Source organism: Catenibacterium sp. RTP21428st1_D7_RTP21428_210409 (assembly GCF_040227455.1).
Taxonomy (GTDB): Bacteria; Bacillota_I; Bacilli_A; order Erysipelotrichales; family Coprobacillaceae; genus Catenibacterium; species Catenibacterium mitsuoka_A.
Genome location: NZ_JBEHVX010000008.1, coordinates 1 through 46,456, shown reverse-complemented (window position 1 = coordinate 46,456; position 46,456 = coordinate 1). Strand labels below are relative to the sequence as shown.

Below are 46,456 nucleotides of genomic sequence, written 5' to 3'. Positions count from 1 at the left end.
ACTATCTAAGTTAGTTTGAAATTATCATATAAATGTAGCGCCGTATACGAGACCCGTACGTACGGTGCAACGGGAGGCACAGAAATAATAATTAATCTCAGTATTGATATTATTTCCTGTCTACCCTATTTATGGTATAAACTGATACCTGGAGGTATTTTTATGGATTATATCAAATTACTTGTTGAAGACATTCATTCTGTCACAATGGCGACTATTAATAATGAAGGAAAACCAATCACAAGAATCATAGATCTTATGTTGTATGATGAAGAAGGTATTTACTTCTTAACTGCAAGAGGTAAGAGTTTCTATAAGGAACTGATGGACCAGGAGTATATTTCCTTAACAGGACTTAAAGGAAAAGTATCTTTTAGTTTAAGTGGTAAGGTTAAGAATATTGGGTCTCATAAACTTGATGAGATTTTCCTAAAGAATACTTATATGCAGTCTATCTATCCAGAAGATACAAGAAAGGCATTGGATGTCTTCTGTTTATATGAAGCATCTGGTGAATATTTTGATATCAGTGACCCAGCACATATTAAAAGAGCACCTATTACTATTAATAGTAAGGAACATGGTACTTATTATACCATTACTGACCGCTGTATTCATTGTGGCAAATGTGAGACTATATGTCCTCAACGTTGTATTCATAATGAAGTAATAGATGTTTCACAATGTCTTCATTGTGGGGCCTGTTTAGAGATATGCCCAGTACAGGCAATCGAGTTTAAAGGTGTAAAGAAACGTCGTAAGGAAGATGTCTGTTTAATGAATATGTGTATGATTGAAGATGATAAAGGACATGTCTTAGTTCAGAATAAAGTCAATGATTCTTATACTGGTATTACTTTTCCTGGTGGTCATGTAGAAAAAGAAGAAATATTCAAAGATGCCATGATTAGAGAAGTGAATGAAGAAACAGGTCTTACAATTAAGAATCCATATTTATGTGGTTTATATCATTGGTATAAGCATTCTATTCATAATATTATTCTAGTCTATAAGGCAAGTGAGTATGAAGGATTTCTTCAGTCAAGCGATGAAGGAGATGTATATTGGATTGATAAAGAAGATTTTCTAAATCAGCCACTCGCAACAGGTATGGAGTATGTATGGGATATTGTTCATAAGCAACATCAAGAATGTATTATGTCCAATATGGGAGAACATAAAAGAGGGGATTTATTCTAAATAATAACTTTTGATAATTTTCATATGGTGTAAATCGTTTTCATTTGATGAAAATTCAAATATACAAAAATGGCTTATTTATGCGGTTTTTTACTCCTCGAGAGTGCTTAAAAGTGGTCAACTAGTAACAAACTAGTAACAAAAAACTAGTAACAAAAAAGCACCTTTTCAGGTGCTCCGCAGCCTTGCTCACTTAGAGTACTAAAGGCGCTAACGTTTATAAGAAAAATAATAAAGATTTTGGTTTGTTGTAATAACTGCAGAAAGGAGACGCATATTTACAACAGCCTAATTATATAATCCTGAGTTCTATTTATCAAGTGTCATGTGGCACTCTATTGGAACGCTCTCATAGTTTTATCTTATTTACTTCGGTCCACAATCTATTTTTTGAAGCAGTTGTATAAATATCAAAAGTGATGTCTTTTAGCTTGTGCCCCAGTATCTTCTTTCTTGCATATACATCAACTTTGTACAGTTGACACAATGATGCAAAAGTCACTCTAGTATCATGCATGGTGTGATTCGTATTTAACATATTATTGATCATTGGCATTATATTCTTGTTAAATCCCCATTCATAAGAGACATCTATCAATCTTTTTTCTTTTTCAATCAGTTCATCAATAACAAATTGTTTGATGTCGTTATGTATTGGTACTATTCTATTCTTTCCTGCTGCAGTTTTAGATCCTGTCACAATATAGCTTATAAGCCTTTCTGTGCCGTCATCATCACATTTTTCATCTATATGTATATTGTCCCTATTGATATGCAGTAACTCACCTACACGAAGCCCTGTATAAATGTAAATCAATAATAGGTGCGCTTCTGGAGTATCAGCACTCTGCAGTTTCTTGATTTCTTCAATGTCAAAAGCGAAGTGCTTAGTTGACTGCTTATAATCAGCAATCTTAATATAAGATGTATAATCATCATCTCTTGAGATGTGTTGATGTATTACGGCATACTCAAATATCTTGCAGCATAGCACTTTCATGTGTGCTTGAGTTCCGTTTTTAGAGCCGTCGTTATCAAACACAAACTGAAGATCAGCAAGAGTGATATTATTGATAGGCCTATCATATATGGTTTCAAAATGCTTAATCCAAGCCTTATATCCTTTTCTCGCCGAGTTAGAGAGCTTACTAAATTCCTCAGCATCCAATATCTCATATATTTCTTTAAAAGTAGGGATTTTTTTTTGTGTCTTTTCCTGTATTCTATCAAACAGATCAGGAGCGAGGTTCCTTGCTTCTTCATTTGTGATTGCATTGGATCTCTTAAGAGAGTAAATAGATAAGGCATTCAATGCCTCTTCTCTAGTCGCAAAGGTGCCTATACATATCTGTTTCTTCTTGCCTGTTATTATATCTCTTTCATCGCTCATAACTCTTGCACAGTAGGGGTTTCTTCTCTTACCCGATAATTTAACCACAGTACCTGTATTATTCGGTCTACGTCTAAATCTAGAGTTTCTAGGCATGATATGACACGTCCTTTCATTAATGCTGTTGGATTTGACAAATGTTGTTTAGCGTGATATTCTCACATTAGAAATAAGACCCAGGCTAGGTAGCTAAATGCTAAGCGTGCTATTTTGTACGTTGCCTCCTGGGCTTTCTTATTTTTAGTTAAATATGACACGTCCTTTCAGTTGTAATTTGCCTTAAACGTGCCAATAGTGTTATAATTGAGTACGTAAAAGGACTTTATGTGATAGTTTCTTTTATATGAGGTATTGGTAGTACCTCTTCCTTATTACTCTCCTGTTGGTAGCAGGGGAGTTTTTTATTGTTTACATCAAAAATCCATTAATTTCAATTTTACCAAAATCATAAAATGGGTTGTCTTTTAAAAACTTTTAGATATAATAATAATGTAATAAGTAATCCGTGATGGATAAAGCAGGGTTCCCGAATGGGAGTAGGATAGAATAATATCTTAGAATTCTCTAGCTCCGGGGATTACTTTTTTTTAGTTAAATATGACACGTCCTTTCAGTTGTAATTTGCCTTGAACGTGCCAATCGTGATATAATTGAGTACGTAAAAGGACTTTATGAGATGTTTCTTTTATATGAGTGATATTGGCGTATCACTATCAGCATCCTAGTTGGCGCTAGGATGCTTTTTTTGTAAAAAGAAAAGGAACCTCTAACGAGATTCCTTCAATGGCGCTAGGCCGTTGTGTAAATAACAATAGCGTATAGCTCTTGTTCAATTAGATGTTATCACACAAAGCGGCTATTGTCAAACCTCGTTATTATATCTTTGCTATTTATCATTGATGAATAATTCTTTTATTTTATTATCAACTAAATCAAGAATTAGGCTATCAGCAATCAAATTTTTGATTGGATCATAATGATTTACAGGTTTTTTAATTCTTATTTTACTTACTGTTGTAATATTTTGTACCAATGCAAATGATTTTTTATTCTTGTTAATGTATATGTTTGCGACTTTTTTAAATTCATTAACATTATTGAGGACTTTTTGAACGTCTTCAACGTTGTATTCATTTGCATCAGATGAATCCAAATTTGCTAATGCTGTATATAATTCTCTAGTAATATTTAATAATTGCGGATAAACCTGTTTCGAAACAAAATTTCCTATATCTAAATAGTAAGGTTTTTCTTTGGAACTTAGTGGTATGACAGTCAAGACACCATTATTAGGGGAGTCTTTCTTTGTTATTACAATTGCAAAATGTTTGCCACGTAATTCACTACCCATAGAAGGACTAAAGTCAATCAATACAATCTGTCCACGTTTGTATCTTTGATATTTCATTTTCTTTTCTTGCATATAATTTATAATCCTCCTATCAATTTATATTACATCACTTTGGAAAGCGACCGCTCTTCCAATAACCCTAACTTGATTCAACTGCTCACCAGTAAGGATTATATCCTGATACTTTGGATTCTCAGGCTTCAGAATAACTAGATTCTGTTCACGATAATAGAAGAATCTTTTTAGTGTGGCCTCATCATCTATGATTACTACAGCAATCTCTCCATTTTCTACTATGTCAGTTTTCTTCACAAAGACAATATCACCGTCATGGATCCTTGCATTTATCATACTGTCACCCTGACATTGGAGACAGAAATCAGCACCAATATCAGTGCCGACCATTATATAGCTTTCTCTGTCTTCATCTGCGAAGATAGGCTCACCACATGCTACCTTACCTAGCATAGGAAGTTTAATTCTGTCAACTCTATAAAGGTTGTTACAATCGATTGCTTCTTCTTTGGTTTCATTGTTTTCCATTTCTACGTCATACCCTAATAACCATGTTGGGTCAACGTTTAAAGCCTGACTCATTAGATATAGTCGTTCATCTTTTGGTTTTGCATATCCACTCATGTATTGAGAAATGGATGATTTAGGAATATTCGTCTTATTAGACAGTTCTTTGGGAGTCATATTTCTAATTCTTAAAGCAGAGGTTAATCTATCTTTAATATCAGCATTAGGTCTCATATACATCATCTCCTTTCTATTTATATTATATATAGGGTTTGTAAACTAATCAATAAAAAGGTTTAATTAAATTAAACAAAAATATTGACTAAATAGTTTAAAAATGTTAAACTAGTATCAGAAAGGAGGTAATGAAGTGAATGATTTGGAAAAGAAAATAAAAAAGCTGAGAAAATTGGTAGCACAATTAACTCAGCTCGTTTGGGACATAGGTTCGCTCCTAGCAGTCCTTAAGTTTATAATAGAAAGTCTTAGATGACTTTCTATTTATAAAACTATCATCATTCACTTTAAATAGCAATATGAAAAAAGAAATTTTTAAACTAATTATAAGCATCATTTGGCTTATTGTTGCTGTTTTTGGGGTATTTTTATTATTTATGGGTTAGGAGGTAGAATATGGCTTTTGATTACAGGAAACTGAAAGGTAGAATCATTGAAAAATATGGCAGTCAATTAAATTTTGCTGATGCATATGGTATTTCCGAAAATACATTATCATTAAAAATGCGTAATAAAGTAAGATTCACTAGCGATGACATAATTGCAATAAGCGATATGCTCGATATTCCCGAAAACGAAATAGGGTCTTATTTTTTTACAAAACAAGTTTAAAAAAATTAAACTTCAAGGAGGAACAAAAATGAACGAAGTACAATTATTTAATTTTGAAAATCATGAAGTAAGAAGTCTTTTGATTAACAGTGAGCCTTGGTTTGTCGGAAAAGATGTGGCTGATGTGCTTGGGTATAAGAATCAAAATGATGCATTAAGTAAGCACGTTGACGCTGAAGATAAAGATACAATCGCGATTCGCGATTCTATCGGTAGAAATCGAAACACTCCAATAATCAACGAAAGTGGTCTTTATAGCTTAGTTCTCTCAAGCAAATTACCAAGTGCCAAGAAGTTTAAGAGATGGGTTACATCTGAAGTACTCCCATCATTAAGAAAAACAGGGCAGTACCAAGTGAAGGAATTAAGTGGCTCTGAATTAATGGCTAGAGCGCTGATTGAAGCGCAGAACGTTCTAGCTGCTAAGGATAAAGTAATCGAGGAGATGAAGCCTAAGGTGGTATTTGCTGATGCAGTAGCCACTAGCCATACATCTATCCTTGTAGGTGAACTTGCCAAAATCTTAAAGCAGAATGGCATTGACATGGGTCAGAAGAGATTATTCGCATGGCTCAGAGAAAAAGGCTATCTGATCAAGCGCCAGGGCACTGATTACAACATGCCTACACAGAAGGCTATGGATTTGGGATTGTTTGAAATCAAGGAAGGTTCTTACGTGAATGGCTCAGGTGTCAACATCACCACCAAGACACCAAAGGTCACTGGTAAGGGTCAGCAGTATTTTATTAACAAGTTCTTAGCAAAGGAGTGAGAAAAAATGTGTAAACAGGCTACAACAAACTTGCAAATGTTTGATGTGATTAAGAAACAGTGGGCTGATAGAAATGACATCATGATTTTAGCAAGTTGCAGTGAAGCAAAGGCTTCTAGACTTAAGAAAGAGATGACCGAGAAAGTACTTAAGTCTGGTAAAAGACTTCATGACAGTAGACATTTGCCGATGAAACTGGTTATCGATTATCTTGGGATTGATGAAAAAAGGATCATCAAAAATGCGAATATTGAACATGAGATGATTCTAAAAGAAAAACAATTGAATAAATAGCTTTAGTTGCTCGTAGGCACCTAAGGCTAGGAGACAAATAATAATTCGTAGAATGAACTGCAATACATAATTTAACATTTCTCTTTTTGGGTAATTCCATTGACTATACATACCTACTGTATACGGTCTCCTGGCGCTAAGTGCTTATGAGCACAAAAAAAAGAACACACGACAGCCATCGTGTGCTCCCACTCAATCTTGGAAAAGATTGATAAAAATCAGACAGTGCTAATTATAGCACAGAAAGAGGAAATTATGAATAGTAAAAGAATCTTATTAATCACAATTAATTTGTTTGTTTTAGGCATGGTTATTTCAATGATTAGTACAGGCACAAATTGGGATAGTACAGCCGCACATGTCTTAAGTGCTTTCTCATTAGGATTAAACATCTTATTTTTGGAATACATCGGATTAAAGGGGGATAAATAATCATGATCAAACGCGTAGAAACACCATTCCTACACCTTGAGATTAAAAACGGGAACTGTGAAGTAACAGGAACAGGAAACACATGGCAGTACTTATTGCTGTTTGCTTACATCGTTAAAGCTGCCAAAGAAGGGGGCTTTGCTAATGGGTTTGATAGTGAGAGAGAAAAAAAGGAATTCAATAGAATTATAAATAAGGTGTATGAAAGTCCAGATGATGCAATTGAGGCATTTGGACCATTAGGGGATGTAAATACAATCTCTGATATCTTAGAAGCGCTAAATAGCTTGTTTGAAGGGGATTACGTAGATGGAGAATAAGAAAGATATTCTAGCGAGCCTGTTCGAGACTCTCACTAGAACTAGAAAGTGGAGCGATGAAATCGCTGAAATGCTATATCACAAGGATAAGAACGGCAATGAAGAGGTCACTGTAAGACTTTATGAAGGTAACCAAGAAGTGTTCATTGATGTTACTGGAGACAGTGGCATGGCTCTCATTAAAGATGTTATTAACGCTTTAGAATGTGTCTAAGGGGGGGTGAAAGATTATGAAAGGTGTAATTAAGCACAAGTTGCCAAAAACTCGTGAGGAGTGGCTATATGACCGTTTAAAGGGTATAGGTGGCTCAGATGTTGGTGCAGTTTTAGGACTTAATAAGTATAAAAGTGCCTACACTCTGTGGGCTGAAAAATGCGGACTTCTTCAAGATGAAGAGGAAGACAACGAAGCTATGAGAGTTGGTAGAGATTTAGAACAGTATGTCGCTGACAGATTTACAGAAGCGACAGGAAAGAAAATTAGAAAAAGTGGGTTTTCTTTTCAATCTGAGAAGCATCCGTTCATGCTCGCAAATGTTGACCGTTTAATTGTTGGTGAAAAGGCAGGGCTTGAATGTAAAACCGCTAGTGCACTAACTAGATGCGATTTTGAGAATGGTGATATTCCACCAAGCTATTATTGTCAATGTATGCATTACATGGCAGTAACAGGCTTCGAAAAATGGTATATAGCCGTTCTAGTGATGGGCAAGGGCTTCTTTTGGTACGAAATCAACAGAAATGAAGAAGAAATTGAAGCACTTATCAAGGCTGAAGGTGATTTCTGGGAAATGGTCAAACAAGGTAATGCGCCTGACGTCGACGGCTCAGAAAGTACAAAGAACACATTGAACACAAGATGGCAGTCTCAAGTAAAAAGTTGCATTTTAGGGCATGAAGCCGAGGACAGTGTTAAAGAACTGTTGTCCATTAAGAAGAGAATTAAAGCTTTGAAGGAACTTCAAGTTTCTTATGAGAACACTATCAAAGCAGAGATGGAAGATGCAGAAGCTGCAGAATTAGAAAATGCCACAATCAAGTGGAAGACTTCAAAAAGCATGACTTTTGATAGAGATAAGTTCAAAAAAGAAAACCCAGAGTTATTTAAGAAGTACTTAAAGGAAAATACTCAAAGAAAATTCTATGTAAAGGAGAAAAAATAAAATGGCAGAAGTAAATCAGAAAGGTATTATCGCAAATACCACTAAACAGGCAGTTGCTAATAAGCATAAGCCTCAAACAATCAAGGACTATATCAAGGTATATGAAGGAGAAATCGCTAAGGCATTGCCTAACGTAATCACTCCTGAAAGATTCAGTCGCATCGCTATGACGGCAGTCACTAATACTCCTAAGTTAGCAAAATGTACACCACAGTCATTCATTGGTGCATTGCTTATTGCTGCACAGTTAGGAGTTGAACCTAATACAGCACTAGGACAAGCATATTTAATCCCATACGGCAATCAATGTCAGTTCCAATTAGGTTACAAAGGGGCGCTTGATCTAGCATACAGAACAGGAGAAGTAAGAAGTATTACTGCCGAAGTTGTCAGAGAAGGTGACTTATTCGAGTACGAATTAGGTTTAAATCCTAAATTGAAACATGTACCAGCACAGAAAGGAAGAGGAAAACCGATTTTCTACTATGCAGTATTTAAATTAGTAAATGGTGGGGAAGGTTTCCAAGTCATGAGTTATGAAGATGTTACAGAACACGCCAAGAAGTATTCTAAAACATTTAATAATGGACCATGGCAAAGTGCCTTTGATGAAATGGCTAAAAAGACAGTGCTCAAGAAGCTATTGAAATATATGCCGTTAAAAACAGAATTCGTTAAAGCAGTAGCACAAGATGAAACAATTAAAAACTTTGATGTTGGAGAAGACAACAGAGACATTCTAGACAAACCTAATGAATGGGTTGATGCAGATGTCAATATTGTTGATGAAGACACAGGAGAAGTCAAAGAATAGGAGATGTGAAAGATGGAAAGAAGGAGATGGATAAAACTTTATATGATGGACTACGATGAAGTCTATCACGATTCCAAGATGTTCCATCTTTGGATTGACATCTTACTACACACTAATCCTGTTGATTATTATCATCACGGAGACTTGATCAAGAGAGGACAATGCATCCTCTCTCTGAATCAGGTTGCATCAAGGTGTCATATGTCTAAACCGACAGTTTCCAAATACCTTCACTTATTAGAAGAATGTGGAAAAATTAAGTTAGATATATCTAAAAAGGGCACTAAAGTGACGGTATTAAACTGGGATAAATACCAAAGTAACGGGTTTTCAAAAAGCGAAAACGAGGAGTCGGAAGATACTACCGGTTTAGCAAGTGGTTTAGCAAGTGGTTTAGCAAGTGGTTTAGCAAGTGGTTTAGAACTAAACCAAGAACTAAACCCTAATAAGACAATAAAAGAACAAAGAAAAGAGAAAAGAGAAAAAGACTGTACTGTAGAGTATTGTCCGTCTTATGAATCTATTTTTTCTATTTTCTTTAAGAAAGACAAGTTGGAGTACATCAGTGAATATTATGAATCTGTAAAAGATAGAACTGATATAAGAAATCTAGAAAAACATATAGATGGATTCTTGAGAAATAAAGAGGCTGAAAAAAATAAGCCTATACCAATATCAGAGAGAAGAAAGAAAGAAAAAGAAGAATCTTCAGAAAATAAAATACCAGACGCTATTGTATTAACTCCTGAACAGGAAGAAGCACGCAAAAGGCTTCAAGAGTTACTTGATAGTAAGAAGTATGAACATGATGAAGATTTAGATTAAGGAGGGGGTTTATAAAAAATGTTTAAAGAGATTGGGAAACTAAAAGGATTATTGAATTATCCACAACAATTAATACTCGGATTAGATAACATAGCACATGTAAATGGTGATGATCTAACTCTCACTATTGCATCGGAAGAATGTGCAGAGTTAATCCAATCAATTACAAAAGTAAAAAGATATGGCTTTCATGATGAATATGAGGACAATCTTCATGAAGAGGTTGCTGATGTACTCATCTGTATTACTGAACTGGTATGTCTTGGATACCTGGACATTGATAAAGTAAGAGATTACCAAAAATTAAAAATCAACAGAGAGGTGGAACGAGCAATCCAGAAAGAAGAGGAACTGAGAAAAGAGGCAGAAAAGCATGGAACTTGTGAGTGATGAAAAACTAGAAGCAGTCGCTGACTTCTTGGCAGATGATGAAGTGTTTGGAATTGCTCCATGTTCACATTTCAATAATTCTCTAAAAAGAAATAGAGTTAACGTTCCTTGTGACATTGGGGATTGTGACGGAGACTGTCCATTTTATTCAAAAAATAATTTTATCAAATGGATTAAAAAACCAGACAGTATATATGATACTGAAGGTTTGAAGAAACCTAAAAAAGAGGACTTTCTATGCTATGACAATAGAAGCGGCAGGATTTGCTTGGATGATGATTACGTGAAAGCATTAGAAAAATACTGTAATGATTTAGAAGATGTACTTGCAGATACTGAATATGATTTAGAGTCAGCTGAATGTGATAATAGAGAACTGACTAATAAGTTAGAAAAGATTAGAGGTGTTCTTGATGGGTCGCATTGAAGTAGATGAAGAGAAAATGAGACGTTTTGTTAATGCGTCTTTGTTTACTTGCATGGATTTAAATTATAACTTATTTCATAAAAAGATATGTCATGATGAGTGCTGTGACTGTCCTCTAGATAGTGTAGAAAGCATGATTGAATGGCTAAAGGAGAAAAAACATGGCAATGATTGAAGTGGATGAAAAGAAACTAGATGCAGTATTGAATAACTCGCTGATTAGTTGTTTAGGTATATCTAGTGATTATTTTGGCGATAGATCATGCGAAGAGTTCAATCTTGAAGTCAAATCATTTTCGTGCTCATTATGCTGCCTTAAGAATAAGCAGAGCATTAAAGAGTGGTTGAAAGAAGATTAATTATTTTGGAGGTAGATTAATATGCTAAATGCGGAAAAGAATAAGAAAGTAATACTAGATCTTACAGAAGGAGGCTATTATTTTGCGGTTAGAAAAGATGGACAAAATATTGCAAGAAGCTGTGATGGTCTTAACTGTGAAGACTGTATTTTTGATGAAGAAGAGGATTGCGGTTGCAGTTTTTCGCGTATGAAATGGATGCTCTCTGAATATAAAGAGCCAATCAAAGTGAACAAACTAGAATATGATATTTTGAAACATCTTTCAGACAATACAAAATATTTGTACATTACAAGAGACAGATGCAACAGGCTTTTTCTTTACGGCATGGAGCCAACTAAAGGTGATGGCTATTGGCAAGGCAAATACTATGCTGGCATGTCAGCGTTTAATAAATTATTCCAATTCATTAAGTGGGAAGATAGTACTCCTACACCGATCAAAGATGTTCTTGATAACTGCGAGGTGGTCAATGATGCTGAAGAATAAAGAAGAGAGAACCTCATTCTTAAGAAATGAGAAGAACTGGGAAGTTGAGTATTTAACAGCTGATATTAAAATGCTGACTTTAAAATTAACACCTAAACTATATGTCAGAAAAATTCAAGTGATGGGTTTTAATAAATTTTTTAAAAAAAGTGGATGGTATACGCAGTTTACTAAGTTCTTTTATCCTGATGATCTATATTATGGTCCTAATGCTTCAGATACAGAATTATTGCGATATTTAACTGCACATAAAGATGATGATTACATTGAAGACTTAGAAGTAAAAGGAGAACAGTAAAATAACATGAACACTATTTCAATGGAACTGCATGAAGAGCAGATAACAGAACTACAAAGTCAGATTGAAGAATTAGAAAGTGAAAAACATTGTTTAGAAGAAGAATTGGAAGATTTAAAGGCTGAATATGAAGATTTAGAAGATAAGTGTAAAAGTTATGAAAAAGCAAACCAATCTGTATTGAGTATTTACAATGAGAATTTAGAAACGACGAAGGCTCTTCAGGAGTTAAACAATAAACTCATTAAAAGCTGTAAAAAGGCTAACAGAGATTTCTTTATTCTTGCAGTAGCTTATGCTGCTACACTGATGTTGATGATTTACTTGTTTATCAGATAGGAGTGATATAGATGTTTTTATTGCAGGTATTAGAAAATGTATTTTCTGTGTTTGCTATCGTTATGCTGATTGTTGCTGTCCTTATTGTGATATCAGTAATTGCTATTGCGGTGTTTGTTATCGTGTCGGTCGTTGTGAATGGCATAGAAGAAGATAAGGAGAATAATAATCTGTGATTACTTCAAGTCAGATCAATGAAATATTAGGCATTACAGAGTCGTTTCAGTTGCATGGAGCACTTAAAGACATTCTTTTTGATAAAGATAAACGACTCAAGATATTTAAAAGATTTCTAGAGATAGAGAATAATCTAGATTACGATTGGTTCACCAATTACTTTCAGGAAGAACAGGCAAATAGAAATAATCTTAAACAGGACTATACTCCTCATTGCTTATGTGATCTAGTTAACAGACTAATCCCCCAACAGTCCGAAACTATTTACGATGAATGCTGTGGGATTGGTGGTTTGACTATCGCAACGCTGAAAGAGCACCGAGACAGTATATTTTATCTAGAGGAGTTATCAGACAACTCTGTAATGCTTCTCTTATTCAATCTATCAATAAGAGGAATAAACGCATATGTTAAACATGGTGATGTTTTAACTAATCAATTCAAGACAGTTTATAAGCTTACAAATAATGGTGAGTTTAGTGATATTGAAATAGTAGAGGATGCTGATAATGAGTTTAAATCTGATGTAGTTATCAGTAATCCTCCCTATTCGCTTAAGTTTGATAATGTTGATAACTATAAGTATGATGCCAGATTTTCCAATTATGGCATTCCTCCTAAAAGCAAGGCTGATTATGCATTTGTACTGCATGGCTTATCACATCTAAAAGAAAACGGCCAAGCGTTCTTTATTCTGCCTCATGGGGTATTGTTCAGAGGCTCGAAAGAGGGAGACATTAGAAAACTGCTGATTGATGATAATCTGCTTGATGCAGTCATTGGGCTTCCTAGTAATTTGTTTCTGAATACTCAGATACCTGTTTGCGTGTTGATTTTCAAGAAGACAAGAAATGACAAGGATATTTTATTTATAGACGCTTCAAATGACTTTATAAAAGAAGGCAAGCAGAATTATTTAAGCGATGATCAGATAGAAAAGATTAAATCAGCATACTCACTTAGAAAGGATATTGACAAGTTCAGCCATGTCGCTTCACTGGAAGAAATCAAAAAGAATGACTACAACCTCAATATTCCTCGATATGTTGATACATCAGAAGAAAAAGAGCCTGTTGATCTAGCGCAAGTAGTAAGTGAACTAGTACAGATTGAAACTGAAATAGAAGCCACCGAAAAAGAATTCGTGGCAATGCTGAAGGATTTGAGAGGCCCTCAAAGTTATGAGATAGAGAAAAACAGGCTTATCAGCCAATTAGAGAGCAGTAAGAAGCACTCCTATACAAATATGCTTAATGCTGCAAATGACTTCCTAGAGAAGTCTAAAGAAGAATTGAAGGATAATCACGTTGTTAATCTCTTAGATATAGCAACAATTGAAAGAAGCAAGAAAAACAAGACATACAAGAAAGGCTCTATTCTAATACAGTTAAGTGCTACAAAAGGACAGATGATCTATCTTGATGATGATACAAAGGTAGACTCTAAGTATGGAGTGTTTGAGGTTAATAAAGATAAAGTAGAACCTAGATATCTGTATTATGTGCTTAAAATGTCTATGCCTGACTTCTTGACTAGATATCAAACAGGTTTAAATATTAAACCAGAGATATTTGACAGCTTTAAAGTAAAGGTTCATAGAAGCCTAGAAGTGCAGAAGATAATTGTTAAGATTCTAGATTCTTTCAATGTGGAATTAGAAGAAAAAGAGATAGAAAAGTATAAGAAAATAAAAGAATATCATCTAGACAATATGTTTCCTGGATGAAGAAAGAAGGTTTAGAAAATGTTAAATCGTGCTTTATTAGTCGGAAGACTTACAAGAGACCCCGAACTAAGAAGAACAGGGAGTGGGAAAGCTGTTACAAGCTTTAACCTAGCAGTAGAAAGAAACTTCAAGAGCGATGATCAGGAGGCTGATTTTATCAATTGTGTATGTTGGGGGAAGATTGCAGAAAACACAGAGCGCTATTGCTCTAAAGGTTCCCTCGTTTCTGTTGATGGTCGCATTCAGACAAGAAACTATGAGAACAATCAAGGTCAGAAGGTATATGTTACTGAGGTGATTGCTGACTCTGTACAGTTCATTAACACTAGAAAAGAAAATCAAACTGCACCACAAGCACAAGTAAATAATCAAGCACCTGTTAATAACTATGCGAATAATGGACTGATTCAGCAGTTTGAGGATGAAGGCTTAATCATGGATGAAGAGGATATCCAATTCTAATGAGCAAGTACAACTCAAGAAAAACTACAGTTGACGGCTTCACATTCGATTCCAAGAAGGAAGCAAAACGCTATTTGGAATTAAAACAGATGGAAAAAGACGGATTAATTAACGATTTGCAATTACAGGTGCCGTTTGTATTGATCCCTCCTTTTGAAATCGAAATTGATGGGAAGAAGAGAAAAAGAAGAAAGATGGAGTATATTGCTGACTTCGTCTATTACATCAATAACGTTAAAGTTGTGGAAGATGTCAAAGGCAGAAAAACAGAAGTATATAAGATTAAGAAAAAGATTTTTGAATATAAATTCAAAACAACGATAAAGGAGACATAGAAAAATGATAAGAACTGGTTCTTATTATGCATACAATGCAGATGATGGCAGTTTTTTAGCATGTGGGAGCAGTAAAAAAATGTGGGATTTCTTTGGAATCTCAACAAACGCACTTAGATACCATTTGAATAATGACAAGATATACAATTCACGTAAATATGATCTTCGTCTAAAAATCAAATGGGTTGATGGAGTTATTGAAGATATCGAACCAACAATCAAACTTAAACCAAAGCCAATACTGCAGATAGAAAAAAAACCGAATAAATTAAAATGTAACTTCATTGAAGTGTTCAGAGTATTCAAAGAGCCAAGAACGGAAGAAGAAAAAGAATACATGAGAAATAATTTTTCTGTTATCAATCTGGAAAGAGTTAGATTTGAATTGATAAATCACAAAAAAGAGTCATATCCGTACAGAATAGCGTTCTACACAAATGGACAACCACATAATTTGGTGTTTGATGAATATTTTCTTTCGTTGGAGTTAGCAGAGCAGCGTATGGAATATCTGAAGAACTTCAAAGGCAAAAAAGACAATGGAGACTTCTGGTATGACGGTGTTAAATACGAAGCAGATAGAGTTATCATTGCAACAAGAACACGAAATAATAGAAATATGATTATTTCTTTAGATGATATATCTACCAAAAAAACTGACTATGACGAATATCTGGAACTAGCTAGATTCATTCAATCAGAATTCATCAGATAATCAAGCAGGGCATTGAGTTCTTTATTAGATTTTATATACTATCAAGAAAATTTATTAGGACCCCTCATACTTAATAGATTCTTTTCTAAAAGCAAGATCCTCTCATGGATTCGATGCCCTAACATATTTTTCTATTCTAAAACCAACAAACAACAGCAGTGTCATGGCTTTGCTTCAATCTCATTCACCTTCTTTTGCAAAGAATAAGAGTATGAAGCGCTAATTTTGCTATCCAACTATAAAGTTATGATGTTGCTGGGAGAAGAGAAGACACAAATTGAAAACCAATAGGAAGAGTAAAGGACTGTTTTCTTCTTCTCCAGAAAGGAGGTTAAATGGGAAACTTTGTTTTATATCGTAACGGAAAAAGAACCGATATAACTGGATCAATAGAAAAGATAAGTCAGTATGTTGATGCTACTCAATTAGCTCTAAAACATAGATGGCAACGTATATATAAGCATGAAAGTGTATTTTCAAATGAAATACCTATTAAAATAGGGAGTGCATACGATAATGAGGAATATATGGCAAATGTATTTGCTCATAGAAAAGTACACAAGAAAGAAAAGAAAAGAGCAAGCTATGAAGATAGGCAGTTCTATGTTGTCTATGACATGAATGACAATGTAATTGTTGCAGGCACTGCTGAAGAATGCGCTAATAGGCTATCCATTGGATTAGCTAGTTTCTACTGCAAGGCAAGCAATCAGCACAGCGATAAATACAATGCAAGGCATCCTAGCACTGCCCCAAGAAAATATTATGTATATACTTTAAAAGATAAGGAGGAGTGAAATTAAATTGTTTTTTATTCTATTTGTATTGGTGATAGTGATTTATTTATTTTTCATTTTTGAATAAGGAGGTAATCAGATGACGCCAGAAGAGACAAGAAACTATCTTAAAAGCTATAGGAATATGCGCAATCGAGTGGAGTACATCAATAACAAGATGATTAATGTTAAATCAATCAGATATGATGATAGTCTGAGAGGTTCATATTCAGAACCTAAGACTCAGAATGATTACATCATGATGAAGGATAAGTATATTGCTCAGATGTCTCTTATTCGTGAGGATATTGAGAAACTAGACAACATGAATCATCGTGATGCATTGTTTTATAAGTATGTCGAACTAATGAGTGATTATGATATAGCCGACTTGATGCAGTATTCAGTAGGAACGGTAAGACACTTCCTTTGTTCTGGTATCATCGAATTATCTGAAGTTATAAATGATAAAAATGTAACAGAAAGTATAGAAAAGTCATGAAATCAAAACGCATTAGTAATATAAAGGTGCTAACATATAACATGTGGAAATAGTTTGATAGGGAACTATGATTTCAAGGCGCTTGTATAAGTGCCTTTTTATTTTTCCGGGAAGGAGAATAACAGATGAATGACATCAAGATAACGCAGAAGCCTATTGCTGATCTAATTCCTTATAGTCGCAATCCTAGAAGGAATGATGAAGCCGTTCCGATGGTAATGAACAGCATCAAGGAGTTTGGTTTTAAGGTTCCTATAGTTGTTGATAAGAATAATATCATCGTATGCGGTCATACAAGGTTTAAAGCAGCGCTAAAGCTAGGACTTGAGACAGTTCCATGCATAGTAGCCGATGACCTCTCAGACGAGCAGATTAAGGCTTTTAGACTAGCAGATAACAGGGTATCAGAGAGAGCGGAATGGGATTTTGAGATCCTAAGCGATGAACTTGATGACATTATCAATATAGACATGGATTCATTTGGGTTTGAGTCAATTGAATTTGAAGAACCTGAGGAAGACGATTCTGAAAAGGTTAATGAAAGAGAAAGAACAGGAAACGCATATAACCTTGATGAATATGATGAACTTAGAGCAATAGGATTCTATCAAATGCCTATACTTGAAAGAATTGACTATGTTCCTGATGATCTTGTTGGCTTCAATTATGTATTGAATTCTGATAGATATGAATCAGGTGTTCATTTTTATATTGATGATTATCAATTTGAAAGAATTTGGGCATCTCCTCAGATGTATGTTGATAAGCTAGCACAGTTTGACTGTATTCTTACTCCTGATTTTTCTCTTTACATGGATATGCCTATGGCCATGAAGATATGGAATGTATACAGAAGCCGTTTGATTGGTCAGATCTATCAGGATAGAGGGCTTAGAGTGATTCCTACTGTATCATGGGCTGAACCAGAAACATTTACTTTTTGTTTTGATGGTATTCCTTCTAACAGTACAATTTCAGTTTCTACTATTGGAGTTAAGCGCAGCAAGGAAGCCACAAAGATATGGACACAAGGCATGGATGAAGCCATGAAGAGGCTAAAGCCTAAGAATGTGCTTGTCTATGGTGGCGACATTGGCTATGACTTCAAGGGTGCTAATGTGAAATACTATGATAATCATGTGACAGAAAAAATGAAAAACTTAAAAAATATATAAATCATATATCGAAAGGAGCATAATATATATGGGTGGAAGAGGTGCATCAAGTGGAAGAAGAGGCAAAGCGAGTAATGCTAAATACAATGGCTTTAGCATTACTGATGAAAAAGGGAACACAAATCATTATATAGTTATTGGCGGAAAAATCTCGATGGCAACACCAAAAAATGCGCGTGGGGCTTTGGTACGCTATTTTGATAGTAACCATCCTTTTCAAAAAGCTTACGATAAGTACGGGAATGTTGATGCGATTATTAAACGTGTTAATAAGGTCGGAAAGGGCAAGGCTTCAATTTTATCTGATAAGGCAGTAGAAAAAATGAACGCTGATTATGCTAAAGAGTTAGCAAATAGAAAAACAGATTATACTGTCAGAAGTTCAAAAAAAGGCGTTAATAGACACAGTTCATACTGGTCAGCAATGTAATGTTAAAGGCACTTAAAAGGTTTAAAATGACATTGGCATACTGAGGCATACTATCTTAAACGCAGAGATATCAAATATAAATTAAATAAAGTACTAGAAAAAAATAAAAGGAAGAAAAGAAAATGGTTGAAAGCGTTGAAAAAGTATGGCATGATTATCTTAGCAGAAGATAGTTTAGGCTGGCAGAACAGGTTGATAGACAAGGCATCGGTTCAATTCCGGTTGACTGCTAAGAATTTAGGAGCTCTTAAGGGCTCCTTTTTTATGTTATGAAAATGACGGTAAAAAAGGAGCGGCAAGGCTTACCGATAAAGAAAGGCAAATGGTTGACAAAGTTAAGGAGTTTTGGTTAAATAGAAAAAAAAGGAAGTAGTAGTATAGAGGTTGATTACACTTTGATGTATGGTTTTTCCACTGAGGAGACTCACGTTCGAATCGTGACGCTTTCCTTTTTTTATGTAAGAGCTGATGTAGTAAGGTACAATTCCAACATGATTATATTATTATTTTAACTTGTAAAAGCAACTCAAAGAATGGGTTGCTTTTTTGCGTTGAAAGGCAGGTGATAACAATGGCAAAAAATGAGTTCGCAAACATGACACCAGAAGAAAGAAGAGAGAACGGCCGAAAAGGCGGAATAGCATCAGGCAAAGCGAAAAGAGAAAAGAGAGCCATTAAAGAAACTCTTGAGCAATTATTGTCTATGCCTCTTAGAAATGGAAAGAAAGCCGATATTGAACGTATTAAGAGCATTGCAGCAATCAAAGGAAAAAACATCACTATGCAGGAGGCTATTGCCATATCTATGCTGAATAAAGCTGCTAAAGGAGATGTTCGAGCTGCTGAATATGTACGTGATACCATCGGTCAAAAGCCGGACAATAACATGAATGTTGAAATGAGCGTTCCTGTCGTTTTCTATGGAGAGGATGACCTTGAATAATGAATTAAATGGCTTATATCTTCCTGACATAATCGGAAAAGGGTACAAGGATTTTTGGCATTATAAAGGCAGATATAGAGTCTGCAAAGGGTCACGAGGTTCTAAGAAATCAAAAACCACTGCTTTATGGTACATATATAACCTGATGAAATATCCTGATTCCAATCTATTAGTAATTAGAAAAGTAGGAAGGACATTAAAAGACTCTTGCTATGCGGACCTAAAATGGGCATGTCACAGGCTTGGAGTTGATAAGTATTGGAATTTCACTTTGTCTCCTCTAGAGGCTACGTACATGCCCACAGGACAGAAAATCTATTTTCGTGGTCTTGACGATGCTTTTAAGATTACATCTATAGCAGTTGACAAAGGTTATTTATGCTGGATGTGGATTGAAGAAGCGTACGAAGTAATGAAAGAGACCGATTTCGACACTTTGGACGAATCAATAAGAGGTGCAACTCCAGCACCACTCTTTAAGCAGATAACAATTACTTTTAACCCATGGAATGAGCGTCATTGGCTAAAGAAAAGGTTTTTTGATACTAAAGATGATGACATACTAGCATTGACTACTAATTATTTATGCAACGAGTGGCTTGATGCTTCTGATAAGCGTTTATTTGAAAGAATGAAAGTTAACAATCCTCGTCGTTATCAAGTGGCAGGATTAGGAAATTGGGGTATTGTTGAAGGTCTTATTTATGAGAATTGGAGAGAAGAAGATTTCACTATGATCACTGCAAGAGAGGCACGCGATGGCAAGGTTGGAATAATTAAAGATAAATTGAAAATGGCTGTAGGGTTAGACTTTGGTTACACAAATGACCCAACGGCTTTTTTCTTGGCTTTTTTAGACTTAGAAAATAAGAAGTTATATGTATATGATGAATTCTACGAAAAAGGTCTCACAAACAGAGCGATAGCCGACAGGATAATAGATTTAGGATACAGAAAAGAAAAGATAACTGCAGACTCTGCAGAGCCTAAGTCTATAGCAGAATTGAAAGGGTATGGCTTAAAACGTATTGAAGGCGCCAAGAAAGGAAAAGACAGTATCAATAACGGCATTCAATGGATACAGGATTTAGAAATCATTATTCATCCTCGCTGTGTGAATTTCATAACCGAAATATCCAATTACACGTGGGATACTGATAAATTTGGAACACGTTTAAATGTTCCTATTGATGACTTTAACCATCTTATGGATGCAATGCGATATGCATTAGAAAGATACATTACTAAACCAGATTGGCTAATCTAAAGAAAGGGGTGAGTGCATGCTGACAACTGAAGAAATTAATTTTTTTATAAATTTGGACAAGGGTTCAAAGATTAAAAGGTATGCAAGAAAAGGAAGAGATTATTATAAAGCAAATCATGATATTAAACATTACAGAATGTTTTATTATGATTTAGACGGAAACCTTGTCGAGGATACCACAAGAAGCAACACAAAAATAGCACATACATTCTTTCATGAATTAGTAGATCAAGAAGTACAGTATATGTTATCTAATGACGAGGGCTTTGTTAAATCTGATGACCCCGAACTCCAGAACAAATTAGATGATTATTTCAACTATAATGAGAATTTCATTGCTGAAATACACAAGCTTCTGACAGGATGTGTTTCAAAAGGGTTCGAATACATGTACGCATACAGGAACGAAGATGATGAATTATCTTTCATGTGTGCTGATTCATTGGGAGTTGTAGAAGTAAGAGATAAAGATACAGATGATGGATGTTCATATGTTATCTATTGGTACATTGATAAGATTGTTAAAGAAGATAAGAAAATAAAGAAAATTCAAGTATGGAGTGCTAATGATGTAACATATTACATTCAGGAAGATGATGGGAAAATCATTTTAGATCCTGGAGAGTCTATCAATCCAAGATACCACGCACTCTATAAAAAGAAGAGTGATAACAATATCTATGGAAAAAGTTTTGGATACATTCCATTCTTCAGGTTAGATAATAATGAAGACCAAAGAAGCGGTCTTTATATCATTAAAGACTTGATAGATGATTATGATTTGATGGCATCCAGCCTTTCTAACAATTTAATTGATTTCGACCATCCTTTATATGCTGTCAGCGGTTTTGAAGGGGATAACCTGGAAGAACTGCAGCAGAATATAAAAACTAAAAAAATGATTGGTGTTGGTGAGGGTGGAAACGTTGAAATCAAGACTATTGATATTCCTTTCCAAGCAAGACAGGCAAAATTGGATCTTGATGAAAAGAATATCTATAGGTTTGGTATGGGGCTGAACTCGTCTGGATTAAAAGACACGAACGCAACCACGAATATAGCAATTAAGGCTCTTTATTCATTGCTAGATTTAAAATGCTCCAAGCTAGAAATTAAATTAAAGCAGTTTATGCGAAAAATCCTCAAAGCAGTTTTAAAAGATATCAACGAACGTGAAGGAACAGATTATCAATCTAAACAGGTATACTTTAAGTTTATTCATAAGATTATGTCTAATGAGCAGGAACTAGCACAAACTAAATTGATTGAAGCACAAGCTAAGGAGACTTTTGTTAACAACATGATCACTCTTTTTGACTATCTCCCTAGTGAAACAATCATTAAAGAAATATGCGCTTATTTGGACATTGATTACGAAGAAATCAAAGATAAACTTCCAAAACCAAAAGAAGCGTATGAGCAAGTAGATGATGTGACTGATACGTTAAACAAGACGGTGCCAGATGAATAAGAGACAGCTAGAAGTTGAAAAAGCCAAACTGCGAGAAGAGAAGAAGCTTCTTAAAGAATTAAAAAAGATATATGAAGATGCAGCTAAAGAAGTAGAGCAGAAGATAAGGATTTCAAATGGTAAGATTGACTTACTTCTTTCTGTCTATGATGAATTAGATGATAAGCAAAAATCATTGCTTCAATCTCAGATATATCAGAAGAAGTTTCAAGAAAATCTCAAAAGGCAGTTAGATGAACTGATTGGGAATTTAAACGCTGATTCTTATGACAGCATTACAAGATATCTAACAGATTCCTATTACACAGGATATATCGGAACTATGTACGATATTCAAGGCCAAGGCATACCGCTAATTACTCCTATCAATGAGAAGCAAGTCACAAGGGCTATGACATTAAATACTAAATTGAGTGTACCATTGTATACTAGAATGGGTATTGATGTTGGAGTTCTCAAAAAACAGATTGCAAAGCATATCTCAAGAGGTATAGCCACATCTTCGTCTTATGCACACATTGCTAGAAACATAGATGGAGCATCTAATATTGGTTTTAATAAAGCAATGAGGATTGCTAGAACCGAAGGGCATAGAATACAGGTTCTTAGCGCTAATGATGCGCAGCATGCAGCAAAAGCCAAAGGTTGTGAAGTAGTCAAGCAGTGGGATGCTACACTTGATGGAAGAACTAGACCAATGCACAGGCTTCTTGATGGGAAGCTTGCAGAAATAGACGAGCCTTTTGTGGTAGATGATATGGAAGTTATGTATCCTGGAGGCTTTGGGATTGCTTCACAGGATGTAAACTGTAGATGTGCGCTCCTTCAACGCGCTAGGTGGGCTTTAGATGCTGATGAACTCAAGACACTGAAAGAAAGAGCCGAGTATTATGGGCTTGATAAGAGCGATGATTTTCGAGACTTTAGAGAAAAATACTTGATGACATCGAACAGATTGAAAAGCTCAAATGATGATGGTAATATAGACATAGAAATAGATGGGTTCGCGCCTTGCCTTATTGAATGCAAAACAGGCAGAGTGGTTAATACTACTGTGAAAGAAATGAAACGAAGCGAATTAAAAGGATATAATAAGACAAGCGGATGGTATATTAATTGGTCTAAGGTTCCACATGATCAGACCATAAAAGCTATATTCGCAGAAGGCAACGAGGAAATACAAGGCCTTATAGCATATAAGGCTGCACCTGATAAGTACACTATAGAGATTCATTGGATAGTTGCTAATCCCAAAAGCAATGGCCATTTAACAAAGAATAAAGAGTACAAAGGAATTGGTGCACATTTGTTTGCCATTGCGGCAAAGATTTCATTTGATGAGGGCTATGACGGTTATGTTCAAGCCAAAGCTGCTAATAGTCAATTGTTAAATTATTATATCGGTAAATTAGGCGCAAGATATTTAGGTGGTTATGAATTTTATTTAGATACCGCAGTAGCAAAAGAGTTATTAGCAAAATGTAATTGGAGGGATGAATGATGAAAAGTAAATTTGAACCAATACCAGACCCGACAGAAGAAGATGGATTCGAAGGTATATATGTCGGGGATCTAGAAGATGGTGAAAAATGTAGTACAGAATTTTCATCGTATGATTTACGTGGCTTAACAAAGTATTTACAAGAGCATAATTTGGAACAGCCAACTGAAGAAATACTATTAATGTTTAGAAAGTAGAATTTATTTAAACGGTTCCTCAGAACCGTTTTTATTTTACCCTGAAAGGAGGCATTTAATGTCCGAAGGACTGCGACCGCACAGACACTGTTATTTTGAAGTAGAATCAAAAAGATACTTCGATAAAAACAGAGGGTGTGCAATCAGAAAAACGCACTATGAGTGCATGATATGCGGTCATGAGTTCTATGAAACAGTAGAACTTTCTCATGATCCACCGCAATACAAGAATAAAAACAATGTATTAAATAGAAATAGAAACAGAGGCTAGACGTAGACTCTTTTTATTTTGCCCTGAACACGGCATTTAAAAGGTTTATAAAATTCATCCAGCATGATGTTAAAAAGGCAAACTTACACTGGCAGACACCAGATATAAAAACAGAGTAAGTAATAGGAGTAATGATATGGATTTTTTAAAAGAGATTTTAGGTGAAACACTTTTTGAACAGGTTTTCAAAGCAATTAATGAATATAACGGTAATGAAGCCAACAAAGATAAACAAGTCAAAATTGGGAATCTTGCAAGCGGTGAGTACGTTGGAAAAGGTAAATATGATGCACTACAAAAAGAATTTGATTCAAGAGGGACAGAATTATTAAATGCTAATAATCTTATCGAAGAACTCAAAAAAACAGGCAAAAATGATAAAGCAATGCAAACTAAAATTGGTGAATATGAAACGACTGTTGAAAAACTGAAGAAACAGTTAGAAGAAGCAAAATTAAAGAGTGCAGTAAAAGTTGCTTTAATGTCTGAAAAGGCAGTTGATGTTGATTATTTAACTTATAAATTAAATGAAAAATTGAAAGAAAAGGGCGAAAGCTTAGAACTTGATGAAAATGAAAATATCAAAGGTTGGGAAAATACTGTATCAGCATTAAAGACACAGTTCCCAAATATGTTTGAAAATGCTTCAGATGATAATGGAGATGGTTATCAGAGAGTTGGCAATGGACAGTTAGATCACGGAAAAAATGACGGTTCATATACTAGAAAAGACATTTTAAAAATGCCTTACTCTGAAAGATTGAAAGTCTTCAACGAAGAACCTGAAGCATATCAAGAAGCAATGAACACGAAATAAAAAAAGTAAAAGGAGATAAAAAATATGCCAACAGTTACAACAATGAAAAATGTAATCAATCCTCAAGTTATGGGAGATATGATTGAAGCAAAAATTGATGCATTAGCTAAATTAACGCCTTATGCAAAAGTTGACACTACTTTAGAAGGAACAGCAGGCGACACTAAGACAGTTCCATCATGGAAGTATATTGGAGACGCTGAAGATTTTGATGTTGAAGAAGCATCAAAAACAGATAGCGAAATCAAGACAACAAATTTATCAGCCACTAGCAATACATTCACAATTAAATGTGCTGCTAAATCAGTCGGAATTTTACAGACTGTCATTAATTCAGGGCTAGGCAATCCGATTGGACAGGCTGAAACACAGTTAGCGAAAGCAATCATGGGCAAAGTTGATAATGACTTAGTTGATGCAGGGTATACCACTAAGAATATCTATAATCCTGCAACATTATCGGCTATCTCATACAATGGCATTGTAGATGCGGACGCCATCTTCGAAGATGAAGAAGACGGTATTGAAAAAGTATTATTTATTCATCCTTTACAGCATTCAACTTTAATGAAAGACGAAGATTTTAAGTCAGCAGATAAATTTGGACAGTCTGTGTTAGTAAAAGGTGCTGTCGGAAAAATTGGAGATTGCTGGGTCAAGAAGTCTAAAAAGATTAAATATATTGAGTACGAAAAGGCTGATGAGGGAACAATTACTATTGTGGAAGATGGAACATCAGAGTCTACAACTGCTAAGCATTTAAAGACTGTACAGAAAGGATGTAAGGATGTTTTAAAAATCGGTGATAAAGTAAATGCACTCGCCGAAAAAGATAAGTATTATTTAGATCTTTTATTAAAAATGGAACCTGATTCAGCAGAAACTGAATACACAGAAGAAGAGCTACCAGCATTAACAATTTTCTTAAAGAAAGATACTCAGGTAGATCATGAATGGTTTCCAAAAAAGCAGAAGCACGACATTACTGCTACTAAATATTATGGAGTTGCAGTAACAAATGAAGCAAAGGTTTTACTTGCTAAATTTAAAAAATAAGAAAAGAGGTGATTTTCTATGATCATGACAATTGAAGAGTTCAGGCTTTTGAACGATACGGATGAATCTGATGGAATCATCAAGATGAAATTAGAAGCCTTAGAATTGATGATTAGAAAATACACTAATAATAATTTCCAGATGCGCAATTTTAGAACGACCGCCAATATTTCAGACGGTCGTTTTTCTTTTACTGGTCCTCAATTTTTTAAGGTTGGTGACACTGTACAGGTATCTAATTCATCATTTAATGATGCTTTATATACTGTGACAGAAGCAAATGAGCATGACTTTATGGTTGACAAGCCTGTCAATAATGAGGCTCGTGTACTATGCACTAAAGTAGAATATCCTGCTGACATTAAAATGGGTGTTATCAACCTCATGAAATGGGATAAAGAGAATAGAAGCAAGGTAGGAGTGCAGTCAGAAACGATTTCTAGACACTCTGTGACCTACTTTAACATGGATGGGGATAATTCTTCTCTTGGCTATCCAAAGTCTCTCACAGGCTTCCTAAAGCCTTATATGAAAGCAAGGTTCTAATATGATAGGTGGAAATATTACAGCAGTTCTTCAAAAATGCATATATTCTTTCAACGAGATTGGTGAGCCTATTGAAGATTATGCGGAATCAATCTCTTTGTTTGGTTTCTTAGACTTGTCAAGTGGTGACAGTCATTACACTAACTTTAACGCAAAGGTACAGGAGTCAACCCACATTTTCATCTGTGATTATAAGGACTTGAAAGGCTATAGTGCTGATAACTCAAGGTTGATTGTAAATGATGAAGTCTATGATGTGACTTTGATTGATGATCCGATGGGAATGCATCAACATTTAGAAATCTATCTACAGTACAAAGGTGCACAGAATGAGCAAAATACAATTTGAAGATAACTCAATGTTTATAATCGACGAAATTGAGAGCGCAGCTTTAAAGTTTTTGGAAGAAGCAAGTGGAGAACTTGAGTCACAAGTCAAGAGAAACACCAGAGTGGACACTGGTCAGTTAAAAAACTCATGGGAGCACGTGGTAGATGCTGACAATATGATTGGTATTGTTGGATCAGCAGAAGAAAATGCTATATGGGAAGAGTTCGGCACAGGTGAGTACGCTCTTAAAGGTAATGGTCGCAAAACCAAGTGGAAGTATAAGCACCCTAAATACGGATGGGTTACTACTACAGGAAAAGCACCATCAAGAGCGCTTGAAAAAGCCAAGAACTCCTCTAAGAAAAAGATTCAAGCAAGAGCTGAGGAAATCTTTGGAGGCATTGGAGAATGACACCAGAAGGCTTGAATTTTATTTCCGATGCATTAAAGCCACTTATTAACTATCACTTTCTCTATTACAAGACTGATAGAGTTGAATACCCTTATTGGGTTGGGGAATATATCGAAACTGAATACAGTGCAGAAACCAATTACCAGGAAACCCCTTTTATTCTCACAGGTGTAACAAGAGGCAGTTATTTAGAACTAGAAAAGCAAAAGGAAATTATTAAAAAGGCCCTCAAAGATAAGAGAGCCATTTTATCAAACGGAACAGGCATAGCAGTATATTTTGACTATTCAATGCCGATTCGTGTAGACGATATAGAATTGCAGAAAATACAGATTAATTTAACAATCCAAGAATGGGAGGTATAAATATATGGCGAATGAAACCATTCCTTCAAGTGGAATTACAGCCAAAACGCCTGAAAACATTATGTTAGGTGCTGGAACTATTCACAAGGGCTTGAAATACGAAGGCAGTAAATGGAACTTTGTAGAATCATTATTTTGCGCAACGTCAGGCGGTGGTTCAGTAAGTTTTTCTCCTGAATTATTAGACTTAGATATTGATGGAGCAACAGTCAAATTCGTTGGTGGCACTCTAAAAGTCGGAGAAAGCGCCAAGATGAAATTTAAACTGGCAGAAATTACTCCTGACTTTATTAAAAAGTCTATCTTTGCTAAAGAAGCGGAAAGCAGTACGGTAACAGGATATACAGAATTAGTATCTAAGCCACAGATTGAAACAGGTGACTATTACGAAAATCTAGCATATGTCGGAAAGAAGATTGATGGAACTCCAATCATCGTTATTTTTGATAAGGCACTATGCACATCAGGTTTTTCTATTGAAGGTGAAAATAAAAAGATGGTAGTACCTGAAGCAGAATTTGAGTGTTATGCGGAGTTGGAACAGGCTGATAAGAATGTACTACCTTATCACATCTATTACCCTAGTGCCGCAGCTGCATAACTAAATTAAGGATTGAAAGGAGTTATTTATGGAATATGAATTAAGAAAATTAAAAGCGACAGATGCATTTTTAATCATTAAACTAATTAATAAGTTTGGCATTATGGAATTCAAGAAATGCTTTAATGCAAATGAGATTGCCAAACTAGCAGAAAACAAGGAAGGACTATCAAAAGAGGAACTAACTGAAAAAGTCGGTTTCAATATCATTCTTTCTTGCTGCGCAGTTATTTTTGAAAACATTGGAAAATGTGAAAATGAGGTTTTTGAATTCTTGTCAGCTGTAAGTAATCTAAATAGAAAGCAGGTTGAATGCTTATCACTTGCAGAACTTGCACAGATGATTATTGAAATCTTTCAAAAAGATGAATTCAAAGATTTTTACAAGGTTGTTTCTGGATTGCTGAAATAGGAGAAGTCGGCTTCATGGATTTGGTTTACAAGAGGTATTCCAACCCCATGGAACTGATTGATAACATGATCTCTTTTTCTAATTTTTCAGAGTTCATTTCTGAACTTGCTGACAATGTGTCAGACGAGAAGTTATACGACATCTGGAAATCAAAAGTATATGATAAGTCATACGCTGACTTTAAGAATGAAATGATGACTAAATGGAAGAAAAACACAGGAATTGAAACATCTGAAACAATGACAGATGAAGAGATGGAAACAACTATAAATGACTCCTATGAAATTCTTAACAGTTTCAATCCTAATCTTTAAGAAAAAGAGAGGGGGAAATAAATGTTAGAATTATTTAAACTCTTTGGATCTATCGGATTAAAAGGAGTTGAAGAAACAAAAAAAGGTATAAAAGACACTGCTAATACAGCAAAAGAAGAATCTAGCAAGATTGAAAAAGCTGTAAACAAGACAGGTGAGATTGCTTCTAAAGTCGGCAAGGCTGCAATAATTGGAGCAACTGCAGCTGCAACGGCTATAGGCACTATTACGAAGTTTGTCATACAGCATTATGCTGAATATGAGCAGTTAGTCGGTGGTGTCGAAACCTTATTCGGTGCTCAAGGTCTGAGCCTAAAAAAGTATGCGCAGAGTATCGGGCAGACAGTTGAACAAGCAAGAGGAAAATATGATCAGTTAATACAGGCACAGACAGAGGTCATGAATAATGCGAAAGTTGCATATAAGACGGCTGGAATGAGTGCAAGCGATTATATGAACACTATTACTTCTTTCGCTGCAGCATTAAAGCAATCAACAGCCAATGAGACAGAAGCGGCTAAGGTTGCTAATATGGCTGTTATTGATATGGCTGATAATGCGAATAAGATGGGTACAAACATGGAAGATATCCAAAACGCTTATCAGGGGTTCTCAAAGCAGAACTACACAATGTTGGATTAACAAAATAGTTCAACTAAAACCTCGTGAAAACGGTGGAACTCTTAGAAAAGACAATACCGTGCCAAGACTAGAAATAGTAAGGTGTAACGACTATCGAAAGCACATAATAAATGTTATGAAAGTGAGTAGAGTACAATCAAGTGATTGGAAGTGCGAGGGAACGATTATATCGTTCAAGAGATAGTCTACTCTTTATAGTGATATAAAGCAGTTCATAAGAGAACGATGTAAGATTAACGACCTTACATGAATACAAAGGAATTTAAAATTGGGATACGGTGGTACTAAGTCAGAAATGGAGCGACTTTTACAAGACGCTGAAAAACTGACAGGTATACATTATGATATTAATAATTTAAGTGATGTATACAAAGCAATTAACGCTATTCAAGGCAAACTCGGAATAACTGGTACTACTGGCGAAGAAGCGATGAAAACTATCGACGGCGCTATGAAGATGACTAAAGCGTCATGGGATAACCTTTTAACAGGTCTAGCAGACCCTAAACAGGCAGTTGGACCGCTTATTAGTGAATTTGCTAAGAGTTTGGGAATTCTTGCCAAAAATGTGACTCCAAAAATCAAGGAAGTATTTGATGCACTTCCTAATGCATTGATACAGATTACACCGCAACTAATGAATATGATCATTGATTTAGCGCCTTCTTTAATCCTTGCAGCTATTAATTTAGTGGCTGGATTAATTGGCGCATTGCCTGGTATTATATCTCCTATTTTCAGTCAATTATCTAGTCTGATTGGTTCTGGTATGATTGATAAAATAGGTCAGTCAATCTCTAGCAATATGCCTACTTTAATATCTAAAGGATTGGACATGTTACTCCAATTCTCTCAAGCAGTATTGACTTATCTTCCAGTGCTTGTGGGCATGGGAATGAAATTAATCTTTTATCTAGTACAAGGATTAATGTCAGCACTCCCTACTTTAATATCTAAAGTGCCTACTATCATAGCAAATCTAGCAGATGCATTCTCTAACAGTGCACAGACTATTTTTGCATGGGGAGTTAAAATCATTGCTGAAATCATTAAAGGTCTTGTAATGTCTATTCCTTCATTGATTGCAAATATTCCTAAAATTATTTATGCGATTTTCGCAGTGTGGAACGCTATCAATTGGTGGAATTTAGGCAAAGGGCTTATTAATGGAATCAAGAACGGTATTACTAGTATGGGAGGATCTCTTACTAGTACAGCGAAAAACCTTTTTGAAAGTTTAAAGAACAGTGTTTCAAATATCTTCAATAACATCAAGAAAGTTATTGAAAGTCCTATTTTCGGTGCTAAGACAAAAGTTTTAGCGATTATAGGAGAGTTGCAGAATGGCGTTAGAGTAGGCTTTAACTTCATTAAGTCGCATGCCTCAAGTGTTTGGAACGGCATAAAGAACGCTATCATGTCACCAATGAGTACCGCAGCTAATTTTGTAAAAGCCATCATCAATAAAATTAAAGGGTTCTTTAATTTTAGGATCTCATGGCCGCATATTCCGCTACCTCATTTTAATATCAAACCTAACGGCTGGAATGTGGGTGACCTATTAAAAGGCAAAATCCCATCGTTGGGTATTAAATGGTATGCACAGGCGATGGACAATCCAATGATTTTGGACGCCCCAACAATTTTCGGAATGTCTAACGGTCAGATGCTTGGCGCTGGTGAAGCAGGCGCTGAGGTTGTGGCTGGTAGAGATACATTGATGAAGATGATTAATCAGGCATCTAACAATAGGGCTGATGAAATCCTAGACGCATTACATAGAATTATTGCTTTATTAAGCGATGAAGATAGACTACACGATATTATTGTAAAAGCACTAAATGATGGTTCTTTTGCTGTTATGTTAGATGGTCGAGAAGTGGGAAGGATTGTGAGAAAATATGCTGGATAAAATTAAACATACAAATTCAAACAATGAAACACTAGACTTTACTTCTCTTGGTATCTTTGCGAATTATAGTGATTTACGTGATTTTGAGTGGAGCGTTAAAACGAATAACAATAGGATTACAGGATTTTATAAAGGGGTTGTCACTAAGACAATTCCCTTTGTTTTTCTTGTTGATCAGCAGAAAGCCAATGAGATTAAAAACCAATTTTATGAGCATTTTGAAATAGACATCCTCAAAAAAGAGAAAGGATATTTTGAAATAAATGGTTATAAATATTATTGCTATGCAATCAAATCCACTAAAAGCAAATATCTAATTGATAAGAGACTCTTATATTTAAGCGTTGAAATCACTACAGATGACTCTTATTGGATTAAGGAGACAACATATACAGCTGACTTCACTTCCAGCAGTTCGAGAACAGTCACAAAATATCCTTTCACATATCCTTTTACGTATTCACTCCCAAAAACAGTAAATGTTGTAAATGAATCATTTACTGATAAGGACATGATTATGCGAATCTATGGAAGATGTACGAACCCTATTATTAATATCAGTGATAACACTTATCAATTATATGTGACTTTAAATGCTGAAGAATATGCAGAGATTGACACATTCAAGAAGACTATTACAAAGCATTCTTCTAATGGTGTGCAGTCCAATATATTCAACAGCCGTAACAAGTCATATGATGCTTTTAAGAAGATACCTCAAGGCTCATTTGACATTACAACTGTAGGTGTTGAGAAGGTTGACATAGTCTTGATTGAAAGAAGAGGTGAGCCTAGATGGGATTAGAATATATCTATACAGATAGTAACTACAACGAATTAGGATACCTCACTCATTTCGATGCTGACATTGAGATAGGAAAGTATGATGTAAGTAAGAACGATTTTGAATTGACATTATCCTTGGAAGATAGAGACCCTTTGTTTACTGTGGGGTCTCTTTTCTATAAGGAGAACACTGAAATTGGTGGAGTAATCCAGAGATTGAAGATTAATACGTCAGATAACACTATCACTTTGATAGGTCCTACATTTCGAGGACTGCTAGAAAAGGAATATGTACAACCACCAGCAGGAAGTGCATATTTAACTTTAAATGGTGAAGCTAACACATGCATCAATGTGTTGATTGATGGTAGGTTCAGCAATCTCTTTGTAGTCGATAACATAGGCGCTAGTAATATCAACGTTAAATATGATGTAAGAGATATAAATCTTTTACAAGCCTTAGAGAAAGCGCTAGGCGCTAGTAATGCGAGATTGTGCATTAGGCATCGTGTTGATGGGAAAATCCATCTATATGCCGAAAAAATCAACGATTTGAGCGACACCTTACAGTATGACAATGACTATCAGATAGATATGACAGTCAAGACTGAATCAAAGCCATACAATCACATTTTGTGTCTGGGAAAAGGTGAGTTATTAGATAGATTAAGAATTAATCTATATCTTCAGTCTGACGGCTCATGGACCGAATCCAATCAGGTATATACAGGATTAGACAGAAAGACATATAAACACGAGGATGTGAATGTTGAAAGTCGTGATGAATTAACCAAGAATGCAATTGAGAAAGTAGCAGAAGCGAATGAGAGCGATACGCTGGAAATCTCTTTTGATGCTGATAATGCAGAACTTTTTGACATTGTTGGAGCAAAGGAAAATATTACAGGCATCTCATTTAAAGAGCCTATAACTCAAAAAATTATCAAGATTAGTGATGGTGATATTTCAATTTCTTATAAGGTAGGTGATGCAAAGTGATCAAGAATATTAATATAACAGATGCAGAAGTCAGCGCCGATTTACATGGATATATGTATTTAGCGTTATATGATTATCAGGGTATTCTACATGCAGGAAGTAGAATGACGGCAGAGATTGTTTCTAATAATGAAATCAAGATAAATGACGGGATCCTGTGCAATTACGGAAGATTTATGCGAATCGTTGGAAGTGAAACAGTCAGAATCGAAAATGGTTCAAGTGGCGTTAAAAGAACAGACCTCATTGTTGCTAGATTTACTACAACAGGGACAAAAGAGACACATACACTTACAGTGATTAAAGGCCCAGCAGGTGGAGCAGAACCATCATACAATCAGACCGATATTTATAGCGGCACAGGTACAAGAGATCTTGTTTTATACGCTGTCCATTTAAACGGCTTAAATATCACATCTGTGGAGCGCAAATGTCAGGAATATATGAGTATTAGGGAATTGACAGAAACTGTTTCCAAAAATGTATGGAGTAATTGGGTGTCATGTGGAAGAAACGCTTGTAAAGTTGAACTAAGATATAGATACAATGAAGGGTTAAAGCTTGTCGAATTGAACTGGGATGGAAATATAACAGCGCCTATCGTAAATAATACGATGGGCTACATGTGGGAAGGTTTCCCACTTAGCAAATCTCCAGGCAAAAACGTATTCATTCCTGTACAGACACAGAGTTCTGACTTAACGTTAAGATTTTATCCATCAACAAATGATATGACGAAGAATCATTGGACATTAACAGCAATGCATGGAACAGTTAGCCAAGGGTATATTTGTGGAACGTTTATTTATTCATATGCATAGGAGGTACATTTATGATTAGAGGTACTACAGCCACATTAATATGTACACTTCCGTTTGAAGTGAATACTCTCCAGTATGCCTATTTCACTATCATGCAAGACAATATAATTGTTTTTGATAAACAGATAGAATGCAGTCATCTAAGCGGTGACACGATAGAAGTGCATCTGTCACAGGAAGATACTCTGAAACTTAAAGAAAAACATCGGGCTGAGATTCAGCTGCGTGCGATTACTGTTGGTGGAGAAGCGATTGCATCTAATATCATCACTACATATGTTGAAAGAATATTAAAAGATGGAGTGATCTGATGTGCGACTTAAACTAGAGTTCAAGTCAAAAGACATGTCTTTTCATACTGATATGAAGATATGTTCTGAAGAGTTCAGACTTGATATAAAAAATTATCAGGGCATGAATAATGCTGATATCTACACTGGTGATTACACAGTGACGCCTAAAGATATCGAACAGCAGATTAAGACAAAAAATAAATTTCTCAATAAAGATTTAATAGTTAAAAAAATCCCTTTCTTTGAAACTAGCAACGAAGAAGGGGGAAATACAGTATACATAGGAAAGGAATTATAAACATGGCAGAAAATAAATATATAAATAAGGTTGTTTATGGAGGCAAAACATTAATCGACTTGACAGGTGATACTGCGACAGCAGATAAAGTATTAAAAGACATGACATTTCATGATAAGACAGGTGCCACAGTCACAGGTACTTGTTCATTCGATGTGGATTCAAGTGATGCGACTGTTGCAGTTGCTGAGATCCTTACTGGAAAGACTGCATACGCTAGAGGCGCTAAATTAACAGGTACTATGAAGAACAATGGTTCTGTTGAAGGAAGTATCGCAACCAAGGAACAGGTATACACGATTCCACAGGGTTTTCACGATGGCTCAGGTAATGTTCAGATTGCAACTGCTGAACAGGCTAAACTTATTCCTAAGAATATTCGTGATGGAATTACTATTTTAGGTGTCAGAGGTACCATGTCAGGCACTGAAGGTGCGAAACCTCAGCAGAAGACAGTGACACCAAGCACCGCTACACAGACAATCATGCCTGATTCAGGATATAACTATTTGTCGCAGGTTACTGTTAATCCGATTCCATACGCAGAAAGTGAGAACTCTGCCGGCGGAACTACAGTAACAATCGCATAGGAGTGGTTATATGAGCATTAATAAAGTCATATATGACGGTAAAACCTTGATTGATATATCAGACAGTACAGTAACTGATGATAACATTGAAGAAGGGCTGATTGCCTATTCGGGAGATGGGAAAAGGGTGGTAGGAACTAAGATGAATCTAGAAGACAGAAGCAAAAGAAGACTGATTTTTATTGGTGATAGCTACGGAGACGGATATACACCTGACGGAAGTTATACGGGGTGGTGCGACAGACTTAAGAATAAGTTAGTGAATTGCCACTTCTCTGCAGACAACATCTATATCAATCATAAAGGTGGTGCATCCTTTTCTAATCCATCCAATAACTATCTGACTCTTCTTAAAGGTGTTCAGGTGAGCAATAAAAAGATGGTAACAGATGTGCTGATTGGTGGAGGATACAATGAATTGGCATATGGTGATCAAGCAAGTACTGTCAAATCTAATATCGATACATTGATATCTTATGTACAGAGTACTTATCCAAATGCAATCGTTCACTTCGCACCTTTTGGTGTTGCATTTAAAAACAGAAATAACCAATTTGCATTAAGATATAAATTGATGCCTGCATACACCGCAAAAGCGTGCTATAAAAACCAACCTTTTGTGGTAGTACCAGGAGCCGAGAATATCTTATCATTCGAAAACATGATGAGTTCAGATGGGATTCATCCAAACGAGTGGGGATTAGAGTGCATTGCGGAATATCTAAAAGGATATATTCTAGGCACAGGCAGTAGTGCGATAGACAAAAGACAATTAAGTGTTAGCTTAAATGGTGGCACATTTACAGGAACTATGTACGGACAGTGTTTAGGTGACATAAACATATATCGTATTATATTTGATTCATCGGTCAAGCATCTTAATTCTAACGGAGCTAGTGGGTTTAAATTATACACTCCTGTTCGTACTAATGCTTTCCCTTGGAGGGCACCTAACATGGGGTATACGGATGCCAATGCAATCATACAGGCTAACGGTGGATTCTTCGACGTTCCTGTCAAATTCAATGTAAACAACAGCAATGAGCTATATATGCAGATCAAGCAGTGTAACTCTGCGCACAACAATTATCAGAGTTATTCGAACATCACTCAGATACAGCTAGATGCATGGATCATTGCAGAAAATATGTAAATAAAGAGGTAATAAAATGAAATTATACGACACATCATTGAAGTATATGGATACTATTAACGCAATCGGAGGCACTGTTGTAGCGGTATTGACTGCTGCATTAGGCACACATTGGTTTTTATTCGTAGGCTTTTTGACATTAAACATCATTGACTACATCACAGGAATTAGAAAGTCTAGATTGACAGGCAAAGAAAATTCAGCAAAAGGAGTGCGTGGTGTATGGAAGAAACTAGGATATTGGCTCATGGTGCTAGTAGCATTCCTTGCATCAGCAATTTTCATCGAGATCGGTCAGACTATCAATGTTGATCTAACAATTACTACTTATGTTGGATGGTTTACATTAGCATCTCTCATTATCAATGAATTAAGAAGCATCTTAGAAAACTTCGTGGAAGCCGGAGACAACGTACCATCTGTTTTAACTAAAGGCTTAGAAGTAGCAGAAAACGCCATTAACAAAGGAGAATAACAATGGGTAATGACGAATTTCTAAAGATTGCAACCGAAGAAGTAAGAAGATATACAAACGAACATCTAGAAGATCCACAGGATTTCGATATCTATGTTGTGTGGGTGTGTAAGACACTTCAAAATAACAAGGCTTTACTATCAACTACGCTTTCAGATGGGATGTATTTTGAATGCACATATAACGGCGATAAACAGGAAATGTATCTAGACGCATACAAGAAAGAAAAGAATGTGTGCATTAAATTATAAATATTGTTGTGAGAGGACCTGCGCGCCTCTCATTTTTATTTAAAAGAAAGAAGGAATAAACATGAGTTATATTTTTAAGACTAATATTGCAAACAAGCAGAACTACGGTGGTGTTAGAGCATTAAATACTATTAAGTACTTAGTTTATCATTACACAGGAAATGACGGAGACACTGACGAAAACAACGGAAAGCATTTTCATAATCATATCGTCAAAGCATCTGCACATTACTTTGTAGATGATGATTCCGTAACGCAGTCAGTGCCTGACAATTACATTGCATATTCTGTTGGCGGAAAATGTCAGTCAAGCCATCATCCTTTATATAAAGTATGTACTAACTCTAACTCTATTAGTATCGAGATGTGTGACACAACAAAAGACGGCACTGTATCAATTCAAGAAGCTACAATGGCAAACGCGATTGAACTTGGTAAAATCCTTATGAGGAAATACAATATTCCACTAAGTCGAGTTATCCGACATTATGACGTTAACGGTAAGGCTTGCCCTAACTGCAATAACCTGTTAGACGATAAAACGTGGAATGCCTTTAAATCACGTTTAAACGGTGCTACAGTGGAAATTCCAGAGACTAATACAAATACACCTGTTCATACAGAAATGAGCCACACAACGCATAAAAACGGCTATGATGGTTGGGTTGCTAGATTACAAAGTGAACTAAATGCGCAGTATCACAAAGGTTTAGCGGTTGATGGCTTAAGAGGGCCAAAGACTTTAGCTGCATGCGTCACTGTTAAAAGAGGAGCAAGGGGCAATATTACAAAGTTAATTCAAGAAAGATTGAACAGTGTTGGTTTTAAATTATCAACAGATGGAATTTTTGGCGCTGGCACAGAAAGATCCGTTAAAGTATTCCAGAAGAATAGAAGATTAACACAAGACGGAATTGTTGGGAAGAATACTTGGAGCTGGCTTCTTAAAGGGACTAAGATGTAACCAGGTAAATTTCGACTTAATTTCGACTAAATCTCGACTACACAACAATTTAAAGCATAAGAAAAGACCAGGGCTTAATTGCTCTGGTCCTTTTTTGCTTTCTCAATATCATCTCTTATAAGTTTTTTAATGTAACCCATTTTAGATTCGACATGATCAAGTTTTTCTAGAATGTCTGCATCTGTTTTTTTATTGAATGCAAGATTGACACATTTCGTCATCTTCTTAGCATAGTTTGCGCTAGCTTTCTTCTGCGCTTCAGTTGACACGATTATACCTCCCTTAGAATAATTTTGAAATCAAGAATACTAATACTGCAATAAGTCCAATCAATTCGATAGCTTTTAAAATTATTTTTTTCATTGTTTTCTTTGAAAAGTGGTTTTATAATAGTGATAGGAAGAGAGGACAAGCCTCTCAACCTACTTAGTTGAATAAATTGATTAGAATCAAAATCCAACCAATCAAGGAAATGATTTTAATCACTAGCGCTTCGAATAGGTCCAGTATTCGAAGCATTTTTTTTAACTTCTTTTCCACTTTCCTTACCTCCTTTCTTGATTATAGTATATCATAAAATTATACATATGTCAATATATATTGATATTTTTATGAAAATATAATATAAAAAATATCAGTAAACAATGATAGTTTTTGCGTTTTAATTTTGTTGTTTCTAACGCTCATTTTGAGTGTTAGAACTTATCAAAAATAAAAAAATGGCTTATTAAGCCATAAAATTAGAATCATAAGTGAGCGTTAAATAAGTGTTAGAATGAGCGTTATAAATATATGATGCGCCACTATGTAGGTGCTCAACTAGTAACAAATCAGTAACATCATTCCAGTAACTGTTTATATTATTAGGTATTAAGCGCTTTTTTGTTTCACATTGTGAAAAAATTATTTCATTTGATGAAAATTAATTATAATGATTTTTATTATGTATATAATACATACAGAAAAGATGAACGGAGGTAAAGGAAATGGGTTTTCCAAAAGGATTTTTATGGGGTGGCGCAGTTGCTGCCAATCAGTGTGAAGGTGCTTATTTAGAAGATGGTAAAGGTTTATCAGTACCAGATATGTTACTTGGTGGAGATGTAAATACTCCAAGAACATTCTTACCAAAGACTGATAAGACTGCGTTCTATCCAAGCCATGAAGCAATTGATTTCTATCATCATTATGCTGAAGATATTGCTTTATTTGCAGAAATGGGATGGAATGTATTCAGATTATCAATTAACTGGGGTAGAATTTTCCCTAATGGTGATGATGAAACACCTAATGAAGAAGGTTTAGCTTTCTATGACAAGGTATTTGACGAATGTAAGAAACACAATATTGAACCTTTAGTTACTTTATGTCATTATGAAATTCCTTGGAACATTGTAACTAAATACAATGGTTTCTCTGATAGAAGAGTGATTGATATGTTTGTTAAGTATGCAACTACTTGTATGAAGCGTTATAAGGATAAGGTTAAATACTGGTTAACATTCAACGAAATCAATATCGCATGTATGGGTGAAGGTGGATTAGGTGACCTTTATGGTTTAGGTATCATGGATCCAGAAGATGTAAACTCTGATGAACGTATTCCACTAAACAAATTAAAATCTAACCCTCAGAAAACATTTGAAGCATTACATAATCAGTTTGTTGCAAGTGCATTAGTTGTAACAGAAGGTCATAAGATCAATCCTGATTTCATGATTGGTAACATGATTGCTCATACAACTTTATATCCATTAACACCAAATCCAAAAGATATTCTTGCAGCATTTAATGAAGATAACTTTAAGAATAACTTCTGTGGTGATGTACAGGTTCGTGGTGAATATCCAACATATATGTTCAGATATTTCAAGGATCATGGCATTGATACTTCATTTATTACTGAAGAAGATAAGAGGATCATTAAAGAAGGTGTTATTGACTTCTATACATTCTCTTACTATATGTCTAACTGTGTAACAGTTGATGAAAATGCTGAAAAGACAAATGGTAACCTTGCAACAGGTGCTAAGAACCCTTACTTAAAGGCTTCTGACTGGGGATGGCAGATTGACCCGGATGGATTAAGATATACATTAAATATCCTACATGACCGTTATCCTCATACACCATTAATGGTTGTAGAAAATGGTTTTGGAGCATTCGATAAGGTAGAAGAAGATGGTTCTGTACACGATACTTATAGAATTGATTACTTCAGAGATCATATTAAAGCAATGGATGAAGCTATCGAAGATGGTGTACCACTAATCGGTTATACAACTTGGGGACCAATCGACTTAGTATCTGCAGGTACTGGACAGTATGCGAAACGTTATGGTTTCATCTATGTAGATAGACATGATGATGGAACTGGGGACTTCTCTAGAAGCAAGAAAGATTCATTCTTCTGGTATAAGAAAGTCTGCGAATCTAATGGTGCTGATTTAGACTAATACAAAAAGACGTAACTCATATATACGAGTTACGCCTTTTTTCTTATTCATCAAAGATATTTACAATCTCACCATCAAGAATACGGTTCATATTCTTAACGGCACAGAAGTTACCACACATAGAACATGTATCTTCTTTTTCAGGTGCTGCTTCAGCACGATAACGTCTTGCTTTTTCTGGATCAATAGAATACTTGAATGTTTCTTCCCAGTCCAGCTTCTTTCTTGCACATGCCATTTTATTATCTAATTCCATGGCACCAGGAATACCCTTCGCTATATCTGCTGCATGTGCTGCAATCTTAGATGCAATAATACCTTCTTTAACATCATCTAGATTAGGCAGACGAAGATGTTCTGCAGGAGTCACATAACATAAGAATGATGCACCATAAGTGGCTGCAATAGCACCACCGATGGCAGCAGTAATATGATCATAACCAGGGGCAATATCAGTAACTAAAGGGCCTAATACGTAGAAAGGTGCACCTTTACAGATTGTCTTCTGTATTTCCATATTAGCGGCAATCTGATTTAAAGGCATATGACCAGGACCTTCAATCATCACCTGTACATCTTTATCCCATGCACGCTGTGTTAATTCTCCTAAAGTCACTAACTCACCAATCTGAGCCACATCAGTTGCATCAGCCAAACATCCAGCACGACATGCATCACCTAAGCTCATAGTAATATCATATTCACGGCAGATATCTAATACTTCATCATAATGTTCATAAAATGGATTTTCTTCTCCAGTCATAGCCATCCAGGCAAACATAATAGAGCCACCACGAGAAACAATATTCATTAAACGCTTATTATTCTTAAAACGTTCATACATAGCTCTATTGATTCCACAATGAATAGTCATGAAATCCACACCATCTTCTGCATGCATTCTTACAATATCTAACCATTCTTTTGCGGTAATATCTTTTAAAGCTTTATGATAATAAACAACAGCATCATAAATAGGGACTGTACCAATAATAGCAGGACATTCTTTAGTTAATCTCTTTCTAAAAGTACGTGTATCACCATAAGAGCTTAAGTCCATGATGGATTCAGCACCCATCTTTACTGCATTATTCACTTTTTCAATTTCTACATCCATGTCTTTACAGTCTCTAGAAATACCTAGGTTCACATTGATCTTAGTCTTCAACATTGAACCAATACCACTCGGATCAATAGAAGTATGATTCTTATTACATGGAATAATAGCATGTCCTTTCGCAATATGTTCACGTAACACTTCTACATCCATAGATTCTTTTGCAGCTACAATTTCCATTTCAGGTGTAATAATACCCTGTCTTGCTGCATCCATTTGTGTTGTGTAACTCATACAATTTCTCCTTTTAAATAATAAAAAAAGGTATACCTGAGCATGTATACCTAAAAAAACAAAATTCCTACGCCGGCATTATCCGTATCAGGTTTTATGGGTCGAAATCCGATCGTATTTCTTCTCAGCCGTCGCGGCAGCTCCCCTTTTTTTATTTGGTTGATAGTGGTATATTACATCTTATATAAATAAAATGCAACGCTTTCATTGAAAAATGTTACAAAATTATTGTGAAATTTTAAACGAATAGTGTAATAACGAAAACATCCTCAAAATTATAAACTATGATAAAATAATAAAGAGAAAAGTTGGTATATGGAGGAAAACAATGTATAAATTACCAGAAGATGATCTCAAATTATTGAATAAACTATTGTTGATGAAAGATTTGAATCCGGAAGATGGATATTCTAAAGAGAAAGTGATTGAATATATATTAACGCAAATAGAGAGTTGGAAGAGGCAGAACTTAACCAGATACGTAATTATGTATTAGATAAGAATCTCGAATATGGATTTTATGAGAATGGTGAACCAAATGAGTTAGGATATGCAACTGAAGAATTAGACGATAAATTGTTTTATATTATGGAAGATGAAAGTAATAAATAAATGCTCATACTTTCTTTTTTTTGTCGTATTTATGTATTGACGAAGTCGCCAACTGTATTAGTGATATCATTAGCTCTATAAATCTTGTTAATAGGTTTATAGATTTTTTTGTTAGAAGTATTTCGTGTTATCTTGTGACTATCCTGTCAACAAAATATCACTTATTTATTGGATTGATGAACTGATAATGTAAAGATGAAACATTTTTACGAAAGTTTGATCTCTATTTCTGAAAATTATAGAAATTACTTTCATTTCTATTTATAATTATTAGAAAGAGAAAAGGAGATAAGACAATGTTTAGAGACGACTTTTTATGGGGTGGCGCAGTAGCTGCTCATCAGTGTGAAGGTGCCTGGCAGGAAGGCGGAAAAGGAATCAGCTGTACAGATGTAGAAACAGCGGGAGATAACGTAACAGGAGCACCTAGACGTTTAACAGATGGTGTTCTTCCTGGAGAAGATTATCCAAACCATGTAGGTGTAGACTTCTATCATCATTATAAGGAAGATATCGCATTACTTGCTGAAATGGGATTCAAGGCATTTAGAACTTCTATTGCCTGGACAAGAATCTTCCCAAGAGGAGATGAAGAAACACCTAATGAGGAAGGTTTAAAGTTCTATGATGATGTATTTGATGAATTATTAAAATATGGTATTGAACCAGTCATTACATTATCACATTTTGAATTACCTTGGGCACTCGCAAAAGAATATGGAGGATTTAGAAATCGTAAAGCCATTGATATGTTTGTGAAGTTCGCAAAGGTATGTTTTGAAAGATATCAGCATAAAGTAAAATACTGGATGACATTCAATGAAATCAATAACCAGGCTGATCCGACTCAGCATAACTTAATCCAGGAAGGTGCTGTATTATTAAAAGAAGGTGATGATGCTGAGTATTTAATGTATTTATCAGCACATCATGAATTAGTCGCTTCAGCACTTGCAGTTAAGGCAGCTCATGAAATCAATCCTGACTTAAAGGTTGGCTGTATGATTGGTATGAATGGTGTTTATCCAGCTTCTCCAAAACCAGAAGATATGATGAATGCCTTAGGTGCTATGCATCAGAAATATTGGTATACTGATGTACATGCAAGAGGACATTATCCAAACTATATCTTAAAGAAGTTTGAAAGAAAAGGATATGATTTCATTACTGAAGAGGATAAGAAAATCTTAAGTGAAGGTAAAGTAGATTACATTGGATTCTCTTATTACATGTCATTTGCAACTAAGTATCAGGGACGTAATGAAAAGACATTTGATTACTGTAGTGAAGACTTTGTAAGAAATGAATACTTAAAGGCTTCTGACTGGGGATGGCAGATTGACCCATTAGGATTACGCTGGTGCTTAAACTGGTTCTATGATCGTTATGAACTTCCAATGATGATTGTAGAAAACGGTTTTGGTGCTTATGATAAGAAAGAAGAAGATGGTACTGTAGATGACCAGTATCGTATTGATTACTTAAAGGCACATATTGAAGCAATGAGAGATGCAGTCACTTATGATGGTGTTGATCTTTTAGGTTATACTATGTGGTCTCCATTTGATATCGTATCTGCTTCTACTGGTGAATATGATAAACGTTATGGTTTCATCTATGTTAACTATAATAATAACCATGAAGGGGACTTTTCTAGAAGTAAGAAGAAATCATTTTACTGGTATAAACACGTTATTGAAACAAACGGTGAAGAATTATAATACTCAAGAGATAGCTGTGGCTATCTCTTTTTTAGCAGTCAAATTTGACAAGTGCTAAATAAAGACTATAATTATCAACAGGTGATAAAGATGCGTAACTATGTATTTGATTTTACTCATTCCTATAAAGGGGATTATCCACAGTTAACTTATTATGATTGTAGTGACATTGAAGGAACACGCTTATTCTGTGACGAGCAGGCAGAAAAACAATTAAAAGAGATGATAAGCAAGAATGGTATTTCTGGTATTCATTTTATTGATTCAGGTGATTATCATTACATCACTAAATTGATGACTGATTTTATCCATGAACCTTTTGATCTTGTTTTGATTGATCATCATACAGACATGCAATCTTCTATTGTAGGAGATATGCTTAGCTGTGGGAATTGGGCTAAAAAAGCTTTACAAAACCCTTTCCTTCATCGTTTATACTTAATAGGACCAAGTAAACATGATTTAAAATCAGCGGAACAGAATAAAGTATTAAGTTTCAGTATAGAAGAACTTGAACAAGGTGCTACTATTCCTCTTGAAACCAAGTATCCAGTCTATATCTCTATAGATAAGGATGTTCTAGATGAAAGATATGCCATGACGAACTGGAATCAAGGAGATATGTCACTGGGGATGTTAGAGGATGTATTAGCGCACTTCTTAAGAAACTGTGAAGTAATCGGTATTGATATATGTGGTGATGATCCTGATATCGATGATTATCCTACTTATATAAAAGCGGAGAGAATCAATAATCTTTCTGATGATGCACTTTATCAAACTGCTATGAAAATATTAAAAAGGAGACAAAAGAAATGAGAAAAGATTTTGGTGCACGTGCACTTACTTATCCACAGCCTGTCTATATGATTGGGAGCTTTGATAAGGATGATCATCCTGATTTAATGAACGCAGCATGGGGTGGCATTAGCGATACAATGGAAATTTCATTGAGTCTTTCTAGTGGACATAAAACAGTCCAGAATATCTTAAAAACACAGGCTTTTACTGTCAGTATTGCAGATGAGGATCATGTAGTAGCGTGTGATTATGTAGGCGTTGTATCAGGGCATAAGGAACCCAATAAGCTAGAAAAAGCAGGTTTTACTTATACGCCATCTAGTAAAGTACATGCACCTATTATCAATGAATTACTTATATGTCTAGAATGTCGTCTCAAGGACTATGATTTAGATACAGAAATAATGAAGGGTGAAATTGTCAATGTATCTGTAGATGAACGTGTCTTAGATGAAACAGGAAGAGTCGATGTATCAAAAGTAAAACCTATTACTTTTGATCCCTTTAATAATCAATATGTAGGTTTAGGAAAGGTTGTTGGCCGTGCTTTTAAAGATGGTCTTAAACTAAAATAAGGACTCATATGAGTCCTTTTACATTAGTCTTTTTTAACTGTATGTAATTTATCTAATAAACCATTCTTTTTAAATGTAGGTGCTAAAGCTAAATAAAGTGCTGAAGAAATCACAATCGCAATTACTGCATTAGTAATAGTAGTCACTGCATTCCAAGATGCAAGTGCTAAAGCAGCTTGAGAAGGTGCACCAAGTAATACTGAAGTATAGAAATAAGAGAATAGTGGTTCAGCAATCACATTAAATAATAAACCTGCAAATGTAGAAGCAACGACACCAATCACTAACTGCTTACCTTCTAGTTTTTGGATCTTGAATACTCTATGTGCAACTAGACCTGTAATAACTCCAATACTAAACTTTAAGATAAATGTCTTTGGTGCGACTACTACATAAGTAGGATCAAGTAAATCGCCAATACCCATACCAACTGCTCCCGCAATTCCTCCAGGAACACCACCTAATAATAAAGCAGCCAATACACAGAATGTATTTCCTAAATGGAATGAAGTAGTTCCTCCTGGTGTTGGAATCTTAATCTGTAGGAATGTGAAGGCGATATAAGCTAAAGCTGCCATCAATCCTGTTACTGCAATTTTTAATGTTTTATTGTCTTTCATATAAAACTCCCCCCCCTTTGATGGGTAGTGTCAAAAATCTATATCACATAGCATAAATACACTACCCTCAATTTTATCTATATAAACAGTAAAATGATTA

64 protein-coding genes and 1 riboswitch are annotated in these 46,456 nt (G+C 35.2%); of the genes, 58 read left to right on the top strand and 6 right to left on the bottom strand.

Going from position 1 to position 46,456, the window contains the following annotated elements:
• Nucleotides 1-162 precede the first annotated feature (162 nt).
• A complete protein-coding gene (locus ABUA27_RS02535) occupies nt 163-1,200 on the top strand; it encodes an NUDIX domain-containing protein (protein ID WP_349820177.1) in 1,038 nt (345 codons plus the stop codon).
• Nucleotides 1,201-1,549: 349 nt separating this feature from the next.
• Here the strand turns inward: ABUA27_RS02535 and ABUA27_RS02530 are convergent, their stop codons facing one another.
• The 3 genes from ABUA27_RS02530 to ABUA27_RS02520 form a co-directional block, all read right to left on the bottom strand.
• On the bottom strand, nt 1,550-2,686 hold the full coding sequence (locus tag ABUA27_RS02530; RefSeq protein ID WP_349820176.1) for a tyrosine-type recombinase/integrase: 1,137 nt from the start codon (nt 2,684-2,686) through the stop codon (nt 1,550-1,552).
• Nucleotides 2,687-3,476: 790 nt separating this feature from the next.
• Nucleotides 3,477-4,013 (bottom strand): type II toxin-antitoxin system PemK/MazF family toxin, encoded by a 537-nt coding sequence (locus tag ABUA27_RS02525; RefSeq protein WP_349820175.1) that lies wholly within the window; start codon nt 4,011-4,013, stop codon nt 3,477-3,479.
• 24 nt (nt 4,014-4,037) lie between these two features.
• Complete coding sequence (locus ABUA27_RS02520; protein ID WP_349820174.1) at nt 4,038-4,697, bottom strand: LexA family protein; 660 nt, start codon at nt 4,695-4,697, stop codon at nt 4,038-4,040.
• 399 nt (nt 4,698-5,096) lie between these two features.
• Between ABUA27_RS02520 and ABUA27_RS02515 the strand changes: the two genes are divergently transcribed.
• The 52 genes from ABUA27_RS02515 to ABUA27_RS02260 all read left to right on the top strand — a co-directional run bounded on the left by ABUA27_RS02515 (nt 5,097) and on the right by ABUA27_RS02260 (nt 38,220).
• Nucleotides 5,097-5,312 carry a DUF739 family protein gene (locus tag ABUA27_RS02515; protein WP_279078603.1) on the top strand — a complete coding sequence of 72 codons (216 nt, stop codon included), beginning with the start codon at nt 5,097-5,099 and terminating at the stop codon, nt 5,310-5,312.
• A 28-nt stretch (nt 5,313-5,340) separates the two neighbouring features.
• Entirely contained in the window at nt 5,341-6,084 is a 744-nt protein-coding gene (locus ABUA27_RS02510; RefSeq protein ID WP_349820173.1) for a phage antirepressor, read from the top strand.
• 6 nt (nt 6,085-6,090) lie between these two features.
• Nucleotides 6,091-6,378 (top strand): hypothetical protein, encoded by a 288-nt coding sequence (locus ABUA27_RS02505; RefSeq protein WP_288834838.1) that lies wholly within the window; start codon nt 6,091-6,093, stop codon nt 6,376-6,378.
• Between the two features lie 255 nt (nt 6,379-6,633).
• A complete protein-coding gene (locus tag ABUA27_RS02500) occupies nt 6,634-6,810 on the top strand; it encodes a hypothetical protein (RefSeq protein WP_161220247.1) in 177 nt (58 codons plus the stop codon).
• 2 nt (nt 6,811-6,812) lie between these two features.
• Entirely contained in the window at nt 6,813-7,130 is a 318-nt protein-coding gene (locus ABUA27_RS02495; RefSeq protein WP_349820172.1) for a hypothetical protein, read from the top strand.
• Nucleotides 7,120-7,344, top strand: a complete 225-nt coding sequence (locus tag ABUA27_RS02490; protein ID WP_349820171.1) for a hypothetical protein — start codon at nt 7,120-7,122, stop codon at nt 7,342-7,344. The genes ABUA27_RS02495 and ABUA27_RS02490 overlap by 11 nt, the downstream gene beginning before the upstream one ends.
• 16 nt (nt 7,345-7,360) lie before the next feature.
• Nucleotides 7,361-8,293 (top strand): YqaJ viral recombinase family nuclease, encoded by a 933-nt coding sequence (locus ABUA27_RS02485; protein ID WP_349820170.1) that lies wholly within the window; start codon nt 7,361-7,363, stop codon nt 8,291-8,293.
• 1 nt (nt 8,294) lies between these two features.
• Nucleotides 8,295-9,107, top strand: coding sequence for a recombinase RecT (locus ABUA27_RS02480; protein WP_317373815.1), 813 nt, complete (start codon nt 8,295-8,297; stop codon nt 9,105-9,107).
• A gap of 12 nt (nt 9,108-9,119) precedes the next feature.
• Nucleotides 9,120-9,932 (top strand): helix-turn-helix domain-containing protein, encoded by an 813-nt coding sequence (locus tag ABUA27_RS02475; RefSeq protein WP_349820169.1) that lies wholly within the window; start codon nt 9,120-9,122, stop codon nt 9,930-9,932.
• A gap of 18 nt (nt 9,933-9,950) precedes the next feature.
• Nucleotides 9,951-10,322, top strand: a complete 372-nt coding sequence (locus ABUA27_RS02470) for a MazG nucleotide pyrophosphohydrolase domain-containing protein (protein ID WP_349820168.1) — start codon at nt 9,951-9,953, stop codon at nt 10,320-10,322.
• Nucleotides 10,306-10,749: a hypothetical protein gene (locus ABUA27_RS02465; protein ID WP_349820167.1), complete on the top strand. Its 444-nt coding sequence runs from the start codon at nt 10,306-10,308 to the stop codon at nt 10,747-10,749. The genes ABUA27_RS02470 and ABUA27_RS02465 overlap by 17 nt, the downstream gene beginning before the upstream one ends.
• Nucleotides 10,736-10,924 (top strand): hypothetical protein, encoded by a 189-nt coding sequence (locus ABUA27_RS02460; RefSeq protein WP_349820166.1) that lies wholly within the window; start codon nt 10,736-10,738, stop codon nt 10,922-10,924. Before ABUA27_RS02465 ends, ABUA27_RS02460 begins: the two co-directional genes overlap by 14 nt.
• Complete coding sequence (locus tag ABUA27_RS02455; protein WP_129980556.1) at nt 10,911-11,108, top strand: hypothetical protein; 198 nt, start codon at nt 10,911-10,913, stop codon at nt 11,106-11,108. Before ABUA27_RS02460 ends, ABUA27_RS02455 begins: the two co-directional genes overlap by 14 nt.
• 21 nt (nt 11,109-11,129) lie before the next feature.
• Complete coding sequence (locus ABUA27_RS02450; protein ID WP_349820165.1) at nt 11,130-11,597, top strand: hypothetical protein; 468 nt, start codon at nt 11,130-11,132, stop codon at nt 11,595-11,597.
• On the top strand, nt 11,584-11,895 hold the full coding sequence (locus ABUA27_RS02445; RefSeq protein WP_349820164.1) for a hypothetical protein: 312 nt from the start codon (nt 11,584-11,586) through the stop codon (nt 11,893-11,895). The genes ABUA27_RS02450 and ABUA27_RS02445 overlap by 14 nt, the downstream gene beginning before the upstream one ends.
• Before the next feature lie 6 nt (nt 11,896-11,901).
• Nucleotides 11,902-12,234: a hypothetical protein gene (locus ABUA27_RS02440; protein WP_349820163.1), complete on the top strand. Its 333-nt coding sequence runs from the start codon at nt 11,902-11,904 to the stop codon at nt 12,232-12,234.
• Between the two features lie 11 nt (nt 12,235-12,245).
• A complete protein-coding gene (locus tag ABUA27_RS02435; protein ID WP_329999989.1) occupies nt 12,246-12,410 on the top strand; it encodes a hypothetical protein in 165 nt (54 codons plus the stop codon).
• On the top strand, nt 12,407-14,137 hold the full coding sequence (locus ABUA27_RS02430; RefSeq protein ID WP_349820162.1) for an N-6 DNA methylase: 1,731 nt from the start codon (nt 12,407-12,409) through the stop codon (nt 14,135-14,137). The genes ABUA27_RS02435 and ABUA27_RS02430 overlap by 4 nt, the downstream gene beginning before the upstream one ends.
• Nucleotides 14,138-14,155: 18 nt before the next feature.
• Nucleotides 14,156-14,599 (top strand): single-stranded DNA-binding protein, encoded by a 444-nt coding sequence (locus ABUA27_RS02425; protein WP_349820161.1) that lies wholly within the window; start codon nt 14,156-14,158, stop codon nt 14,597-14,599.
• Nucleotides 14,599-14,934 carry a DUF1064 domain-containing protein gene (locus tag ABUA27_RS02420; RefSeq protein ID WP_317373789.1) on the top strand — a complete coding sequence of 112 codons (336 nt, stop codon included), beginning with the start codon at nt 14,599-14,601 and terminating at the stop codon, nt 14,932-14,934. Before ABUA27_RS02425 ends, ABUA27_RS02420 begins: the two co-directional genes overlap by 1 nt.
• Nucleotides 14,935-14,938: 4 nt before the next feature.
• Nucleotides 14,939-15,649, top strand: coding sequence for a hypothetical protein (locus ABUA27_RS02415; protein ID WP_349820160.1), 711 nt, complete (start codon nt 14,939-14,941; stop codon nt 15,647-15,649).
• A 335-nt stretch (nt 15,650-15,984) separates the two neighbouring features.
• The gene (locus ABUA27_RS02410) at nt 15,985-16,446 is read left to right on the top strand and encodes a hypothetical protein (protein ID WP_349820159.1); all 462 of its coding nucleotides are present in this window, start codon (nt 15,985-15,987) and stop codon (nt 16,444-16,446) included.
• Between the two features lie 79 nt (nt 16,447-16,525).
• Nucleotides 16,526-16,927, top strand: a complete 402-nt coding sequence (locus ABUA27_RS02405; RefSeq protein ID WP_349820158.1) for a hypothetical protein — start codon at nt 16,526-16,528, stop codon at nt 16,925-16,927.
• 125 nt (nt 16,928-17,052) lie between these two features.
• Nucleotides 17,053-18,102, top strand: a complete 1,050-nt coding sequence (locus tag ABUA27_RS02400; protein WP_349820157.1) for a DUF4417 domain-containing protein — start codon at nt 17,053-17,055, stop codon at nt 18,100-18,102.
• 28 nt (nt 18,103-18,130) lie between these two features.
• On the top strand, nt 18,131-18,532 hold the full coding sequence (locus ABUA27_RS02395; RefSeq protein ID WP_329999999.1) for a hypothetical protein: 402 nt from the start codon (nt 18,131-18,133) through the stop codon (nt 18,530-18,532).
• Nucleotides 18,533-19,103: 571 nt separating this feature from the next.
• Entirely contained in the window at nt 19,104-19,475 is a 372-nt protein-coding gene (locus ABUA27_RS02390; protein WP_278547684.1) for a KGG domain-containing protein, read from the top strand.
• Nucleotides 19,468-20,742, top strand: a complete 1,275-nt coding sequence (locus ABUA27_RS02385) for a PBSX family phage terminase large subunit (protein ID WP_329999356.1) — start codon at nt 19,468-19,470, stop codon at nt 20,740-20,742. Before ABUA27_RS02390 ends, ABUA27_RS02385 begins: the two co-directional genes overlap by 8 nt.
• A 52-nt stretch (nt 20,743-20,794) precedes the next feature.
• The gene (locus ABUA27_RS02380) at nt 20,795-22,213 is read left to right on the top strand and encodes a phage portal protein (protein WP_349820156.1); all 1,419 of its coding nucleotides are present in this window, start codon (nt 20,795-20,797) and stop codon (nt 22,211-22,213) included.
• A complete protein-coding gene (locus tag ABUA27_RS02375) occupies nt 22,206-23,714 on the top strand; it encodes a phage minor head protein (protein WP_349820155.1) in 1,509 nt (502 codons plus the stop codon). The genes ABUA27_RS02380 and ABUA27_RS02375 overlap by 8 nt, the downstream gene beginning before the upstream one ends.
• Entirely contained in the window at nt 23,711-23,911 is a 201-nt protein-coding gene (locus ABUA27_RS02370) for a hypothetical protein (RefSeq protein ID WP_349820154.1), read from the top strand. The genes ABUA27_RS02375 and ABUA27_RS02370 overlap by 4 nt, the downstream gene beginning before the upstream one ends.
• Nucleotides 23,912-23,969: 58 nt before the next feature.
• On the top strand, nt 23,970-24,182 hold the full coding sequence (locus tag ABUA27_RS02365; RefSeq protein WP_278597587.1) for a hypothetical protein: 213 nt from the start codon (nt 23,970-23,972) through the stop codon (nt 24,180-24,182).
• Between the two features lie 136 nt (nt 24,183-24,318).
• Nucleotides 24,319-24,999 (top strand): phage scaffolding protein, encoded by a 681-nt coding sequence (locus ABUA27_RS02360; protein WP_287968583.1) that lies wholly within the window; start codon nt 24,319-24,321, stop codon nt 24,997-24,999.
• Between the two features lie 24 nt (nt 25,000-25,023).
• Nucleotides 25,024-26,055, top strand: coding sequence for a N4-gp56 family major capsid protein (locus ABUA27_RS02355; RefSeq protein WP_329999345.1), 1,032 nt, complete (start codon nt 25,024-25,026; stop codon nt 26,053-26,055).
• An 18-nt stretch (nt 26,056-26,073) separates the two neighbouring features.
• Complete coding sequence (locus ABUA27_RS02350; protein ID WP_349820153.1) at nt 26,074-26,601, top strand: head-tail connector protein; 528 nt, start codon at nt 26,074-26,076, stop codon at nt 26,599-26,601.
• Between the two features lies 1 nt (nt 26,602).
• On the top strand, nt 26,603-26,950 hold the full coding sequence (locus ABUA27_RS02345) for a head-tail adaptor protein (protein WP_349820152.1): 348 nt from the start codon (nt 26,603-26,605) through the stop codon (nt 26,948-26,950).
• Complete coding sequence (locus tag ABUA27_RS02340) at nt 26,931-27,344, top strand: HK97 gp10 family phage protein (RefSeq protein ID WP_349820151.1); 414 nt, start codon at nt 26,931-26,933, stop codon at nt 27,342-27,344. Before ABUA27_RS02345 ends, ABUA27_RS02340 begins: the two co-directional genes overlap by 20 nt.
• Nucleotides 27,341-27,709, top strand: coding sequence for a hypothetical protein (locus ABUA27_RS02335; protein WP_287968578.1), 369 nt, complete (start codon nt 27,341-27,343; stop codon nt 27,707-27,709). Before ABUA27_RS02340 ends, ABUA27_RS02335 begins: the two co-directional genes overlap by 4 nt.
• A gap of 4 nt (nt 27,710-27,713) precedes the next feature.
• Nucleotides 27,714-28,310, top strand: a complete 597-nt coding sequence (locus tag ABUA27_RS02330) for a hypothetical protein (RefSeq protein ID WP_349820150.1) — start codon at nt 27,714-27,716, stop codon at nt 28,308-28,310.
• A gap of 28 nt (nt 28,311-28,338) precedes the next feature.
• Nucleotides 28,339-28,722, top strand: a complete 384-nt coding sequence (locus tag ABUA27_RS02325) for a hypothetical protein (protein ID WP_287968576.1) — start codon at nt 28,339-28,341, stop codon at nt 28,720-28,722.
• Between the two features lie 47 nt (nt 28,723-28,769).
• Nucleotides 28,770-29,036 (top strand): hypothetical protein, encoded by a 267-nt coding sequence (locus ABUA27_RS02320; protein WP_349820149.1) that lies wholly within the window; start codon nt 28,770-28,772, stop codon nt 29,034-29,036.
• Nucleotides 29,037-29,057: 21 nt separating this feature from the next.
• On the top strand, nt 29,058-29,678 hold the full coding sequence (locus ABUA27_RS02315; RefSeq protein WP_349820148.1) for a hypothetical protein: 621 nt from the start codon (nt 29,058-29,060) through the stop codon (nt 29,676-29,678).
• Nucleotides 29,679-29,946: 268 nt separating this feature from the next.
• Nucleotides 29,947-31,590, top strand: a complete 1,644-nt coding sequence (locus ABUA27_RS02310; RefSeq protein ID WP_349820147.1) for a phage tail protein — start codon at nt 29,947-29,949, stop codon at nt 31,588-31,590.
• Complete coding sequence (locus ABUA27_RS02305; protein ID WP_349820146.1) at nt 31,580-32,395, top strand: hypothetical protein; 816 nt, start codon at nt 31,580-31,582, stop codon at nt 32,393-32,395. Before ABUA27_RS02310 ends, ABUA27_RS02305 begins: the two co-directional genes overlap by 11 nt.
• Nucleotides 32,386-33,375, top strand: coding sequence for a Gp37-like protein (locus ABUA27_RS02300; RefSeq protein ID WP_349820145.1), 990 nt, complete (start codon nt 32,386-32,388; stop codon nt 33,373-33,375). Before ABUA27_RS02305 ends, ABUA27_RS02300 begins: the two co-directional genes overlap by 10 nt.
• Nucleotides 33,372-34,196, top strand: coding sequence for a hypothetical protein (locus tag ABUA27_RS02295; RefSeq protein ID WP_349820144.1), 825 nt, complete (start codon nt 33,372-33,374; stop codon nt 34,194-34,196). Before ABUA27_RS02300 ends, ABUA27_RS02295 begins: the two co-directional genes overlap by 4 nt.
• A gap of 11 nt (nt 34,197-34,207) precedes the next feature.
• Nucleotides 34,208-34,507 carry a hypothetical protein gene (locus ABUA27_RS02290; RefSeq protein ID WP_287968570.1) on the top strand — a complete coding sequence of 100 codons (300 nt, stop codon included), beginning with the start codon at nt 34,208-34,210 and terminating at the stop codon, nt 34,505-34,507.
• Between the two features lies 1 nt (nt 34,508).
• Complete coding sequence (locus tag ABUA27_RS02285; protein WP_287968569.1) at nt 34,509-34,787, top strand: hypothetical protein; 279 nt, start codon at nt 34,509-34,511, stop codon at nt 34,785-34,787.
• A gap of 2 nt (nt 34,788-34,789) precedes the next feature.
• Nucleotides 34,790-35,377, top strand: a complete 588-nt coding sequence (locus tag ABUA27_RS02280; protein ID WP_349820143.1) for a hypothetical protein — start codon at nt 34,790-34,792, stop codon at nt 35,375-35,377.
• A 10-nt stretch (nt 35,378-35,387) separates the two neighbouring features.
• A complete protein-coding gene (locus ABUA27_RS02275; RefSeq protein WP_349820142.1) occupies nt 35,388-36,530 on the top strand; it encodes an SGNH/GDSL hydrolase family protein in 1,143 nt (380 codons plus the stop codon).
• A gap of 16 nt (nt 36,531-36,546) precedes the next feature.
• Nucleotides 36,547-37,005 carry a phage holin family protein gene (locus ABUA27_RS02270; RefSeq protein WP_349820141.1) on the top strand — a complete coding sequence of 153 codons (459 nt, stop codon included), beginning with the start codon at nt 36,547-36,549 and terminating at the stop codon, nt 37,003-37,005.
• A 2-nt stretch (nt 37,006-37,007) separates the two neighbouring features.
• Complete coding sequence (locus tag ABUA27_RS02265) at nt 37,008-37,256, top strand: DUF6275 family protein (RefSeq protein ID WP_287968565.1); 249 nt, start codon at nt 37,008-37,010, stop codon at nt 37,254-37,256.
• Nucleotides 37,257-37,317: 61 nt separating this feature from the next.
• Nucleotides 37,318-38,220, top strand: a complete 903-nt coding sequence (locus ABUA27_RS02260; RefSeq protein ID WP_330041850.1) for a peptidoglycan recognition protein family protein — start codon at nt 37,318-37,320, stop codon at nt 38,218-38,220.
• Between the two features lie 74 nt (nt 38,221-38,294).
• Here ABUA27_RS02260 and ABUA27_RS02255 read toward each other — a convergent pair whose 3' ends face one another.
• Nucleotides 38,295-38,489, bottom strand: coding sequence for a hypothetical protein (locus ABUA27_RS02255; RefSeq protein WP_006507052.1), 195 nt, complete (start codon nt 38,487-38,489; stop codon nt 38,295-38,297).
• Nucleotides 38,490-39,206: 717 nt separating this feature from the next.
• On the opposite strand from ABUA27_RS02255, the gene ABUA27_RS02250 reads away from it, so the two are divergent.
• Nucleotides 39,207-40,676, top strand: a complete 1,470-nt coding sequence (locus ABUA27_RS02250; RefSeq protein WP_129982127.1) for a glycoside hydrolase family 1 protein — start codon at nt 39,207-39,209, stop codon at nt 40,674-40,676.
• Nucleotides 40,677-40,719: 43 nt separating this feature from the next.
• Here ABUA27_RS02250 and thiC read toward each other — a convergent pair whose 3' ends face one another.
• Complete coding sequence (gene thiC, locus ABUA27_RS02245) at nt 40,720-42,027, bottom strand: phosphomethylpyrimidine synthase ThiC (RefSeq protein ID WP_006504752.1); 1,308 nt, start codon at nt 42,025-42,027, stop codon at nt 40,720-40,722.
• A 47-nt stretch (nt 42,028-42,074) separates the two neighbouring features.
• Nucleotides 42,075-42,184: riboswitch (TPP riboswitch) on the bottom strand.
• Nucleotides 42,185-42,480: 296 nt separating this feature from the next.
• Here thiC and ABUA27_RS02240 point away from each other — a divergent pair.
• From ABUA27_RS02240 to ABUA27_RS02225, 4 genes are all read left to right on the top strand, one after another.
• A complete protein-coding gene (locus tag ABUA27_RS02240; RefSeq protein ID WP_303353078.1) occupies nt 42,481-42,639 on the top strand; it encodes a hypothetical protein in 159 nt (52 codons plus the stop codon).
• A gap of 296 nt (nt 42,640-42,935) precedes the next feature.
• Nucleotides 42,936-44,360 (top strand): 6-phospho-beta-glucosidase, encoded by a 1,425-nt coding sequence (locus ABUA27_RS02235; protein WP_129982128.1) that lies wholly within the window; start codon nt 42,936-42,938, stop codon nt 44,358-44,360.
• A gap of 90 nt (nt 44,361-44,450) precedes the next feature.
• Entirely contained in the window at nt 44,451-45,179 is a 729-nt protein-coding gene (locus tag ABUA27_RS02230) for an arginase family protein (RefSeq protein ID WP_287846209.1), read from the top strand.
• Entirely contained in the window at nt 45,176-45,736 is a 561-nt protein-coding gene (locus ABUA27_RS02225; protein WP_349820140.1) for a flavin reductase family protein, read from the top strand. Before ABUA27_RS02230 ends, ABUA27_RS02225 begins: the two co-directional genes overlap by 4 nt.
• A gap of 23 nt (nt 45,737-45,759) precedes the next feature.
• On the opposite strand, the gene ABUA27_RS02220 is transcribed toward ABUA27_RS02225, so the two are convergent.
• Nucleotides 45,760-46,356, bottom strand: coding sequence for an ECF transporter S component (locus tag ABUA27_RS02220; protein ID WP_287968046.1), 597 nt, complete (start codon nt 46,354-46,356; stop codon nt 45,760-45,762).
• Nucleotides 46,357-46,456 lie beyond the last annotated feature (100 nt).

Bases quoted from the DNA above. Each gene is read 5' to 3' on its own strand.
- ABUA27_RS02360 (WP_287968583.1), top strand. From the start codon at position 24,319: ATGGATTTTTTAAAAGAGATTTTAGGTGAAACACTTTTTGAACAGGTT.
- ABUA27_RS02475 (WP_349820169.1), top strand. From the start codon at position 9,120: ATGGAAAGAAGGAGATGGATAAAACTTTATATGATGGACTACGATGAA.
- ABUA27_RS02305 (WP_349820146.1), top strand. From the start codon at position 31,580: ATGCTGGATAAAATTAAACATACAAATTCAAACAATGAAACACTAGAC.
- ABUA27_RS02235 (WP_129982128.1), top strand. From the start codon at position 42,936: ATGTTTAGAGACGACTTTTTATGGGGTGGCGCAGTAGCTGCTCATCAG.
- ABUA27_RS02370 (WP_349820154.1), top strand. From the start codon at position 23,711: ATGATGAAAAGTAAATTTGAACCAATACCAGACCCGACAGAAGAAGAT.
- ABUA27_RS02445 (WP_349820164.1), top strand. From the start codon at position 11,584: ATGCTGAAGAATAAAGAAGAGAGAACCTCATTCTTAAGAAATGAGAAG.
- ABUA27_RS02420 (WP_317373789.1), top strand. From the start codon at position 14,599: ATGAGCAAGTACAACTCAAGAAAAACTACAGTTGACGGCTTCACATTC.
- ABUA27_RS02340 (WP_349820151.1), top strand. From the start codon at position 26,931: ATGAGCAAAATACAATTTGAAGATAACTCAATGTTTATAATCGACGAA.
- ABUA27_RS02280 (WP_349820143.1), top strand. From the start codon at position 34,790: ATGGCAGAAAATAAATATATAAATAAGGTTGTTTATGGAGGCAAAACA.
- ABUA27_RS02270 (WP_349820141.1), top strand. From the start codon at position 36,547: ATGAAATTATACGACACATCATTGAAGTATATGGATACTATTAACGCA.
- ABUA27_RS02480 (WP_317373815.1), top strand. From the start codon at position 8,295: ATGGCAGAAGTAAATCAGAAAGGTATTATCGCAAATACCACTAAACAG.
- ABUA27_RS02425 (WP_349820161.1), top strand. From the start codon at position 14,156: ATGTTAAATCGTGCTTTATTAGTCGGAAGACTTACAAGAGACCCCGAA.
- ABUA27_RS02330 (WP_349820150.1), top strand. From the start codon at position 27,714: ATGGCGAATGAAACCATTCCTTCAAGTGGAATTACAGCCAAAACGCCT.
- ABUA27_RS02220 (WP_287968046.1), bottom strand. From the start codon at position 46,356: ATGAAAGACAATAAAACATTAAAAATTGCAGTAACAGGATTGATGGCA.
- ABUA27_RS02525 (WP_349820175.1), bottom strand. From the start codon at position 4,013: ATGCAAGAAAAGAAAATGAAATATCAAAGATACAAACGTGGACAGATT.
- ABUA27_RS02225 (WP_349820140.1), top strand. From the start codon at position 45,176: ATGAGAAAAGATTTTGGTGCACGTGCACTTACTTATCCACAGCCTGTC.
- ABUA27_RS02535 (WP_349820177.1), top strand. From the start codon at position 163: ATGGATTATATCAAATTACTTGTTGAAGACATTCATTCTGTCACAATG.
- ABUA27_RS02260 (WP_330041850.1), top strand. From the start codon at position 37,318: ATGAGTTATATTTTTAAGACTAATATTGCAAACAAGCAGAACTACGGT.
- ABUA27_RS02450 (WP_349820165.1), top strand. From the start codon at position 11,130: ATGCTAAATGCGGAAAAGAATAAGAAAGTAATACTAGATCTTACAGAA.
- ABUA27_RS02250 (WP_129982127.1), top strand. From the start codon at position 39,207: ATGGGTTTTCCAAAAGGATTTTTATGGGGTGGCGCAGTTGCTGCCAAT.
- ABUA27_RS02460 (WP_349820166.1), top strand. From the start codon at position 10,736: ATGGGTCGCATTGAAGTAGATGAAGAGAAAATGAGACGTTTTGTTAAT.
- ABUA27_RS02470 (WP_349820168.1), top strand. From the start codon at position 9,951: ATGTTTAAAGAGATTGGGAAACTAAAAGGATTATTGAATTATCCACAA.
- ABUA27_RS02355 (WP_329999345.1), top strand. From the start codon at position 25,024: ATGCCAACAGTTACAACAATGAAAAATGTAATCAATCCTCAAGTTATG.
- ABUA27_RS02495 (WP_349820172.1), top strand. From the start codon at position 6,813: ATGATCAAACGCGTAGAAACACCATTCCTACACCTTGAGATTAAAAAC.
- ABUA27_RS02505 (WP_288834838.1), top strand. From the start codon at position 6,091: ATGTGTAAACAGGCTACAACAAACTTGCAAATGTTTGATGTGATTAAG.
- ABUA27_RS02300 (WP_349820145.1), top strand. From the start codon at position 32,386: ATGGGATTAGAATATATCTATACAGATAGTAACTACAACGAATTAGGA.
- ABUA27_RS02390 (WP_278547684.1), top strand. From the start codon at position 19,104: ATGGCAAAAAATGAGTTCGCAAACATGACACCAGAAGAAAGAAGAGAG.
- ABUA27_RS02515 (WP_279078603.1), top strand. From the start codon at position 5,097: ATGGCTTTTGATTACAGGAAACTGAAAGGTAGAATCATTGAAAAATAT.
- ABUA27_RS02400 (WP_349820157.1), top strand. From the start codon at position 17,053: ATGAATGACATCAAGATAACGCAGAAGCCTATTGCTGATCTAATTCCT.
- ABUA27_RS02455 (WP_129980556.1), top strand. From the start codon at position 10,911: ATGGCAATGATTGAAGTGGATGAAAAGAAACTAGATGCAGTATTGAAT.
- ABUA27_RS02290 (WP_287968570.1), top strand. From the start codon at position 34,208: ATGATTAGAGGTACTACAGCCACATTAATATGTACACTTCCGTTTGAA.
- ABUA27_RS02335 (WP_287968578.1), top strand. From the start codon at position 27,341: ATGACACCAGAAGGCTTGAATTTTATTTCCGATGCATTAAAGCCACTT.
- ABUA27_RS02435 (WP_329999989.1), top strand. From the start codon at position 12,246: ATGTTTTTATTGCAGGTATTAGAAAATGTATTTTCTGTGTTTGCTATC.
- ABUA27_RS02520 (WP_349820174.1), bottom strand. From the start codon at position 4,697: ATGAGACCTAATGCTGATATTAAAGATAGATTAACCTCTGCTTTAAGA.
- ABUA27_RS02315 (WP_349820148.1), top strand. From the start codon at position 29,058: ATGTTAGAATTATTTAAACTCTTTGGATCTATCGGATTAAAAGGAGTT.
- ABUA27_RS02325 (WP_287968576.1), top strand. From the start codon at position 28,339: ATGGAATATGAATTAAGAAAATTAAAAGCGACAGATGCATTTTTAATC.
- ABUA27_RS02485 (WP_349820170.1), top strand. From the start codon at position 7,361: ATGAAAGGTGTAATTAAGCACAAGTTGCCAAAAACTCGTGAGGAGTGG.
- thiC (WP_006504752.1), bottom strand. From the start codon at position 42,027: ATGAGTTACACAACACAAATGGATGCAGCAAGACAGGGTATTATTACA.
- ABUA27_RS02530 (WP_349820176.1), bottom strand. From the start codon at position 2,686: ATGCCTAGAAACTCTAGATTTAGACGTAGACCGAATAATACAGGTACT.
- ABUA27_RS02500 (WP_161220247.1), top strand. From the start codon at position 6,634: ATGAATAGTAAAAGAATCTTATTAATCACAATTAATTTGTTTGTTTTA.
- ABUA27_RS02490 (WP_349820171.1), top strand. From the start codon at position 7,120: ATGGAGAATAAGAAAGATATTCTAGCGAGCCTGTTCGAGACTCTCACT.
- ABUA27_RS02510 (WP_349820173.1), top strand. From the start codon at position 5,341: ATGAACGAAGTACAATTATTTAATTTTGAAAATCATGAAGTAAGAAGT.
- ABUA27_RS02440 (WP_349820163.1), top strand. From the start codon at position 11,902: ATGAACACTATTTCAATGGAACTGCATGAAGAGCAGATAACAGAACTA.
- ABUA27_RS02345 (WP_349820152.1), top strand. From the start codon at position 26,603: ATGATAGGTGGAAATATTACAGCAGTTCTTCAAAAATGCATATATTCT.
- ABUA27_RS02375 (WP_349820155.1), top strand. From the start codon at position 22,206: ATGAATAAGAGACAGCTAGAAGTTGAAAAAGCCAAACTGCGAGAAGAG.
- ABUA27_RS02320 (WP_349820149.1), top strand. From the start codon at position 28,770: ATGGAACTGATTGATAACATGATCTCTTTTTCTAATTTTTCAGAGTTC.
- ABUA27_RS02405 (WP_349820158.1), top strand. From the start codon at position 16,526: ATGACGCCAGAAGAGACAAGAAACTATCTTAAAAGCTATAGGAATATG.
- ABUA27_RS02465 (WP_349820167.1), top strand. From the start codon at position 10,306: ATGGAACTTGTGAGTGATGAAAAACTAGAAGCAGTCGCTGACTTCTTG.
- ABUA27_RS02395 (WP_329999999.1), top strand. From the start codon at position 18,131: ATGGGTGGAAGAGGTGCATCAAGTGGAAGAAGAGGCAAAGCGAGTAAT.
- ABUA27_RS02365 (WP_278597587.1), top strand. From the start codon at position 23,970: ATGTCCGAAGGACTGCGACCGCACAGACACTGTTATTTTGAAGTAGAA.
- ABUA27_RS02410 (WP_349820159.1), top strand. From the start codon at position 15,985: ATGGGAAACTTTGTTTTATATCGTAACGGAAAAAGAACCGATATAACT.
- ABUA27_RS02350 (WP_349820153.1), top strand. From the start codon at position 26,074: ATGATCATGACAATTGAAGAGTTCAGGCTTTTGAACGATACGGATGAA.
- ABUA27_RS02265 (WP_287968565.1), top strand. From the start codon at position 37,008: ATGGGTAATGACGAATTTCTAAAGATTGCAACCGAAGAAGTAAGAAGA.
- ABUA27_RS02415 (WP_349820160.1), top strand. From the start codon at position 14,939: ATGATAAGAACTGGTTCTTATTATGCATACAATGCAGATGATGGCAGT.
- ABUA27_RS02230 (WP_287846209.1), top strand. From the start codon at position 44,451: ATGCGTAACTATGTATTTGATTTTACTCATTCCTATAAAGGGGATTAT.
- ABUA27_RS02275 (WP_349820142.1), top strand. From the start codon at position 35,388: ATGAGCATTAATAAAGTCATATATGACGGTAAAACCTTGATTGATATA.